General features: G+C 61.4%; 43 protein-coding genes, 1 tRNA gene, 1 rRNA gene and 1 pseudogene (1 of these 46 only partly in view). 20 read left to right on the top strand and 26 right to left on the bottom strand.

The window, feature by feature from the left end; translation table 11 throughout:
• Positions 1-129, top strand: a pseudogene (locus tag ASD63_RS29300) (aldehyde dehydrogenase family protein) (its annotated part extends 387 nt beyond the left edge of the window); the annotation flags it as partial.
• A gap of 123 nt (positions 130-252) precedes the next feature.
• On the opposite strand, the gene ASD63_RS36685 reads toward ASD63_RS29300, so the two are convergent.
• The 4 genes from ASD63_RS36685 to ASD63_RS29315 all read right to left on the bottom strand — a co-directional run bounded on the left by ASD63_RS36685 (position 253) and on the right by ASD63_RS29315 (position 2,979).
• Entirely contained in the window at positions 253-375 is a 123-nt protein-coding gene (locus ASD63_RS36685; RefSeq protein WP_256385294.1) for a hypothetical protein, read from the bottom strand.
• Between the two features lie 172 nt (positions 376-547).
• Positions 548-1,474: a dihydrodipicolinate synthase family protein gene (locus ASD63_RS29305; protein WP_060530188.1), complete on the bottom strand. Its 927-nt coding sequence runs from the start codon at positions 1,472-1,474 to the stop codon at positions 548-550.
• On the bottom strand, positions 1,471-2,178 hold the full coding sequence (locus ASD63_RS29310) for a ribonuclease activity regulator RraA (protein ID WP_060530189.1): 708 nt from the start codon (positions 2,176-2,178) through the stop codon (positions 1,471-1,473). The genes ASD63_RS29305 and ASD63_RS29310 overlap by 4 nt, the downstream gene beginning before the upstream one ends.
• Before the next feature lie 15 nt (positions 2,179-2,193).
• Positions 2,194-2,979, bottom strand: a complete 786-nt coding sequence (locus tag ASD63_RS29315; protein ID WP_060530190.1) for an SDR family oxidoreductase — start codon at positions 2,977-2,979, stop codon at positions 2,194-2,196.
• A 35-nt stretch (positions 2,980-3,014) separates the two neighbouring features.
• Between ASD63_RS29315 and ASD63_RS29320 the strand changes: the two genes are divergently transcribed.
• Together ASD63_RS29320 and ASD63_RS29325 are read left to right on the top strand one after the other, a co-directional pair.
• Complete coding sequence (locus tag ASD63_RS29320; protein WP_244497287.1) at positions 3,015-3,929, top strand: LysR family transcriptional regulator; 915 nt, start codon at positions 3,015-3,017, stop codon at positions 3,927-3,929.
• Positions 3,930-4,215: 286 nt separating this feature from the next.
• Positions 4,216-4,518, top strand: a complete 303-nt coding sequence (locus ASD63_RS29325; RefSeq protein ID WP_060530192.1) for a putative quinol monooxygenase — start codon at positions 4,216-4,218, stop codon at positions 4,516-4,518.
• A gap of 49 nt (positions 4,519-4,567) precedes the next feature.
• Here the strand turns inward: ASD63_RS29325 and ASD63_RS29330 are convergent, their stop codons facing one another.
• The 6 genes from ASD63_RS29330 to ASD63_RS29355 form a co-directional block, all read right to left on the bottom strand.
• A complete protein-coding gene (locus ASD63_RS29330; protein WP_051659470.1) occupies positions 4,568-5,269 on the bottom strand; it encodes a FadR/GntR family transcriptional regulator in 702 nt (233 codons plus the stop codon).
• Between the two features lie 50 nt (positions 5,270-5,319).
• Complete coding sequence (locus ASD63_RS29335; RefSeq protein ID WP_060530227.1) at positions 5,320-6,222, bottom strand: dihydrodipicolinate synthase family protein; 903 nt, start codon at positions 6,220-6,222, stop codon at positions 5,320-5,322.
• A 10-nt stretch (positions 6,223-6,232) separates the two neighbouring features.
• Complete coding sequence (araD, locus tag ASD63_RS29340; RefSeq protein WP_060530193.1) at positions 6,233-7,948, bottom strand: L-arabinonate dehydratase; 1,716 nt, start codon at positions 7,946-7,948, stop codon at positions 6,233-6,235.
• A 165-nt stretch (positions 7,949-8,113) separates the two neighbouring features.
• On the bottom strand, positions 8,114-8,890 hold the full coding sequence (locus ASD63_RS29345; protein WP_060530194.1) for an SDR family oxidoreductase: 777 nt from the start codon (positions 8,888-8,890) through the stop codon (positions 8,114-8,116).
• Between the two features lie 11 nt (positions 8,891-8,901).
• Entirely contained in the window at positions 8,902-10,050 is a 1,149-nt protein-coding gene (gene dgoD / locus ASD63_RS29350) for a galactonate dehydratase (RefSeq protein ID WP_060530195.1), read from the bottom strand.
• A gap of 57 nt (positions 10,051-10,107) precedes the next feature.
• Entirely contained in the window at positions 10,108-10,875 is a 768-nt protein-coding gene (locus ASD63_RS29355; protein ID WP_090301412.1) for a FadR/GntR family transcriptional regulator, read from the bottom strand.
• Between the two features lie 182 nt (positions 10,876-11,057).
• Between ASD63_RS29355 and ASD63_RS29360 the strand changes: the two genes are divergently transcribed.
• From ASD63_RS29360 to ASD63_RS29400, 9 genes are all read left to right on the top strand, one after another.
• Entirely contained in the window at positions 11,058-12,041 is a 984-nt protein-coding gene (locus tag ASD63_RS29360) for an arabinose ABC transporter substrate-binding protein (RefSeq protein WP_029742701.1), read from the top strand.
• Positions 12,042-12,215: 174 nt separating this feature from the next.
• Entirely contained in the window at positions 12,216-13,730 is a 1,515-nt protein-coding gene (gene araG / locus ASD63_RS29365) for an L-arabinose ABC transporter ATP-binding protein AraG (protein WP_060530196.1), read from the top strand.
• Entirely contained in the window at positions 13,727-14,677 is a 951-nt protein-coding gene (araH, locus tag ASD63_RS29370; protein ID WP_029742703.1) for an L-arabinose ABC transporter permease AraH, read from the top strand. Before araG ends, araH begins: the two co-directional genes overlap by 4 nt.
• A gap of 3 nt (positions 14,678-14,680) precedes the next feature.
• On the top strand, positions 14,681-15,568 hold the full coding sequence (locus tag ASD63_RS29375) for an aldose 1-epimerase (protein ID WP_060530197.1): 888 nt from the start codon (positions 14,681-14,683) through the stop codon (positions 15,566-15,568).
• Positions 15,569-15,870: 302 nt separating this feature from the next.
• Positions 15,871-16,314, top strand: coding sequence for a PRC-barrel domain-containing protein (locus tag ASD63_RS29380; RefSeq protein WP_210339140.1), 444 nt, complete (start codon positions 15,871-15,873; stop codon positions 16,312-16,314).
• Between the two features lie 321 nt (positions 16,315-16,635).
• Positions 16,636-17,868: a glycine betaine/L-proline ABC transporter ATP-binding protein ProV gene (gene proV, locus ASD63_RS29385; RefSeq protein WP_060530198.1), complete on the top strand. Its 1,233-nt coding sequence runs from the start codon at positions 16,636-16,638 to the stop codon at positions 17,866-17,868.
• 22 nt (positions 17,869-17,890) lie between these two features.
• Entirely contained in the window at positions 17,891-18,775 is an 885-nt protein-coding gene (locus ASD63_RS29390; RefSeq protein WP_029742707.1) for a proline/glycine betaine ABC transporter permease, read from the top strand.
• 71 nt (positions 18,776-18,846) lie between these two features.
• A complete protein-coding gene (locus ASD63_RS29395) occupies positions 18,847-19,722 on the top strand; it encodes a glycine betaine ABC transporter substrate-binding protein (protein ID WP_060530199.1) in 876 nt (291 codons plus the stop codon).
• Between the two features lie 78 nt (positions 19,723-19,800).
• Entirely contained in the window at positions 19,801-20,067 is a 267-nt protein-coding gene (locus ASD63_RS29400; protein ID WP_226020894.1) for a helix-turn-helix transcriptional regulator, read from the top strand.
• 153 nt (positions 20,068-20,220) lie between these two features.
• Here the strand turns inward: ASD63_RS29400 and ASD63_RS29405 are convergent, their stop codons facing one another.
• The 11 genes from ASD63_RS29405 to ASD63_RS29460 all read right to left on the bottom strand — a co-directional run bounded on the left by ASD63_RS29405 (position 20,221) and on the right by ASD63_RS29460 (position 32,930).
• Entirely contained in the window at positions 20,221-21,132 is a 912-nt protein-coding gene (locus ASD63_RS29405; RefSeq protein WP_082573014.1) for an FAD:protein FMN transferase, read from the bottom strand.
• Between the two features lie 4 nt (positions 21,133-21,136).
• A complete protein-coding gene (locus ASD63_RS29410) occupies positions 21,137-21,718 on the bottom strand; it encodes a nitrous oxide reductase accessory protein NosL (protein WP_029742711.1) in 582 nt (193 codons plus the stop codon).
• Positions 21,715-22,536 (bottom strand): ABC transporter permease subunit, encoded by an 822-nt coding sequence (locus ASD63_RS29415; protein ID WP_034799004.1) that lies wholly within the window; start codon positions 22,534-22,536, stop codon positions 21,715-21,717. Before ASD63_RS29415 ends, ASD63_RS29410 begins: the two co-directional genes overlap by 4 nt.
• Positions 22,533-23,432, bottom strand: a complete 900-nt coding sequence (locus ASD63_RS29420; RefSeq protein WP_060530200.1) for an ABC transporter ATP-binding protein — start codon at positions 23,430-23,432, stop codon at positions 22,533-22,535. The genes ASD63_RS29415 and ASD63_RS29420 overlap by 4 nt, the downstream gene beginning before the upstream one ends.
• The gene (locus ASD63_RS29425) at positions 23,398-24,726 is read right to left on the bottom strand and encodes a nitrous oxide reductase family maturation protein NosD (RefSeq protein ID WP_060530201.1); all 1,329 of its coding nucleotides are present in this window, start codon (positions 24,724-24,726) and stop codon (positions 23,398-23,400) included. The genes ASD63_RS29420 and ASD63_RS29425 overlap by 35 nt, the downstream gene beginning before the upstream one ends.
• Before the next feature lie 3 nt (positions 24,727-24,729).
• Positions 24,730-26,658 carry a TAT-dependent nitrous-oxide reductase gene (gene nosZ / locus ASD63_RS29430; protein ID WP_060530202.1) on the bottom strand — a complete coding sequence of 643 codons (1,929 nt, stop codon included), beginning with the start codon at positions 26,656-26,658 and terminating at the stop codon, positions 24,730-24,732.
• A gap of 35 nt (positions 26,659-26,693) precedes the next feature.
• Complete coding sequence (locus ASD63_RS29435) at positions 26,694-28,853, bottom strand: NosR/NirI family protein (RefSeq protein WP_060530203.1); 2,160 nt, start codon at positions 28,851-28,853, stop codon at positions 26,694-26,696.
• A 495-nt stretch (positions 28,854-29,348) separates the two neighbouring features.
• The gene (locus tag ASD63_RS34640) at positions 29,349-30,056 is read right to left on the bottom strand and encodes a DUF542 domain-containing protein (RefSeq protein ID WP_082573019.1); all 708 of its coding nucleotides are present in this window, start codon (positions 30,054-30,056) and stop codon (positions 29,349-29,351) included.
• Positions 30,057-30,223: 167 nt separating this feature from the next.
• The gene (locus ASD63_RS29445; protein ID WP_049810978.1) at positions 30,224-30,553 is read right to left on the bottom strand and encodes a DUF6522 family protein; all 330 of its coding nucleotides are present in this window, start codon (positions 30,551-30,553) and stop codon (positions 30,224-30,226) included.
• 491 nt (positions 30,554-31,044) lie between these two features.
• Positions 31,045-32,355: an epoxide hydrolase family protein gene (locus ASD63_RS29455; RefSeq protein WP_060530206.1), complete on the bottom strand. Its 1,311-nt coding sequence runs from the start codon at positions 32,353-32,355 to the stop codon at positions 31,045-31,047.
• A 134-nt stretch (positions 32,356-32,489) separates the two neighbouring features.
• On the bottom strand, positions 32,490-32,930 hold the full coding sequence (locus ASD63_RS29460) for a VOC family protein (RefSeq protein ID WP_029742721.1): 441 nt from the start codon (positions 32,928-32,930) through the stop codon (positions 32,490-32,492).
• 288 nt (positions 32,931-33,218) lie between these two features.
• On the opposite strand from ASD63_RS29460, the gene ASD63_RS29465 reads away from it, so the two are divergent.
• Positions 33,219-34,169, top strand: coding sequence for an alpha/beta hydrolase (locus tag ASD63_RS29465; protein WP_060530207.1), 951 nt, complete (start codon positions 33,219-33,221; stop codon positions 34,167-34,169).
• Here ASD63_RS29465 and ASD63_RS29470 read toward each other — a convergent pair.
• The gene (locus tag ASD63_RS29470) at positions 34,166-35,074 is read right to left on the bottom strand and encodes a LysR substrate-binding domain-containing protein (RefSeq protein ID WP_060530208.1); all 909 of its coding nucleotides are present in this window, start codon (positions 35,072-35,074) and stop codon (positions 34,166-34,168) included. The genes ASD63_RS29465 and ASD63_RS29470 overlap by 4 nt on opposite strands.
• A gap of 81 nt (positions 35,075-35,155) precedes the next feature.
• Complete coding sequence (locus ASD63_RS29475; protein WP_060530209.1) at positions 35,156-36,073, bottom strand: LysR family transcriptional regulator; 918 nt, start codon at positions 36,071-36,073, stop codon at positions 35,156-35,158.
• Positions 36,074-36,216: 143 nt separating this feature from the next.
• Here ASD63_RS29475 and ASD63_RS29480 point away from each other — a divergent pair, with 143 nt between their 5' ends.
• Positions 36,217-37,188, top strand: coding sequence for a DMT family transporter (locus ASD63_RS29480; RefSeq protein WP_060530229.1), 972 nt, complete (start codon positions 36,217-36,219; stop codon positions 37,186-37,188).
• Positions 37,189-37,270: 82 nt separating this feature from the next.
• Here the strand turns inward: ASD63_RS29480 and dtd are convergent, their stop codons facing one another.
• Positions 37,271-37,714: a D-aminoacyl-tRNA deacylase gene (gene dtd / locus ASD63_RS29485; RefSeq protein WP_034799023.1), complete on the bottom strand. Its 444-nt coding sequence runs from the start codon at positions 37,712-37,714 to the stop codon at positions 37,271-37,273.
• A gap of 426 nt (positions 37,715-38,140) precedes the next feature.
• On the opposite strand from dtd, the gene ASD63_RS29490 reads away from it, so the two are divergent.
• The 6 genes from ASD63_RS29490 to ASD63_RS29515 all read left to right on the top strand — a co-directional run bounded on the left by ASD63_RS29490 (position 38,141) and on the right by ASD63_RS29515 (position 43,553).
• Entirely contained in the window at positions 38,141-38,779 is a 639-nt protein-coding gene (locus ASD63_RS29490; protein WP_060530210.1) for a polysaccharide deacetylase family protein, read from the top strand.
• Positions 38,749-39,117, top strand: coding sequence for a hypothetical protein (locus tag ASD63_RS29495; protein WP_060530211.1), 369 nt, complete (start codon positions 38,749-38,751; stop codon positions 39,115-39,117). The genes ASD63_RS29490 and ASD63_RS29495 overlap by 31 nt, the downstream gene beginning before the upstream one ends.
• Positions 39,118-39,256: 139 nt before the next feature.
• Positions 39,257-39,667, top strand: a complete 411-nt coding sequence (locus tag ASD63_RS34645) for a BA14K family protein (protein ID WP_082573015.1) — start codon at positions 39,257-39,259, stop codon at positions 39,665-39,667.
• A 93-nt stretch (positions 39,668-39,760) separates the two neighbouring features.
• Complete coding sequence (locus ASD63_RS29505; protein ID WP_060530213.1) at positions 39,761-40,378, top strand: DUF1349 domain-containing protein; 618 nt, start codon at positions 39,761-39,763, stop codon at positions 40,376-40,378.
• 232 nt (positions 40,379-40,610) lie between these two features.
• Positions 40,611-42,968, top strand: coding sequence for an Orn/Lys/Arg decarboxylase N-terminal domain-containing protein (locus tag ASD63_RS29510; protein WP_060530214.1), 2,358 nt, complete (start codon positions 40,611-40,613; stop codon positions 42,966-42,968).
• Positions 42,969-42,992: 24 nt separating this feature from the next.
• Positions 42,993-43,553 carry a GNAT family N-acetyltransferase gene (locus ASD63_RS29515; RefSeq protein WP_060530215.1) on the top strand — a complete coding sequence of 187 codons (561 nt, stop codon included), beginning with the start codon at positions 42,993-42,995 and terminating at the stop codon, positions 43,551-43,553.
• 154 nt (positions 43,554-43,707) lie between these two features.
• Here the strand turns inward: ASD63_RS29515 and ASD63_RS29525 are convergent.
• Together ASD63_RS29525 and rrf are read right to left on the bottom strand one after the other, a co-directional pair.
• A tRNA-Met gene (locus tag ASD63_RS29525) sits at positions 43,708-43,784 on the bottom strand.
• Between the two features lie 224 nt (positions 43,785-44,008).
• Positions 44,009-44,093 (bottom strand): 5S ribosomal RNA (gene rrf, locus ASD63_RS29530); the annotation flags it as partial.

A 44,093-nucleotide genomic window follows, 5' to 3' on the forward strand; every position in this document is an offset into this window, starting at 1 on the left:
CCGACGGCGGGCGTCGACTTCCACGTGCCCTTCGGCGGCCGCAAGGGCTCGTCCCACGGCTCGCGCGAGCAGGGGCGCTACGCCGCCGAGTTCTACACCACCGTCAAGACGGCCTACACGCTCGCTTGAATGTGAGGCAAGCCCCGGCGTCCAGCATCCATGTCGATGTGGGCGGCGGGGCTTTTCGATAGATAGCTCAAGTCCGCAAGGATAATTGCCGAGGCCGCCAGCTCAGGAGGTCGCGATTTTCTCTCAGAGAACGGGATAGAGGCCTCGCGAAGACACCACGTACTGGATCGCCGCAAGCAGGATCGCGACCACAACGGTCACACCGATACGCAACGTTCTTTCAAGGAAGGTTTCCTGGCCCTGCATCGTCAAACCTCGTTCTGAAACAGGTGTATCGACAATCGGCAAGGTCAGAGTATCAGGCGCGCGAGCGCGAGCACAGACCGCAATGACAAGTCGCAGAACGGGAACGACCTTTAAAAACCCGTCCGCCGCTTCAGATCAGAGACGGACGGGAGCCCCGGGGAGAAGAAGCGGCCTAGAAAGCAGCTCGCCTGTCGTATCTCGCGAGACGGGCAAGCAGATAGTCCACTTCCGCCCGCGCTGTCGGGGTCAGCATCTGGGCTGGCTTGCGTTGCGCGTCGGTGGCGATAACGCCGCGACGCTTCAGAACGTGCTTGCGAATGGCAAGGCCTATCCCGAGCTGCTGCTCGTAACGGATCAACGGCAGGTGCGCGTCGAATAGATCGTGCGCTTCATCCCTTTTCCCGACCGCAGAAAGCTCCATCAGTTCGGTAAGCATGTCCGGAAAACCGTAGCCGGTCATGGCACCATCGGCACCGCGCTCCGGCTCAAAGTCGAGGAAGAGGCCGCCATTGCCGCACAGGATGGAAAATTCGCGAAGTTCGCCCGCCTTCTGCATGGCGCGCAACTTTGATATTTTCTCAAGACCGGGCCAGTCCTCGTGCTTCAGCATCAGGCAGGACGAATGGTTGGCGATTATCTTCGCGATGACGCCAGGCGCCATGACAACCGTGAGGGTCAGCGGATAGTCCTGCAAAACCCACGGCACATCTTGGCCGACCGCTTCCACCGCACCTGCGAAATAGTTGACGATCTGATCATCCGTGCGCAGCGCAGGTGGCGGAGCGATCATGACGCCGGCAGCACCCATCTCCATCGAGTCACGCGCCAGCGAGCGCATGCTGGCAAAGCCTGGAGCGGATACCCCGACGATGACAGGAATCTTCGACCGGGAGACCACCCGCTTGACGATGGTTCTGCTTTCCTCCGGTTCGAGCTTCGGGGCCTCGCCCATGATTCCAAGGATCGTGACGCCGGTGCAACCGCTCTCCTCATAAAAATCTGTCAACTTGTCGATCGAATTGAAATCGATCGAGCCGTCCTCGAAGAACGGTGTCGTCGCGATGGCGTAGACGCCCTTGGATTGCGTGCTGAACGTCATTTCTGGCTTTCCTTCCAGGCCTCGTACCGGGCCTTCGTTTCAGCGTTCATCGGGTAAAGACCGGGAAGCGGCACGCCCCGATCCACTTCACTCATGATCCAGGCTTCCATACGCTCCTGCTCGGGTGCCTCAGCGAGCACCTCTTCGAGAAGCGCGGCCGGAATCAGGACTGCGCCGTCGTCGTCGACGACGACAATATCATCAGGCAGAACGGCGACGCCGCCGCAATTGATCGGCTCCTGCCATCCAACGAAGGTCAAGCCTGCGACTGAAGGCGGTGCCGCAACACCATTGCACCACACCTTCATGCCGCTCGCCAGCACCCCCTCGGCGTCCCGCATCACGCCGTCGGTAACGAGGCCGGCAACTTTGCGTTTCGCCATGCGGGCACACAGGATGTCGCCGAAGATGCCGGCATCACTGACGCCCACTGCATCGGCAACGGCGACGCAGCCCTCTGGCATCACTTCGATCGCCGCCCGCGTGGAGATTGGCGACGCCCAGCTCGCAGGCGTGGCGAGGTCTTCCCGGGCAGGAATGAACCGCAGCGTAAAGGCCTTGCCGACAACCCGTCCCTGGCCGGGCTTCAGTGGTTTCGTGCCGCGCAGCCAGGTGTTGCGAAGCCCTTTTTTGAGGAGAACCGTGGTGAGCGTCGCGGTGGAGACGCTCGTCAGAGTTTCAACGACGTGAGGCTCAAGTGTCATTAGAAACCTCGCACATCAGATGCTGTTGATCAGCCCGCCATCGACACGGATGACTGAGCCGGTGATATAGGATGCGCGGGGGCTCGCAAGGAAGCTGACGGTGTCGCCATATTCCTTCGGATCGCCGTAGCGGCCGACCGGGATCGACGCGGTGCTTTCAGCCGTGACCTCGGCGACGGGGCGCTTCTCGCGCTTGGCCTTCTGTTCGTCCAGAAAGACGATCCGCCCGGTGGCAATACGCCCCGGCAGTACGATGTTTGCGGTGATACCGTCGCGACCAACCTCACGCGCCAGGGTCTTCGACCAGCCGACCAAGGCCAGGCGCAGGCTGTTCGATATCCCGAGATTTGCAATCGGCGCGACGACGCCGGAGGACGTCGAGGTAATGATGCGTCCCCATTTGCGCTCGCGCATACCCGGAAGCACCGCATCGGTGACCGCGATCACCGAGCGAACCATGAGGTCGAAATATTTCGACCAATCGTCGGGCGGCTGTCCGGCGGCGGGCGTTGGCGGCGGCCCCCCGGTGTTGTTGACAAGGATGTCGACCGGTCCGAACGCAGCCTTTATGGCATCGAGCTTCTGACCGATCAGGGAAAGGTCGCCGATATCCCAAACGAGCGGAATGGCCTTGCCGCCTGCGCCGCTGATTGCCTCTGCCGTCGCCGTGGCGCTTTCCTCGTGGATGTCGGCGACAACGACGGAAACGCCTTCTGCCGCGAGCGACCTGGCGATCGCGCCGCCAAGCCCACCACCGGCGCCGAATACGAGCGCCGTCTTGCTGTTCAACTGAAGATCCAACTCTTCCTCCTGTTGTTTGACGGCACTATGCCAAGGTGGAAACGGAAGAAAAACCTTCCTTTTTATCCCTTCAGACGATAGTAAAAATAACGATGGAAACGCGCTTTCTCGAAACCTTTCTGGCGGTGGTCCAGCATGGCTCGCTCGCCGAGGCATCACGCCGCATGGGCGTCACGCCAGCGGCGGTCGCGCAACGGATCCAGGCGTTGGAAGACGAGATCGGACTGCCTCTTCTTGCGCGATCAGGCCGGCGGGTGAAGCCAACCGAAGCGGGCGTCGCAATCCTGGAAAAGAGCCGGCGCGTTCTGGCCGAAGTCAGGCAGTTGAAAGGCGTGGCGCGCGACGACCAGGCATTCGGAGAACTCCGTCTGGGAGCCATCTCGACGGTTCTGACCGGCCTGCTTCCGAACGCCTTGCGGCGGGTTTTCGACAGGACGCCGGGCATCGACATCTTCCTGCTGCCGGGAACGTCGGCCGAACTCTATAACAGTGTCGCTGAAGAGAAGATCGACGCGGCAATCCTTGTCAAACCGCCCTTCCCCATTCCAAAGACGCTCAACTGGGACCTCATCCGGTCGGAACGGTTCGTACTCCTGGCCCCCCCGGACCTTTCAGAGACCCCTGTCGACCGCCTGCTTCGCGAGCAACCGTTCATTCGATACGACAGAAGCAACTGGGGTGGCCGACTGGCCGATACCTACCTTCAAACCCAGCGAATTCTCCCTCGAGAGTGGCTGGAGCTCGATTCACTGGAAGCCATATCGATGATGGTTGAGGCTGGGCTCGGCGTGTCGCTGATGCCCGACTGGCGCTCGCCGCTCTTCGACAAGCTGCGCGTCGCCCGGCTACCGCTACCGAATGCGCCGAGCCGTGAGATCGGTTTGCTCAGGACACGCAACGTGCCGTCTGGCCGACTGATACAGACCGTCCTCGACGCCATCCGATCATAGAAAACGCGGGTGACGTCGGCGGTCGAACGCTAGGGGATTTGCTCTCAGCAGCGGCCTGCCGCCGGAACAGGGGCCGACTATCCGGCAGCGCGCGCACGGATTATTCGGCAACTCCGAAATAACATTTCTGTCCGTGACGGATTATCGGACCGGGCTGAACGGTACTACCGTCACTCGTGGTCGATGCACCCCGATCGGCCCACGGCATTTCAAACCCGTTCACACCATCAATCCGCAGAAGCACCCCCGAGATCGTTCGCACCAGCGCCCGACGCAAGGAACCGTCATGACCACAGAAAAGGTAATCTCCATCGCGATTTTGAAGGCCAAGCCGTACCAACGCGAGGCGCTCCGGCAAGGCCTGCTTGGTCTCATCGCTCCAACGCGGGCAGAACCCGGCAACCTCGACTATGTCTTGTTCGAGCTGCGGGATGAGCCCGGTACCTTCTACATGCGCGAAGCTTTCGCCGACCAGCTTGCGCTCGACGCGCACTTCGCAACACCCCATTTTCAAGCCTTCGCGACCGAAATCGATGCTCTCCTTGAAGAACCGCTGCGCCTGATTTTCCTGGATCAGGTCTCCCCGTGAGCCGCGGTGACGATCTCGAACTTGCGGGCGGTATCGCCGGAGCAACTGGTTAGGAGGCGAAATTGCGCTTGTAGGTCGACGCGATCAACGCTGCAGCGCGTTCGAATGCCTTGTCCTCGTCGCGTTCTTCGATCGCGACGAGGATCGCCTCATGCTGGGCCAGGGATTGGCCGAAACCGCCTGTAGCCGCCATCGTCTTCGGGATGCTGATGGAGAGCGCTGCCCGAATGACGGAAGCAACCGGCAAGAGGAAGCGGTTGTGCGCGGATTGAAAGATGTTGAGGTGAAAGGCGATATCAGCCTCGATCGCGTCTTCGACACGAGCGCCGCCTTCCGCCATTCGCGCGAAAGCGGCCCGAATCTCTGCATGCTCGGCCGCAGATCCGCGTCTGGCGGCAAGGCGTGCAGCAAGCGGTTCGATCGACAGGCGGAGCTCGAACAGTTCTTCGGCAAGCGTTGCCTGATCCTCCGCGTCACTTTGCCACGAAAGCACGACGGGATCGAGGGTGTTCCAGTGTTCGGCCGCCCGCACGCGTGTCCCGAGGCGGGGCTTTGCCTCAATGAAGCCTTTGGTCGACAGGATCTTCAGCGCTTCGCGCAACGTCGTGCGGCTGACGCCGAGCGTCGCCAGCATGTCGGCTTCCTTCGGCAGGGTATCGCCAACCTTCAGCTCGCCGAGCGTGATGCGGCGGCCGATATCGCCTGCGATGCGAGCAGGCAGGCCGCGATCCTCCCGAGCGATTGCCTTCATGCCCACTCTCTCCATTGCATCTCCGCCCCGTTCATAGCCGGTCGCCCCGATCAGGAAAAGCCACCCATCGCGGCCGCGTAGCGGCGGGTCATCTCGATGCCAATCGCGGTCGGTCGCATGGCCGGCGCACGGTCGTGGATGGTTATGCCCGCCCGTTCGCCGAAAAGGCGCTTCCCGTAACAAAGCAGCGTCTCGATGCCCTGCATGGTGAAGACCACGCCGGGCAGCATCTGCCGATAAGCGTCTTGCGCGTGCTCGTCCCAACCGTCTGAAAAGAACTCGTAGGCGCGCACGGCATAGTCGATCGAATCTGGCGCAAGGATCAGGCCGTGGCAACCGATGCGCAGGTTCTCGAGCAGCTCGAGGCCCGCACGACCATTAAATACCGGCAGCCGGCCCTCGGTAACCTCGATGAGATGGGCGATGTCGACGACAGGCCCCTCGCCCTTCACCAGCCGGATGTTCGGGTGCTGGCGCACCAGCTCGCGAATATCGGCGGCCGTCAGCCCTCGTCCCATCAGGGCCGGGGCGTTCTGAATGGCAAGCGGCAACTCGGTCTGATCGGCGACGTGGCCGAAGAAGCGGATGTACTCGGCGGCCGAGAACTGGCCGACCATCGGCGGCTGGAGGATCAGCCAGTCGGCGCCGGCCCGTGCCGCATGGCGCGCCTGGCGCACCTGTTCCTCGACCGACGCGCCAAAGATCGTCAGGGCGACCGGCACCTGCCCGGCCGTATCCTCGACCAGCCACTCCATGATTGCCACGCGCTCGGCCTCGTCGAGCTTGGAGGTTTCGGTTGCAAGGCCAAGCCCTGCCATGCCGTGCACGCCGCTTGCCAGGCAGATCTCCGTCTGGCGGCGCATGGCGGCGCGATCGAGCTTTTCGTCCTTGTCGAAAAGCGCGTAGAGGATGGCGTGGATGCCATGAAGGCTTTCGATACGAAAGTCGTCCACCGTCGCCTCCTCAATGGCTTTCGCGCGGAACGGCGTGGCCGCGGCCGCCGACAAGAAAATCGAGATCCGCGCCGGTGTCGGCCTGCATCACGCGCTCGACATAGAGGCCCTGATAACCACCGACCATTTCCGGGGGTGGCGCAGTCCAGGCGGTTTTTCGGCGCGCCAGTTCCTCGTCGCTCACGTCGAGGTGGAGGCGGCGGCCGGCAACGTCGAGCTCAATCCAGTCGCCATCCCTTACCAGGGCCAGCGGGCCGCCAACCGCAGCTTCGGGTGCCGTGTGCAGGACGACGGTGCCAAAGGCCGTCCCCGACATGCGGGCATCCGAGATCCTCACCATGTCGCGCAGGCCCTTTTTCAGGAGCTTCTGCGGGAGAGCCATGTTGCCGACCTCGGCCATGCCCGGATAGCCCTTCGGGCCGCAGTTCTTCAGCACCATGATCGAGGTCTCGTCGATGTTAAGATCCGGGTCATCGATCCGCGCCTTGTAGTGGTCGATGGTTTCGAACACGACAGCGCGGCCGCGGTGTTGCATCAGCGCCGGGGTCGCCGCGGAAGGCTTGATGATCGCGCCGTCAGGCGCAAGGTTGCCGCGCAACACGGCGATGCCGCCACTCGACGTCAGGGCCCGATCGAGCGGCAGGATGACGTCGTCGTTGTAGTTCTCGACAGATTCGATGTTGGCGCCGACGCTTTGGCCGGTCACCGTCAGGGCACTGAGTTCCAGAAGCGCAGCAATCTCCTTCATGACGGCGGGCAGCCCGCCGGCATAGTGGAAATCCTCCATCAGATAGCGCCCCGAAGGCATGAGGTTGAGGATGGTCGGAATATCGCGGCCGAGCCGGTCCCAGTCGTCGAGAGAGAGCTTCGTGCCAATCCGCCCGGCGATTGCCAGGAGATGCACAACGGCGTTGGTGGAGCCGCCGATCGCACCGTTGACGCGGATGGCATTGGCGAAGGCGTCACGGGTCAGGATCTTCGACAGGCGCAGGTCCTCGGCAACCATTTCGACGATCCGCCGCCCGGTCAGCCGCGCCAGCCGGGCGCGGCCCGCATCAACCGCCGGACAGGCGGCATTGCCGGGCAGCGCAAGCCCGAGCGCTTCAACCATGGACGCCATGGTCGAGGCGGTGCCCATCGTCATGCAATGGCCTGGCGAGCGCGACATGGCGCTTTCGGCCGCCATGAAATCCTGTTGCGACATGACACCGGCGCGCACGTCTTCGGAAAACTTCCAGACATCGGTGCCTGAGCCGATCGTGCGACCCTTGAAGCGGCCGTTCAACATCGGCCCGCCGGAGATGACAATCGAAGGAAGATCGCAGGAGGCGGCCCCCATCACCAGCGACGGCGTGGTCTTGTCGCAGCCCGCCATCAGCACGACGCCGTCGATAGGGTTGCCGCGGATCGCCTCCTCTACATCCATCGAGGCGAGGTTGCGGAAAAGCATGGCGGTCGGCCGCAGATTGGACTCGCCGCAGGAAAACACCGGGAACTCCAGCGGCAGGCCACCGGCCTCGAGCACGCCTGCCTTGATGTGTTCGACCAGCGCACGGAAATGCGCATTGCAGGGCGTCAGCTCCGAGAAAGTGTTGCAGATGCCGATCACCGGCCGCCCGTCGAAGACGTCGTCGGGCAACCCGTTGTTCTTCATCCAGCTGCGATGAATGAAGGCGTCCTTGTCCAGTCCGCCAAACCAATGCTGCGATCTTAATTTCCTGGACATGTGTCCTCCCCGATTACCTCGAGCGCTCGCGCTCTTTTCATTTCTCATATAATCGGAGTTATTGCAGGTCAAGCGATGACCGGCGTGACGTGAAGGCAAAGAAAAACCTCCGGCTGGTGAGGCCGGAGGTCGAAAAAAGTGGAGGGAAGCTGTCGAAGTGGCCCTTCAGGGATGGTGCAGCACGCTCATACCGCCATCGACCGTCAGGCAGGTGGCGTTCATGAACGGGCATTCGTCCGAGATCATGAAGAGTGCAGCCTTGGCGATTTCCTCCGGTGTTGCGATGCGGCCGCCGGGATGGAGCTTCATGGTATCGGCCTCGGCGGCGACCGGATCGGGGAAACTGTTCCAGTATTCCACGGCCTTCTGCGTGCGGACATAACCCGGCGCCAGCGCATTCACGCGCACGCCCTGCCCGGCATATTCGAGCCCCAGCGCCTTGGTCATGCCGAGAAGCGCATGTTTGGCGACCGGATAGGGGAAGGTGTGCGGGATGATGGTGAAGGCGTGGGTCGAGGCAATATTGAGGATGACGCCGCCGCCCGCCTCGATCATGCCCGGCAGCACAGCCTTGCTGCAATTCCACGCACCCTTGAGATTGATGTCGAAGCAGCGCTGCCAATCGGCATCCGAGAGTTTCAACGGCTCGAAGAAGACGTTGACGCCGGCATTGTTGACGAGCGCATTCGGCTGACCGATCTCACGGGCGGCGGTAACGACGACCTGCTCGATGGCATCGGCATCGGTGATATCGGCCGTGGCGTAGCCGACCTTCCCGCCCGACGCACGCAGGCGCTCGGCTTCGCTCGCCAAGAGGTCGCCATCACGGTCGATGAGGAAGAGGCCCGCCCCCTCGCCAAGGAAGGTTTCAGCGATGGCAAGGCCTATCCCCTGCGCCGCCCCTGTGACAACGACGCGTTTTCCCTCAAGACGACCCGCCATATCCGCGCTCCCTACCACTCGGCTACGCTACCATCGGCGTGGCGCCAAATCGGGTTGCGCCAGCGATGGCCTTCCTTTGCGCGCTCGATGACATATTGCTCATCCACCTCGATGCCGAGGCCAGGGCCTTGCGGGATAGACACGAAGCCGTCCGCGTAGTGGAACACCTCCTTGTTGGAGATGTAGTCGAGAATGTCGTTGGCCTCGTTGTAGTGGATGCCGAGGCTCTGTTCCTGGATGAAGGCGTTGTAGCTGACGGCATCGACCTGAAGGCAGGCGGCAAGCGCAATCGGTCCCAGCGGGCAATGCGGTGCCAGCGCCACGTCGTAGGCCTCCGCCATCGCAGCAATCTTGCGGCATTCGGTGATGCCGCCGGCATGCGACAGGTCCGGCTGCAGGATATCGACATAGCCGTCGGCCAGCACCGACTTGAAGTCCCAACGCGAATAGAGCCGCTCACCGAGCGCGATCGGCGTCGAGCAATGGTTGGCAATTTCCTTCAGCGCCTCGCGGTTTTCCGAAAGCACCGGTTCTTCGATAAACATCAGGTTGAAGGGCTGAAGTTCCTTCGCCAGGACCTTCGCCATCGGCCGGTGCACGCGACCGTGGAAATCGACGCCGATGCCGATATGCGGGCCGATCGCCTCGCGGATCGTCGCAATGGTTTCGACCGCCTTTTCCACCTTCTCCCAGGTGTCGACGATCTGCATCTCCTCGCAGCCATTGAGCTTGATGGCCTTGAAGCCGCGGGCGACGACGTCGCGGGCATTTTTGGCGACATCGGACGGACGGTCACCGCCGATCCAGGAATAGACCTTGATGCGGTCGCGCACCTGGCCGCCAAGCAGCGCATGCACCGGTTGGCCATAGGCCTTGCCCTTGATGTCCCAGAGCGCCTGGTCGATTCCAGCAATCGCCGACATGTGGACCGCACCGCCGCGGTAGAAGCCGCCGCGATACATCACCTGCCAGTGGTCCTCAATCAGCAGCGGATCCTTGCCGATCAGATAGTCCGCAAGCTCGTTGACGGCGGCTTCCACGGTCAGGGCGCGGCCTTCGACAACCGGCTCACCCCAGCCGACGATGCCCTCGTCGGTCTCGATCTTCAGAAACAGCCAGCGCGGCGGAACGATGTAGGTGGTGAGCTTGGTGATCTTCATGGTGCGATTATCCGCTGGGTCAAACAAGGCGACGACGTCGGCCGCCGGGAAGGGGTTTCAGCGCGCCGACGGGGCGGGCCGGTGACGTTCTACGGCAAGCTTGAGGTCGCGGGCGGCAAGATCCAGCATGCGCGTGGAACAGTCGCGCGCCCTCGCCTTGTCGCGCAGACGCAGTGCCTCGACCAGTTCGCCATGGATATCGATTGCTTCGTCACGACGTTCGGCAACTTCATTGGAGGCATACAGCGAGAACTTCAGCGCCGCCTGGATGATGCCGACGAGTTGCAGGAAGACCTGGTTATGGCTGGCCTTGAGCAGGCAGGTATGAAAGGCGACGTCGGCATCGGTGAAGCCGACGACATCGCGCTCGCCGTCACGCATCGCCTGCCAGGCGCGCTCGAGGTCGGCAATTTCCTGGACGGTCGCGCGTTCGGCCGCAAACTCAGCGGCCGCCGGCTCGATCGCGCGGCGCGCCTCCAGAACGCAGTTCAAAAGATCGAATTCAAAGATGCGCTCGCCGATCCATTCGAGCACCTGGGAATCGAGGATGTTCCACTCGTCCTTGTTGCAGACGATCGTGCCCACCCGGGAACGGCCGCGGACCATGCCCTTCGATTCCAGCACCTTCAAGGTTTCGCGAATGACGGTCCGGCTGACGCCATAACGTTCGCAAAGGTCGTTTTCGCGCGGCAGGAAGGAGCCGACCGGAAAGACGTCGGCGCAGATGTCCGAGGCGATGGCGCGCGTCACATTCTTTTGAACGCGAGGGCGACGCTGGCCGCGCTCCTGCGCGCCGTTGCTGTAGTCCTGCTCTTCCACCGCCATTTTCCTCCCGCCCCCGTCTCCCTGTCGCTCCATAGCGCAGACGCTTGGAGGCGACAACGCAGCGAAGCACATTATCGTTATACATCACTATCTCATTCATCATACAAAGGCAATTGACGAATATGATGATTCATCATACACAAATGCTCGCTGCAGGAGGCAGTTCACCAGGGAGAGACATCATGCGCTTTATCAAGGCAGCCATTCTGGCTGGTACCGTCGCCGTGTTTGCGGCAACCTCGGCGTTCGCTGCCGACGTCAAAATCGGCTTCATCGTCAAGCAGCCGGAAGAGCCGTGGTTCCAGGACGAATGGAAGTTCGCCGACGTCGCCGCTAAGGAAAAGGGCTTCACGCTGGTCAAGATCGGTGCGGAAGACGGCGAGAAGGTTCAGTCGGCAATCGACAATCTCGGCGCCCAGGGCGCGCAGGGCTTCATCGTCTGCACCCCTGACGTCAAGCTCGGCCCCGGCATCGTCGCGAAAGCGGCCGCCAACGACCTCAAGTTGATGACGGTCGACGACCGTTTGGTCAACGCCGACGGCAGCCCGATCGAAGACGTGCCCCACATGGGCATTTCGGCGACGAAAATCGGCGAAGCTGTTGGTCAAGCCCTGGTCGACGAAATCAAGAAGCGTGGCTGGGACATGAAGGACGTCGGCGCGATCCGCGTTTCCTACGACCAGCTCCCGACGGCGGTCGACCGCGTTGAGGGCGCACTTTCAGTTCTCAAGGCCAACGGCTTCCCGGAAGCCAACATCTTCGACGCGCCGCAGGCCAAGACCGATACGGAGGCAGCACTTAACGCCTCGACGATCGTGCTCAATAAGAACGCCGGCATCAAGAAGTGGGTTGCGATCGGCCTCAATGACGAAGCGGTACTCGGCGCCGTGCGCGCAACCGAGACGGTCGGCATTGCTCCCGACAGCATGATCGGCGTCGGCATTGGCGGCGCGGACTCGGCGATCAACGAGTTCAAGAAGCCTGCGGCGACCGGCTTCTTCGGCACCGTCATCATCTCGCCGAAGCGCCACGGCTACGAGACCGCACTCAACATGTATGAGTGGATCGCCAACGGCAAGGAACCGGAAAAGCTGACCCTGACCGCCGGCCAGCTTGCGCTGCGCGACAACTACGAGGCCGTACGCAAGGATCTCGGCATCGAGTAATCGCTGCTTGCGACACGAGATCACGATTGTTTGGGTCGGACCGACCCAAACAATCAACGTGATCGATTCTGGTAGTTTAGAGCGGGATGCGGGCGGAAAACCGCGCACACTTTCCTCATCCCGCTCTATCGGCCCGGCGGCTCGGCTGCCTGGCGTTCCGTATCGGAGCCGCATATGCAAGACTTCCTCGAATTCCAATCGATCTCCAAGGGCTATCCCGGCGTCCAGGCGCTGTCGGATGTCTCGTTTTCTGTGCGCAAGGGCGCCGTCCATGGCCTCATGGGTGAGAACGGCGCGGGCAAGTCGACGCTTATCCGCCTGCTCTCGGGCGACCAGTCTGCCGATAACGGAGAGATCCGTATTGAAGGCGAAGCACAAGGCTATCGCTCCGTGCGCGATGCGTTTCGCGCCGGTGTTATCGTCATCCACCAGGAACTGCAGCTCGTTCCGGAACTGACGGTCGCCGAAAACCTCTGGCTCGGCCACTTCCCCGGCAAGGGCGGGGTCATCGATCGGCGCCAGTTGCTTCGCGTCGTCGGCGAGAAGCTTGCGGAAATCGGCATTGACGTCGATCCGTCCGCCAAGATCGCCTCGCTCTCGATCGGCGAGCGCCAGATGGTCGAGATCGCCAAGGCCGTCATGCTTGATGCGCGCGTCATCGCGCTCGACGAGCCGACCTCGTCGCTGTCGTCCCGCGAAAGCGAAATCCTCTTTGCCCTGATCGAACGCTTGCGCTCGAATGGCACCGTGATCCTCTATGTCTCCCACCGGCTCGACGAGATCTTCCGGCTTTGCGACAGCCTGACTGTGCTGCGCGACGGCAAGCTCGCCGCCCATCATCCTGACATTTCCAAGGTCACGCGCGACCAGATCATCGCCGAGATGGTCGGACGCGAGATCTCAAACATCTGGGGCTGGCGGGGCCGCGATCTCGGCGCGGAACGTCTGCGCGTCGACGCGATCTGCGGTCCGAAGCTGAAGACACCCTTGAGCTTCTCGGTCCGGCGCGGCGAGATCCTTGGCTTTTTCGGCCTGATCGGCGCTGGCCGCAGCGAGATGACCCGGCTGGTCTATGGCGCAGACAGACGCCACCAGGGAACCGTGACGATCGACGGCGCGATCGTGCCGGCCGACAACCCGCCACAATCGATCCGCGCCGGCATGGTCCTGTGCCCAGAGGACCGTCAGTTCGACGGCATCGTTCAGGGGCGCAGCATCGAAGAAAACATGGCGATTTCGTCGCGCCGGCACTTTTCGCCCTTCGGCATCCTCAACCGCAAGAAGGAAGCGGAACTGGCGGACCGCTTCATCGCCAAACTTCGGGTGCGCACGCCGTCCCGCAAGCAGGACATCATCAATCTCTCCGGCGGCAACCAGCAGAAGGTCATCCTTGGCCGCTGGCTCTCCGAACAGGGCGTGAAGGTGCTGATCATCGATGAGCCGACGCGCGGCATCGATGTCGGCGCCAAGTCGGAGATCTACGAAATCCTCTACGAACTCGCCGGTCAGGGCATGGCGATCGTCGTCATCTCCAGCGAATTGCCCGAGGTGATGGGCATTACCGACCGTATCCTCGTCATGTGCCAGGGCCGGATCGCCGCCGATTTCGCGCGCACCGATTTCGACGAACGACGCATCCTCGCCGCCGCCCTTCCCGATGTTCCAACCGAGCAGGTTCAGCCGTCATGACTTCCTTGAAAAAACTTCTTCTCGGCGAACAGGGTCTGGTCGTCATCTTCGCCGTCGCCTTCGCCATCGTGGCGCTGACGGTTCCGAACTTTCTGACTGAGCGCAACATGCTCGGCCTGCTGCAGTCGGTCGTCACCATCGGCATCGTCGCCTGCACGATGATGTTCTGCCTGGCCTCGCGTGACTTCGACCTCTCGGTCGGCTCGACCGTCGCCTTCTCGGGCATGGCCGCCGTGATGGCATCGAACGCCTCGGGTTCGATCCTCGTCGGCCTGATTGCGGCACTCCTGTGCGGCGGCTTCGTCGGCCTCGTCAACGGCGTGGTGATTGCGCATTTCCGCATCAACGCGCTGATCACGACGCTTGCCACCATGCAGATCGTGCGCGGTTTCGCGCTGATTGCGTCTGACGGTCGCGCCGTCGGCATCAACGACCCGAGCTTCTATCAGTTGGCACTGTCGAAGTTCCTGGGCATCCCGACGCCAATCTGGGTGATGGGTTGCTTCTTCCTCGTCTTCGGTTTCGTGCTGAACCGCACTGTCTTCGGCAAGAACACGCTCGCGATCGGCGGCAACCCGGAAGCCTCACGCCTCGCCGGCGTCAATGTCTCCAACATGCGCATATGGATCTTCGCACTGCAGGGCCTCGTCTGCGCTGTTGCCGGCGTGCTGCTCGCCTCGCGCATCACGTCAGGCCAGCCGAATGCGGCAACCGGTCTCGAACTCTCGGTCATTTCTGCCTGTGTGCTCGGCGGCGTCTCGCTTGCCGGCGGCCGGGCGGCGATGACCGGCGTGATCGTCGGTGTTCTCATCATGGGCATTGCCGAAAACGTCATGAACCTGCTCAACATCCAGGCCTTCTACCAGTATGTCGTGCGCGGCCTGATCCTTCTGCTCGCAGTGCTGCTCGACAATCTGCGCTCGGCCGCCGCCGGTCGTCGCAGTTAGGGCATGACGGAAGACATCGTCCTCCTCGAAAACGAAGAAGGGCTCACTGTCGAGGTGAGCCCGCTTGGCGGCGCGATCCTGTCGGCCCGCTGGCGCGGTATTCCTTTGCTGGCGCCGACGTCGGCACCGGGGCTTGCCTCGCAAGTGTTCGGCGCCGAGGCCTGCTTTCCGCTGGTGCCCTTTGGCAACCGCATTGAGGCCAACGGCTTCCAATTTGACGGTCGCGACTACAGGCTGGAAAGAAACACCACCGATCCGCTCGTTTTGCACGGAGACGGCTGGCTTGGACGCTGGTCGATCCTGCAGCGCGATCGGCAATCGCTCACCCTTCGCTTGGACCAGCAGGCAAGCGTTGCCACACCCTTTGCCTATGAAGCGATAGAGACGATCGCCATCGACGGACCGCGCCTGATCCTCTCGCTCTCCATCACCAACCGCGCCGACCAGGCCCTGCCATACGGACTGGGCTTCCATCCATTCTTTCCGCGCACGCCTGAAACGCGCCTCATCGCCCGTGCCGACCGATATTGGAGCGAACGGGAAGGTCATCTGCCAGACCGCCCCGGCCCCATCCCTCAGAACATGAACTTTGCATCCGGGTCCCCCTTGCCCCCGAACTGGCTGAACAATGCCTTCGACGGCTGGGATGGACGAGCCCGCATCGAATGGCCGGAAACGGGGCTTGCCGCTTCGCTCGAGGCCGATGGGCATTTTCGGTTCTTCGTTCTCTACTCGCCGTCGGCGACAAGCAGCTTCTTTTGCTTCGAGCCGATGAGCCATCGGCCGAACGCGCACCGCGATCAACGCGACGGCGGCCTCGTCCGCCTGCAGCCTCTCCAGACTGTGACCGGAACGATCGCGCTCAGCGTCGAGGAACTGGCGAGCGGGTAACAGTTCGCAAAGAGCGGTTTCGCATCCAGCAATCGTTTACAAGTAACCCTGGGTGAAATTGCTTCAAGTGAAAATTATTGGTTGCTACCGCGGGGTCCTCGCGCCTGTGCGAACAGCCGATGCCAGCGCGCCACAGGCGGGATAGCTGTGGATTGTGCAGGGCATTGGGGACGAAGGCGAAAGGATCAAAGGCTTCGCAAGATTGCTTATACCAATGATTCCGTGGAACTTTTTTGAGCAGGCTCCGTTTAGAAGCCGCCACGACCGCCCCGGTCGGTGGCGAGACTGAACAGGAGATATGCATGAATTATGTGACCGCCGCCGCGCTTTCCCTTGCCCTCGTTTCCAGCGCCGCCTTCGCGCAAGAACCCGCAGCAAACGGCGCAGATGCGATGCTGGTCGGCCCCGGCATCACGATGGGTACCGCCGCAACGATGCCGCTGAAATATGTGGAAATCAAAGACACCGATATCGTCAATTCACAGCTCATCGGCGTCGATATCTACAACAAGCAGAACGAGACGATCGGCGAGATTTCCGACGTCGTCATCGGCGACGGCAAGTCCGTCATCGGCATTGTCGCAAGCGTCGGCGGTTTCCTCGGCGTGGGCGAGAGCTATGTCGTCATCGACCCGGCGTCAATTGCACTTGCCAACGACAACGGCACTTGGAAGGCCTATGTCGACACCAACAAGGATGACCTCTCCAAGGCACCAAAATTTGATTACGGCAAGCTGAAGAAATAGTGACCGGCCCTGCCGCGCGCGTTCGCTTCTCCGGCGAACGCGTTTTCGTCTTCGGGCGCCTGCACATCCGCCACCGAATAACCGCATTCAGATTGCGCGAAAGCATTCCATTTTCTGCGACAAATACCGCCAGGACTTAGTTTTCTATTCTCACAATGTGGACATTTCTGCACGAGCGTGCCAAAAGACAATCGGATTGCGACATGATGTCGTATTTGCGCAGGCCTTTCTGGTCGTGCGCTTCTCCGTTTCGCTGATCGTTTCATCAGCCTTTCAAACACAAAGGAGAGTGCCCCGCTTCCGGAGCCGGGCCCAGAACATATGGCATTTCAAACTGAGAGCGACCGCTCGGCCCACGAGCAACCGGTCAAGATCAGTATCAAGAACGTTTTCAAGGTTTTTGGCGAGCGGCCGGACGAGGCGCTGAGCCTTCTTAAAGCCGGCAGCACGAAGGCGCAGATCCACGCCGAGACGGGTTGCACCATCGGCGTCAACAACGCGACCTTCGACATTCGGGCCGGCGAGATCTTCGTGATCATGGGGCTTTCGGGTTCCGGCAAGTCGACGATGCTGCGCCTCCTCAACCGCCTGATCGAACCGACCTCCGGTTCCATCGAGATCGATGGCAAAGACGTAGCACGCTTGCCGCGCAGCGAACTGATCGCCTTGCGCCGCCGCGACATAAGCATGGTCTTTCAGACCTTCGCGCTGCTGCCGAACCGCAGCGTTATCGACAACGCGGCCTTCGGCCTCGAGGTCGCTGGCGTCGGCGAGGCCGAGCGCAAGGCCCGCGCCCGGACGGCTCTGCACGCTGTCGGGCTGGAAGGATACGACGACAGCCGTCCCGACCAGCTCTCCGGCGGCATGAAGCAGCGCGTCGGCCTTGCGCGAGCGCTCGCCGCTGAGCCCTCCGTGCTCCTCATGGACGAAGCCTTCTCTGCCCTTGACCCGCTGATCCGCACCGAGATGCAGGACGAACTTGTCCGCCTTCAGGCCGAACACAGTCGGACCATCGTCTTCGTCAGCCATGATCTCGACGAAGCCATGCGGATCGGCGACCGCATCTGCATCATGCAAAATGGTGAGGTCGTGCAGGTGGGCACCCCGGACGAAATCGTATTGAAGCCCGCCAACGACTATGTGCGGTCGTTCTTCCGTAATGTCGATGTCTCTCAGGTCTTCCGCGCCGGCGACGTCGCCCGCAAGACGCAGGTAACGATCATCGAGCGACAGGGTGTTTCGGCCGCAGCTGCACTCGAGCGCATGGAACATTACGATCGCGAGGTCGCCATCATTCTCGGCCGCGACAAGACCTATCACGGCATGATCAGCCGGTCTTCGTTGATCGCAACCGCCCGCGACGGCGCCGCCGATCCCTATCGGCGCGCCTTCCTGCCGGATATCGAGCCGATCCCGGCGTCGGAAAGCTTGTCCAATGTGCTTGGGAAGGTGGCTGCAAGCGCGTTCCCAATGCCTGTCATCGACGAAGCCAACCGCTACCTCGGCTCGATCAGCAAATCCGCGCTACTCGAAACGCTCGATCGCACCGTCTGATCCAGCCCTTCGGAGACAATCCATGACTTTCGATATCGGTGACGGCGTCGACAGCGCCGTCAACTACATCCTCGACAATTTCGCACCGCTGCTCGATCTGATCGCTGCCGCCATCGGCACCGTGACCAACAGCATCCAGGCGGCACTTCTCGCCGCCCCCTTGGCCCTCGGGCTCGCGATCTTCGTGCTTTTGTCGCTATGGCGCGTCGGCTTCGGCTTTGCGGTCTTTACCGCCCTTTCACTGATGCTGGTCGAACACATGGGCCTTTGGTCCGCGATGATGGAAACCCTGTCGCTCGTCATCGCATCGACGCTCGTTGCCATGCTCATCGGCCTGCCGCTTGGCATCGCCATGGCGCGCAGCGATCGCGTCGCGGCATCCGTGCGACCCATGCTGGACCTCATGCAAACCATGCCGGCCTTCGTCTACCTCATCCCGGCGGCGATGTTCTTCGGCCTTGGCGCCGTGCCCGGGACGATCGCAACGGTGATCTTCTCGATGCCGCCGGTCGTGCGGCTCACCAATCTCGGCATCCGTCAGGTGCATGTCGAGTTCATCGAGGCCGGCAACGCCTTCGGCTGCACCGCCTGGCAGCTGCTCGTGAAGGTGCAACTGCCGAACGCCATGCCTTCGATCATGGCCGGCATCAACCAGACGATCATGCTTTCTCTCTCCATGGTGGTGATCGCCTCGATGATCGGTGCGGGCGGCATCGGCAACACGGTCCTAACCGGCATCCAGCGTCTCGACGTCGGAACCGGTTTCGAAGGCGGTCTCGCTGTCGTCATTCTCGCCGTCATTCTCGACCGGATCACCCAGAGCTTCGGCAAGGAGCGCGCCAGCCCGTGGCGCGTCCTGTTCCGCCGGCGACAGGAACAACCCCGGACCTCCCCCGTCACTGCCTGACGCTGCGGACTTTCCCATCCATCTGGCAGCGTTCGCACTGCCGCTTGCAATCGTTCAAGAAAGGAACATCCATGTTCAAGACCCTTGCGACCATCAGCCTTGCGGCCAGCATTGCCGCCGGTACGTTCGGCGCGGCTGCCGCAGAGGAAAAGCCACCCGTCAGGATCGGCTGGGCCGCCTGGTCGGACGCCGAGTTCGTCACCAAGCTCGCCGCAAAACTGATCAAGGACGAGCTCGGCCAGGAGGTCGAGCTTGTCCAAACAGACATCGCTCCGCTTTACCAGGGTGTCGGCCGCGGCGACCTCGATGCCATGATGATGGCTTGGCTGCCGGAAACCCACGCCGACTACTTCGCCAAGGTGAAGGGCAAGGTAACGACCCTCGGGACCGTTTACGACGGCGCCAGGCTCGGCTGGGTGGTTCCGAAATACATTCCCGAAGACGCAATCGCCTCGATCGACGACCTCAAGAAGGACGATGTGAAGGAGAAGCTCAAGGGCAGGATCGAGGGCATCGATCCCGGCGCGGGCCTTACGCGTCTGTCCGAGCAGGCAGTCAAGAACTACGGGCTCGACGGATACAAGCTGCAGATCTCCAGTGAGGCCGGCATGCTGACGACCATTGACCGGGCAATGCGCAAGAAGGATTGGTTTGTCGCCACGGCCTGGAGCCCGCATTGGATGTTCGGCAAGTACGAGCTTCGCTATATAGCGGATCCGAAGAACGCGCTCGGCAGGGCCGAACGTGTGGACGTGCTGGCACGCAAGGACATCGAAAAGGACAATCCGGAAGTCTCAGGCCTGCTGTCGCGCATGAAGCTGCCGATCGCCGATCTTGAAGCCGCGATGTTTAACGCCCAGCAGACCTCCTACGAAAAGGCTGTCGCCCAGTACATCGCGGATCATCCCGACCAGATCAAAGCCTGGCTCGCCAAGGACGGTGGCTAAGCTCTGCCACTCGCGTCCACAACCGACGCCCGCGATCTCGTTGCGGGCGTACCTCCCGACAGAAGGATCATCGACATCATGAACGACATGCTTGCACCCCGCGCCACGGCCGACGCCACCGACGACACGATCGGTGGCCGCATTTCGCTTGCCCGCGATGCCATCAAGCTTTCGATCGAAGAGATATCCGCAATCGCGGGTGTTACCGAAGAGACCTGGATCAGCTGGGAAAATGACCGCGCAGAACCGAGGGCCAACCGCCTCGACATGATGGCCGGCATCCTGCAGGTCAACATCGCCTGGCTTCTCGATGGGCGCGGAACAGGACCAGTGGAGGCGAGGTAGTCCGCAAGCACTGCCCCGTTCGGCGCGCTCAGGAAGAACACCAACACCGTCACAGGCGATCGTCGCTGCGGTCGCAGCCGCCTACCTTTCGCCGATCGGGGTCGAGACGGATCCGACCCTTCTCAAGCCCCCGATGACCCTTGGTCGCCCACCTTAAACGGAGGCGGCTTCCAGGCGGACGCCGTCAAAACGCGCGTTCATCGCAACGATCGATCCTGCATCCGGCATCAGGCATGCGGCCGTCGCCAGCGCGTCGGCGATGGCAGCGGATGGTGCCGACACCGAGACAGAGCGCCAGTTTGCGGGCGCGGGCATTCCGGTCAGGGGGTCGAGAATATGTCCGTCTCTGGCTGCTTGATCGAAGGTCGTGCCGAGAGGGGCGGAGGTGGCGACCGCTCGCTGGCGCAGCGGCAGGCGCTCGCCTGATTCCAGTCGGACTGGCCATCCACCGCCGCCCGGTTGTCCCCCGAGCGCACGGAACTCGCCGGTATCGATCAGAATGTCCGTCAGTCCCTCACCTTCAAGCATTGCTGCTACGCGGTCGGCGACATACCCCTGGCCGATGCCGTTCAACGTCAGCGCCATGCCCGGATGCAACGTGATCGCTGCTGCATCGAGCTTGACCTTGCCCCAGCCGACGTTGCCACGCACGCGATCAACGTCCGCCGGGCCGGGTCGCGTGCCGTTTGCAGCCGATTGAGCCCAGAGCGTCCAGAGCGGCTGTACCGTCGGATCGAAGCGCCCGCCGCTTGCCAGGTGGACTGCGTCGGCCAGTGACAGACATTCCAAAAGCTCGAATGGCGGGTCTTGAAGATGACCGTCGCGGTTCAACCGGCAAAGCGCGCTGTTGGCACGGTAGAGGCTAAGGATGTTTTCCAGACGGTCGATCTCCGCCATGACCCTGGAGACGATCGTCCCGGCCTCGGGGTGCGCAATCCGGATCGAGGCACGCGCGCCAAGAGCCTGACCTGTCCAGAAGCGGGTTGCCGCGTTGGCGTGGGCGATGGCGGGCGCCGTTGCGAGAACTGCAGAAATTGCAATCAAGCGGCGTCGGGTCAGCAGCATGGGGTCAACCTCCGGCTGGATGGGGCAATGCGCGCAGACGGCCGAGATAGTCTTCGTCGTCCGCTCGCGGTTCCGAGCCGGTCTCCACCGGCGTCAAAACCATGGCATCGGTAATATCGGCGAGCGCAAGCACCTGGCCGCCCTCGGCAAGAACGAAGGCCGCAGCCTCGTCGCGGCTTGAAAACGGCACGGCTTCGGGCGCACCCATGCCGCCTCGCCGGGCAGAGCCGACCACGTAGAACGCCTTGTCGGCGGCGATCCAGTTGCCGTCACCGGGCTGGTCCCACGTTGCCCCCGCAGCCCCCATGTCATTGACATAGATGACGAGGATCGGCGCAATCTGCTCCGGCCCACGCGCATAGGCGATCGCATCGCGCACCTGACTGAAGAAGAGCGGCGCGGGGCTTCCTTCCAGAAAGATCTGGGCCTTCGGGCCGGGGTGCTCCAGAAGGTTCATCTGGCAGTAATGACCGAGGGTCTCGGGCGTCATGTCCTGCGGCACGATGCTTTGGGCGACGTCCTCCTTGCAGGCGGAGAGCAGCGCCAGAGCGGCCGCGACGAGCACGAAGCGAAGTCGGGTCCTCATGGGGTCACCTTTCGGAAGGCTGCGGCGGCAAGGGCTATGGCGGCGAGTGGCCAGGCGAGAAGGGAGGCTGCCGATTGCCAGAGCGGGATCGTGCCGGCGGCGCCACCCAGTCCGCCTGCGGCAGAAACGGCTTGTGCGGCCGAGAGGTTAAAGACGCGAAAGGCGTCGGCAGGGTTGGCAAGCAGCGCAACGGGCAATGCGTGTGTGGTGAAGGCACCGCCTCCATCCGTCACGATTAACGCCAACAGGGCGAGGTCGTAGAGCACCACCGCCACCAGCCAGAGCGCGATGGCCAAGCCCGCCGCCCCCGACGGCCGTCGCGCCAAAGCCGAAAGCGCATAGCCGGTGCCAAGAAAGGTCGCACCCAGCAGCACAGAGGACCAGATCAGCCGCCATAGGGCGCCAAGCCCCGCGGTTGCTCCAGGATCGAACCAGACGGCTGCGAGCGCCGCCGCGCCGTAGCCAAGCGTCACGGCAAGACCGAGGATTGCGAGATGCGCCAGCAGTTTGCCGAGCAGAATCTGCAGGCGTGAGACGGGATAGGTGAGAAGCAGTGGCAGCGTGCCGCGTTCCACTTCGCCAGCCACCGCATCGAAACTCATCAGCAATGCCAAAAGCGGAACCAGATAGACCGCAAGCGAAGTGAGCGAGGCGACCGTTACGGAGAGCCGGTCGACGCCAACATCGCCCGTCGGGGCAGAGCCGGCGGCGGCCAGCACCAGGGCGAACAGCACCATCATGCCGGTGGCGATAGAGACCCAACGATTGCGCAATGCGATACGGAATTCGCTGACGGCGGTGGCAAGGATGCGGTTCATTGCCCGTCCCTCCGGCTGAAGTGGCTGTAGATGTCCTCGAGGCTGGGCGGGATGACATCGAGATCGGCAATGGCGCTCCCAAGCGCCGCAATGCGGGCAAGGAGCGGCAGTTTTTCCGACTGCGAACCGCGAAGGCGCAAGAGACCGTCCTCCCCTTCCACCCCCTCGGGAAAGGTCGCTGCCAGCGCCGGCGCATGGCCCGGTGCGGGGCGAACGGAAAAGGCGACCGGAAGTGCCGCACGGGTCCGAAGATCGGCAAGCGTACCTTCTGCCACCAGTTCCCCACCGGAAAGGATGAGGATGCTGTCGGTGCGGGCCTCCACCTCGGTCAACACGTGGGAGGAGAGCAGGATGGCGGTTCCTTCTGCGGCCAACCCGTCGAGCAGGTCATAGAAGTCCCGTCGCGACACCGGGTCCAGGCCAGAGGTCGGTTCGTCCAGCACCAGGAGACGGGGGCGGCCGATCAGCGTCTGGGCCAGACCCACCCGCTGGCGCATGCCCTTGGAATAGGTACCGATCCGACGCCGCGCCGCGTGGCCCAGTCCGACCCTCGCAAGAAGCTCCGTGGCCTGCTTCGGGTTTTCGCCACGCAGTGCGAGATAGTGGCGAAGCTGTTCTTCTCCCGTCAAAGCCGGGTGAAAGGCGACATTTTCCGGCAGATACGCCACCTGGGTCCGCGCGGCGGGCGAACCGGGCGCCGAGCCGCAAACCGAAACCTCGCCGCTGTCGAAGGGGATGAGGCCAAGCACGATCTTCATCATCGTCGACTTGCCGGCACCGTTATGGCCGAGCAGTGCCGCGCGCCGTCCCGGCTCCAGCGCAAGGGAAACGGACTTGAGCGCTTCCACCGATTGGAAGCGCTTAGTGAGCCTGGAGATTGTCAACGTCGGTGTCATCGTAATTTCCTTCAGTCCAGCGCCCTGCGGCCTCGGCCTCATAGGCAAGGATTTCGAGCGGGACAGGGATGGTCAGGGGGCGCATCAGCGGCGCGCTGTCGCGCACGCCTCCAGGCAGCGTGGCGGGAAAATCCCGCTGGCTCCAGCGAACGATCTGCACGGCCGGCGAGCCGGTGAGCAGGCTTGCCGCGGGCTGCGACCAGAGGATCTGGTCCATCAGGTCGTTGGGGCGGTAGAAACTGTCGGCAATGCCGTCGCCGTTGAGGTCGAAGGCCGGATGATCGGACCAGAAATTGCCCCGGCCTTCATGGCTCCATTCCATATTGCGGGTGCCGACATATTTGACCTGCTCGCGGTTGGCGATGAAGGCGTTGCCTGTCAGCACATTCTTTTCCGAACCGGCGGTGAAATGTATGCCAATGCCGCAGCTCTCGAAGCGATTTCCCCAGACCAGGTTCTTGTGGGCGTTGTAGATGAACAGGCATTTCTTCGTGCCCCCGCGCACCAGATTGCCTGACACGTCGGCATTGTTGGCATAGTTCAGCATCAGCCCATGCTCGCGGTCGCCAAGGCTGAGATTGTTCAGGATCTTCGCGCGGTTGGAGAACATGATCGCAAAGCCCAGATGGTTTCCGATCGAGATGTTGTCGGAAACCTCGGTGTTGCGGGTGTACATGAAGTGCACGGCAAAGCGCAGGTCGCGCATGATGTTGCGGCGATAGATGCTGTCGGCGCTGGCGTTCGAAAAGATGCCGTCGCGACCGTAGCGGATAATATTGTCTTGAAGCAGCGTACCCGGGCTGTTCCAGACATAGATGCCGTTACCGCGCTCGTTCATGCGGGCGCTGCGCGTGCCGGTGATCTCGTTTCCGGAGACAATCGTGTCGCGGCCGCCATGGACGTCGATGCCGTGCATGTTGTCGGTGACGAGCAGCTTTTCGACACGGGCGCGATCGGCGCCTTGAACGATTTTGACCCCGGCGTCGAGATCCTGGTTGATGCGACCCGAACCGGTGACGGTGAACCCCGTCAAGGTGACGTCCGACGCGGCAATCGTCACCACGCTACCCTGCTTAAGCCCATTCACCACCGCTCCGCGCGGACCGGTGATGGTCAGTGGTCGGTCGATGGTGACGGGGCCGTCATAGGCCCCGTCGGTCAACACCAGCACATCGCCGGGTTGAGCCCCGGCGATGGCTGCGGCAAGACTGCCCGCACCCGGCACGACTGCGCGCTCCGCCGCTAAGAGCGGAGAGGCGAGAAGAAAGCCGATCAGGAGAACGGACAGCCGCATCGATCAGGCGCCCTTCGGTTCCACGAACATGCGGCCGCGCATTTCCATGTGCAGGGCATGGCAGAACCATTGGCAATAGTACCAGTAGACGCCAGGATTGGCCGCAACGAAGGTAACGGAGCTCGTCTGTTGTGGGCCGACCTCCATCGCCACGCCGTGATTTCCCATGGTGAAGCCATGGGTAAGGTCATCGATCTCGTCGAGATTGGTGACGATGACCGTGACTTCGTCGCCCTCCTTCACCGTAAAGCTCGGCTGGCTGAAGCTGGGTGCGACCGAGGTCATGTAGACGCGAACCTTGTTGCCGTCGCGGATCACGGCCTCGGTCCATTCGTCGATGTCGACCTCATCGGCCTCGGCCTGCTTGCGGGTTTCGGCCCACAGCGGATCCTTGCGATCCCAGACCGAGCGGATGTTCGGCAGGATCGAGGGGGAGACGGCGATGGCGTCATGCGGCTCGGCGAAGGTCGGGCCGTCATGGACCAGCACCATCTTGTCACCGGAAATGTCGATCAACTGATCGTTTTCCGGCTTCAGCGGGCCGACATTCAGGAACCGGTCCTTGGAGAATTTGCACAGGCAAACGAGCCAGTCGTTGGCGGCATCGAGCGTTTCGCCCATCACCGTCTTCAAGTGGCCGGGTTGATACTGAACGTCGAGCTTGTCCTTGATCGGATTGATCTTCTCACCGGCGTAGGCGCGGATGGCCTCATCGATGTTCCACTTTACCACCTGGCTGTCGAGGAACAGCGAGGTATAGGCGTTGCCGCGCCCGTCGAAGGCGGTGTGCAATGGGCCAAGGCCCAGTTCCGGTTCCGCAACCACCGCGCTGCGCGGCTCGGCATTGTCGTAGAACAGGGCATCGAACTTCGTCACGTCCAGCACGGTGACGGTTGGCGAAAGCTTGCCGGCAACGCACAGATGCTTCCTGTCCGGCGCCATGTTGCAGCCGTGCGGGTTGTTGGCGATCGGGATGTAGCGCGTGAAGAGCGACTTGGCCTCCTTGCGCCCGTCCACCACCTTGACGCCGTTGATCTCCTCATATTGGCCGGCCTTAATGGCCTTCTCGATTTCGGCGATGTTGAAGACGACGACATGATCCATCTCGGACTTGGTCATCTCTTCCAGCGTCATGCCCATTTCCGAGTTGTAGCTGGTGGAGAACGCCCACTTGCCCTCGTAGTCGGCATCGCAATTGTCGAGGTTGCCCGAGACCTTCACCTGCCAGGCCACTTCCCACTTGTCGGCATCGACGGCGGTGAAGATGTTCACGTAGGTCGCCACGTCCGTCATCGTCGAGCCGTCGTTGACGAGCGGGGCCTCGTCCTCGCCGTTGCAGAACACATAGTTTGAACGCGGCCATTTCTGCGGACGCATGCCGTGGATGCCCTTGGCGTTGGGGATCTCCAGGATGGCGTCGGTCTTCATCACGTCGCAGCGCACGCGCGCCACGCGCGTATTGGCCTTGTCGTTCATGAACAGGTAGCGACCGTCATATTTACCGTCGGTGAAGGACATATGGACGTGATGCAGGTCGCCGTTGTCGTGGATTTTCTTGCCGTTGGCGGCAAGCTGCTTCTTCGTCTTTTCCGTCATCGTGCGCTGATGGATCCGGATCGATTCATTGGTCTGCCCCCAACCGGTGGCCGAGCAACGGTTGAACACCGGCACGCGCATCAGTTCGCGCATCGAGGGAATGCCGAGAATGCGCATCTCGCCGGTCTGACCGGAGGACCAGAAGCCGTAGTAATCGTCGAGCTTGCCCGGGGCGACCGAGCCGTCGGCGCCCGTGGCCGCACGGGCCGGTGTCGCCAATCCTGCAGCGCCGAGGCTGAGTGCGGCCGGCCCTACAGTGCCCGCCAGAATGGCGCTGCCTGCAGTCGCGCTGAAAAGTGCTCGCCGGCTTAGTCCCTTGTGTTCCTTTGATTCCATGATCTGGTTCCTTTTTGCTTGAACCTTGGCTTCGATTAAACTTTGGCTGCGGGTTGATGGGTCGGCACGCCGCCCGGGCTTGCCGCAAGCTTCGCCCGCGACTTCATCTTCTTGATCACGACGGGGCAGACGGTTTCGGACTGGTAGAGCACCTGGCAGTGCAGGCAGTTGATGCACTCGTTCGGATTGATCTCGCCGGTCCGGTGGATCGCCTGCACCGGACATTGGTGGGCGCAGGTCTGGCAGGGGTTGCCGCATTCATGGTAGCGCTTGAGCCAGTCGAACATGCGTATGCGCGCAGGGATCGCGAGCGCCGCACCGAGCGGGCAGAGGTAGCGGCAATAGAACCGCTCGACGAAGAGCCCGGCGACGAGAAGTGCTGTGGCATAGGCCACGAACGGCCAGGCGCGGATGAACTTCAGGATGATCGCTGTCTTGAATGGCTCGATCTCGGCCAGATGCTCTGCCTGCTCGACGCTCATCAGAGAGACCCCGAAAAGGCCGAGGAAGATCATGTATTTGATCGGCCAGAGCCGCTCGTGCAGGCCCCATGGCAATGTCCATTGCGGGATACGCAGCTTGCGTGCGATCTGGTTGGTCAGCTCCTGCAGTGCGCCGAAGGGGCAGAGCCAGCCGCAATAGGCTCCTCGTCCCCAGAACAGGAGTGCCGCGGCAACGGCAAACCACAGGATGAAGGTGAGCGGATCGAGCAGGAAAGCCTGCCAGCTGAACCCGTTGACGAGACTGCCGAAGAGCGCCATCAGATTGACGACAGAAAGCTGCGCGTTGGCATACCAGCCAAGAAAGACCAGCGTTACCGTCAGGAAGATGATGCGAAAGATGTAGAACGCTCGCGCGTTCCTGACCGCATATGTCTGGAAGAAGAACACGCCCGTCAGCACGACCAACATGGCGCCGAGCACGACGATCTTCAGCTTCGAGTCGTCCCAGATGCGTTTCCACAGGTCGGACTGTGCAGTCCCCTCGTCACGATCAGCAACGGCTGCAACGTCCTTCACCGGTGGTGGCGCGACAGCACGCAGATACTTCTGCGGAAGCTGGTAACCCAGATCGAAGGTATGAAAGACTTTTTCGACCGGTCCAACCTCACGTTGGGCCAGGAGCTGTATGCGGAAAGGTTTTGTCGGGTCGAAGCCGAGGCCTGCCTTAATGCGGAACAGGTCCATCTCGTTGTATTCCGGCGCACCGGCAAGCGAGATTGCGCCCAGGCGACGGTGGTCGCGATCACGAAAGCGAACGGAAACATCGTCCTGGATCAGCACGATGCGATCAAAGATGCCGCCGCGCACATAGCCTGATCCCTTGAAGGAATAGAGCCCGCGTCCGACCACGGCGATCGCTTGTTCGCCTTCGCCAAGCCAAGCCTGAAGGTTTTTCTCTTCGGCTGCCCCGAGAAAGGCCTTGCCGATGGAAGGGACCGAGACCAGTGCCGCCTGCATCTCGATGAATGTCGTTTCCGGCGCTTGCGCAATCGCGCGCTCGCGGGCGCGCTCATCGGGATGGCCGGCGAAAGCAGCATTGACCTGCGCAACGTCGAGCGACAGGCGGCGCAGCGTGCCGTCACCTTCTGCCTCGACCCAGTCGGCCGGCGCGGTAGCCGCGGGATCGATTTCGAAGCGCGGGCCGGCATTGTCCGCTTCCGGTGTCAATCCGCCAAGCCCGAGCGCGCGCGCAACCTTTAGCCCGGACCGGACGATCGAATCGTCGATGACCATGACGGTTACCGTCGCGCCCGAGATGATATCTACCTCGTGGGTCGTGCCGCCGGATTTCGCCTCGGCGACGAGATCAAGGCCTGCGTAGCCGGCAACAAGCGCCTTCACCTTGGCGTCGGGAATGCCGATGAGGACGATGGGTTCCGAATGTTTCACCAGCCGGACGCCGACGATCTTCGCATCCTTGTCCACCGCCACGAGCGTATGGATGGGTTTGCCGGAATAGCCGGTCGTTCCGACGAAATCCGAGGTCACGAAAACCCACGCCACCGTCTGGCCGCCCTTCAGCACCGGGGCCGCCGCCACATCATCACGCACAGCGCCAAAACCGTCCGCTCCTGGCACAAGATCGGAGGCTGTGGTGGTCGGCAAAAACTCCTGAAGCACCGATGCTGCGCTGGCGGATACAGCGCCCCACAGGCTGAGGCAGAGAAGAAGGACAAGACGGAAGAGTTTCATTCCAGGGTGTTTTCCCGCAAATCGTTGCCGGAGCATTGAAACTTTGGCGCGGGACATTCTTTGATCTAGCTCAAACAAAGACAGCTTCGTTGATTGCAATCCTTGATTGTCGCATGTCGTGCACGGATTGATGCTCAGGTGGAGCTGGGGAAAGGACTTCGCGTCAAGCCGGCGGCCGACCGGCGCAAGAACAATACCTTTGAAGTCGGATCGCCCGGCCCGTGGCCTGCCCTCCCCGCGATATCTGCCAGGGGACGGCAGGCAGCCCGCCACCCACAACTACTGCGCGTCGTGCGAACAAGTTCCGCCCTGTGAGCTCGGCTCGCGAAGAGCAAATTGATCGCCGCGGTGCCTCGTGGGGGCACGACGGCGCCAGCTCAAAACAGTGAAAGTGTGCCCGGCGCTAAGCGCCGGGTAGGGTTGCGTGCAAAGAGATGTGTGAAGCTCCGCCTCCTCCCGTTGGGCAAAGCGATGCCGGAAAGACCTGTCAGGGCCTCACCCCGCGGAACGCGCTGCTGGCGAGAGAGCGGAACCCTCAAATGCATCAATGCCAGCGAACCTCGGAAACAGAACGCTGTTTTCCAGATGCATATGTGTAACGAGATCGTCGCAGAATTTTTGAACTCCGACATAGAGCGCCGTCCAGGACCTGCAGGCCCCGTCCGGAAGCGAAAAACCATGCGTCAAATGCTCGATCACGGCGAGGCTCCGGCTCTCGCATGCATGATCGTCCCGCATGCCGGCAATCAGATGTCGGATGTCCGGATCGGGCTCATGGCGCATCATCGGAAAGAGCGCAAGCTCTTCCCGCGCCATGTGGGGAAGAAGGTGGTCCTTGAGCTCGGCCAGCGCGTCGGCAAGACCAAGTGGCGCGGAGCGATGAGCACCGTGGACGTGCTCCACCTTTTGGGCAAGCGGGATCAACCATTCCAGATCGGTGCGGTGGGTCTGGTGATAACGCTCCAGAATATGAGCGATAAGCTCGCCTGTAGCATCCGGAGCCTCGCGTCTTGCGGCAAGCTCCAACGCCTGAAGCCGATCGAGCAGATCAGCGGCCTCTATGCCGGCATCCGCGGCCGCTTGCGCAAGCGGTACATCGCCACCACAGCAAAATCCGATACCGTGCTGTCTGAAGAGTTCCGCGGCACCGGGAAGCTCGCACGCAATCACTCCGACGGCTGTGTCCAATGTGTATTCGGTCAATGTGCTCTCCTTGGCGCCTAAAAGGTCATGATCCGCAATCGATTTCAAAGCGGGGCGATCCATGATCGTTGTTCAAGGGAGAAGCTGGGGCAGTTCTTCCGATCGTTCTTTGTCGAAACGCAACTTTATTCCGGAAGGATCGCAATCGTTGAAGATCTGAATGACCGCTAAGGGCCCTTGCCGCTGGTGCCGTGGCGACGGCGCCAGTTCGCCAAGCGCTCGCGATCGAACGTGAAGACTTCATCGATCACCGTACCATCGGAAGATACGGTTGCATTCCAGAGACGCCCGCCGCACCGAAGCGTCAACCGGAATGTGCCCAGGTGCTCCCCTTGACCGATCTCAACCTGGCTCTTGACTTCTCCCCGGCCGAGGCGATTTCTAAGCTCAGTCGGGGGCAGACGCAGCGCCGACGACATGGTCGCCGCCGGCACGGAGAAATCGCCACTGGCGTCGCGCTCGACGCGCAAAACTCGTCGGTTTGTCAGTGTCAGCATAGAGCTTTTCTTTCGGATGACGTGTCGTCCCTCGCGCGCGGATGAGGCCGCGTCAGACGGTCCCGTGATGCCTCAAGGCGAACGCTAAGAAGATCGAGCAAAAAGCCGTCGTCAATGCCAGCAGCCGGGATGCTGGCAAACAGTTCAGCAACCTCAATCGTGCAATCGCATAACGTTGGATCCCTCTGTTCCATCTCGACCATGATTTGAGCCCTCCAATGTGCTCGATCCGCGAAACCCGGCTGCTCCTTGCTAGATGTTTGGCGTCAGGCCTCGTTGCGCTAACGCAAGCTTTCGATGCGGTCGTCAAATTCCTCGCCATCATCGACATCCCCGGTATCGCATCGGATCAAGCACGTCGGCTACTGACTACTCGACTTAAGTATTCTGCCGCAAAGCCGATACCGATGCCGGCTGAGACCGGCTCCCTTGCTGACCGCGCGGCAATCCGCGCGGAGCTTGCTTGGCCTCTTGGGATGGCGATCCATCGTCTAAGAGCGCATAGACTTGAAGCCTGCTCTGATCTCCTCGACGAAGATTTCGGGTTCCTCCCAGGCGGCGAAGTGCCCACCCTTTAAGGCGCGGTTGTAGTAGACGAGCTTTGGATAAGCCTTTGACAGCCATGGCTTCGGTGGCCGATAGACCTCGCCCGGAAAGACGGTGACGGCCACAGGAACCCTGGCTGGCGTGAGCTTCGCGCCTGCCTTGACGTTCTCCCAATAGATACGTCCGCTCGAGGGGCCCGTGTTGGTCAGCCAATACAAGGTGATATTGTCGAGGATGGCGTCCTTGCCGAGCGCCTGTTCCGCATCGCCACGCGTGAACACCCAGTCGGCGATCTTGTCCAAGAGCCAGGCTGCAAGCCCCACCGGTGAATCGGCAAGGCCGTAGCCGATCGTTTCCGGGCGCGTACTGAGGATCGAGGCGTAGCCAAAACCGTTGTTCAGGAAGTCGCGAGCCTCGTCGAAAACCTTCTTTTCATCGGCAGACATGGTCTCGGGAGCCGGCCCGCCGTTCTTCAACGCCTTGGCAGCGTCCGCTGGAAGCGTCGTCGAACGCTCCACCCTGTTGACGTGGATGCCAAGCAGTCCGGCTGGCGCCTGACGCGCCAGGGCATCGCTGATGATCGCGCCCCAATCACCGCCTTGCGAGACATAGCTGTTATAGCCGAGCCGCTTCATGAGGGCGTCCCAGGCACGTGCGATCCGTTGCGCCTCCCAACCGGTCGTGTCTGGTTTTTGCGAAAAGCCGAAGCCTGGGATTGAAGGGATGACGAGATGGTAGGCGTCTTCGGCCTTACCGCCGTGTGCAGTCGGATCCGTCAACGGATCAATGACGTCAAGCAGTTCAAAGATCGAACCCGGCCACCCGTGGGTCATAATCAGCGGAAGAGCGTTCTCATGGCGGGAGCGTACGTGGATGAAATGGATGTCGAGCCCGTCGATCTTCGTCAGGAATTGGGGAAACGCGTTCAGCTTGCGCTCTGCCCGGCGCCAATCATAGGAGGACTGCCAATACTGCGCGAGTTCACGAAGCTTGCGCTGCTGGACGCCCTGGGACCGATCCGAGACGGTCGCGCTGTCCGGCCAACGGGTTGCGACCAGGCGCCTTCTGAGGTCAATGAGGGCATTTTCAGGAATGTCGACGTTGAATGGTTGGATGGCATCGCCCTTCGCCGTCGTGTTCACGGCTGCGATGCCGGTTCTGGGCGGCACCGCGGCGGCTACACCGATCGCAGCGCCCCGAAACAGAAACGAGCGTCGCGTGAGCGGCCCGTCACCAGCCTTGTTTTCCAGGTTCATTTCAAAAAACTCCTGTCCGCTAATCCAGAAGGCGCATTGGAGAGATCCGCGCAGAGCTCTTGTTCAAAAGATGCGCGGAAACAGGTCGAGCGGGGGGCTCGCTCCGCGCGACGGCCCCCGCACTCCATTGATCATCAAACCTCGTCGGGGCCTTTGCGGTAGACGAGAAACTTGTTGCCTTCGGGATCTCGGAAATAGGCACAATAGGGGTCACCGCCGTCCGGGCCTCTCGGACCGGGAGCACCCTCGTCGGAACCTCCTGCTTCCAGTGCCGTGGCATGAGCCTGATCGACCTGGGCTCGAGAGCGCGCTTCAAAGGCGACCATGGTGCCATTGCCGGCAACCGCTGTCTCTCCGTTGAAGGGCTTCGTCACACCGAATTCGAGGGTACGGTGGCCGTAATAGACAGCGCGTCCGGGCTGGACGAGCACGCGGCCGATGCCAAAGACGGCAAGGAGCTTGTCATAATAAGCCGCTGCGGCATCGAGGTCGTTCGTGCCGACGGTAGAGTGGCCGGCGAGCGCTCTTGTCTTTTCCGCGATCTCCTTGTGCGGGGAGGCCGTGATGTCGTTCATTTTCCTCAGTCCTTTCGTCGCGAGTGACGGTCTCGTCTCGCTGCTTCGTTCGGGATCGTCGCTAAACCCGGCGATCCATGAATGACGGGAATCTACGGATCGCACCTGCTGCCCGGTACTGAGCAAATCTGAGAGCCATCCTCTCGCTTGAATGCACTGGCGTCCACTCGAGAGCGAATTTGCCCGAGTTCAAGAGGGTGCCTCTCAAATACTGCATCTGCCGACGGACTGCTCGATGCCCGATGCTCTGGTCACACTCACCATTCAGAGACCGGAAGGACTAAAGACATGGCATCGCTCAAGACCGTCGTCGCAACAGCTTCTGCGATCATGGCATCGACCGCACCAGGACACGCGGGCCCAATCGGCTCCGCAACGGCCCTGAAAATCGACTTCATCACGATCGACGAGAACATAACGCTCCGACGAATGGTTTCCCGTCAGGGCAATCCGAACGGCACGGTTCTCTTCCTGCACGGCTTTCCCGAGACGCTGGGCGTCTGGGCGAAGATCACGGAAACTATGGGCGCACAGTACGAAGTGCATGCGTTCGATTGGCCTGGCTATGGCCAGTCGTCGCGCCCTTCCCCGGAGCGGTTCTCCTATTCACCAAGAGACTACGCCAAGGTTCTCAAAGCCTATATCGACAGATCGGGCATCGACCGATCGAATTTGGTGATCTACGCCTCGGACATCGGCAGTCTTCCCGCTCTGCTTCTTGCACTGGAAGAACCGACGGTCGCGAAGAAGATCATCGTCGGCGACTTTGCGCCGTTCAACAGGCCGCATTGGATGTACGAGAGCCTTCAAAATCTGAAGGCCGAACCGACGGCAACACCAACGCGCGCCTATATGAACAAGACAAGCGACGAGATCTTGGAGAACGTACATCGGCGTGGCCTTGCACCGGAAAACCAGTTCGACCTGCCGTCCGAGGTGCAATCGGACATGAAGGAATCCTGGATGCGCGACGGCGTGACGACAGCCGACGCCTTCGCATTCTATTACGCCCACTTCACGCGGGATGAAGATTATCTTGAGGCCAATCTGTCTAGGCTCAAGACCCCGATCAAGGTGATCTGGGGCGAAAAGGACATCTACATCAAACCGGAGATGGGCAAGGAGTTCGCCGATCGAACCGGTTCGAAATTCGCCATTCTAAAAGGTGTTGGCCACTTCCCCCACCTTCAGGATCCGGCACGAACAGTCGACGAAGTTCGCCGGGCCTTCGCCGACTAGGCCTTTAAGGCCTCACTCCGCCCGAAGACAGTGCGAAGGCGAGGCAGGGCCCAGTCAATGAAGGAACGCACCTTCAACGTGAGCATGCCCTGACCGGAATAGACGATGTGGATCGGTCTCGACGCGCCGTCGAAACCCTCCAGAACCGGCACGAGGGCGCCTGACGCCAACTCGTCCGGGATCTGGTAATCGAACAAGCGGGCGATGCCGGCTCCGCCGACCGCCGCGGTCACGCAATTGGCCGCGGTATTCACCTCAAGACGATTGCGGGGAACGGCCTCCATCGGGCGGCCGTCGACATCGAACGTCCAGAAGAACGTCCGCTTGTTGAAGAGTATTCCGTCATGGCCGTCAAGATCGCCCGGATGCGTCGGCACACCCCGGCGCTCAAGATATGCCGGGCTGGCGCAGGTCAGCAAGCGAAACTCTCCGGCCTTGACCGCATAGAGCGAACTGTCCGCGAGGTCGCCGAGACGAATGGCGATATCGACCTGCTCTTCGACAAGATGGACCGTTCTGTCGAGCGAAATGAGGTTCAGCGATACCTCCGGGTGCCTCTCCAAATAACCAAGGGCGATCGGCATGATATAGCGGGCGCCGAACTCGACCGGTACGGTGATCGTCAGCGTGCCGCGCGGTGTCTGGTATTCGCCCGACGCTCGCCGCTCCGCCTCCTCCAGATCGCCCATGATCTTTCGGGCCGCCTCGACATATTCCCGGCCCGCATCGGTGAGTTGAAGGTTGCGGCTGGTGCGCACGATGAGGCTCGCCCCCAGGTACCGTTCGAGTTCGGCAACCTTGCGACTGACACTTGGCAGCGGAGCATTCAATTTCCTGCTTCCTGCGGAGATGCTGCCGGCATCAACGACTGCGAGCAGCATTTTCATTGCTTCGAGGCGATCCATAATACCCCCGCCAACGTGACCGCTGTTTGTTTCGCGCCGTGACGCCCCTTTCGCCCTGCCAAAAGACAAGACACTCATGCGTCACTTCACTTGCAATTGTTCCGAAATCCGACCGGAAAGTGCGCGCTGCCCTTGCTTCACGATCGTCTCGAGGAAATCGCCAACAACACGAATGCGTTTGGTGTCGCGAACCCCTTCATGAACGACAAGCCAAATGGCTTCCTCCTGCCTGCAAAGGTCGGGTTTGACCCGGACAAGCTCGTCCTCCGTGTCGGCAAGGATACACGGCAATACGCCGAGGCCGTTGCCCGCCTTCATCGCCAGCACCTGCGCCTGCATCGTATCGACCGTCAGGTTGGCGATGCCGCTTTCGACCCACGAGCGCAGGGTCTTGGGCACGACAAGGAACGACAGGGGATCGCCCCAGGTAATCAGCCTATGGCCGGTGATCGGCAGTTTATTTTCTCGGACGGGGTGGCTCTCAAGATAGGCTTTCGACGCGTAGAGACCGAACGCAATCGTTCCGATCCGACGCACCACATAGTTGCCCTGTTCAGGGCGGCAGAGCCGAAGGCCGATATCCGTCTCTCGCTGTGGAATCTGGGCGAAGGACGTGGCGTTGACCGAAACGCCCAACGAAAGATCGGGATAGGCTTCCTGCAAAGCAGGCAGGTTTGGCATCAGCAGGTGATGTGCGAGCGTCTCGACGGTGATAATCCTAACCGCCCCCGAGACGCGCCCGTCGTGGCCGCAGAAGCTGCCTTCCAGTTCGCGCATGGCAGTTTCAATCGCCGTTGCTTTCTCGACCATCGCCCGGCCTGCGTCAGTGAGCTCGTAGCCGTCCGGCCGGCGCTCGAACAGGCGCGTCTTCAGAGCGTGTTCCAGGGTCTCTATCCGTCGCGCCACCGTCGAAGCGCTCGCTTTCACTTCACGCGCAGCGCCGGTGAGGCCGCCCTGGCGTGTCACTGCAAGGAAGTAGCGGACATCGTTCCAGTTCATGTTTCTATTTTTCGAAAACCCTCTTGCGAACTTATGCGTCGAAGCGCGCGAAGGGAAGGATTATCCCTTTAAGGATCGTGGAAACGGAGCTTGGCAACGAGAAATCGGCAAAGCTCGATCAAAACTCTGAGGCTATGCTCATGATGAACAGGCAGTTTTCGGTCGGCGTGTTTGCCGCGCTCTTTGCAGCCTTTGCCTTCTCCCTCAATTTCGTCGTGCCGTTCATAATCGGCGACTTCTCCACGTTCGACTTTGCTCTTATCCGGCATGTGGTCTCGGCGACGGTTGGGGTCTTTATTCTGTTTTCAGAACGCGGGACGGCATTGCGCCACCTGACGTTCCAAAACGCCATGGCTGCCACGGGATTGGCCTTCATCGGCTATGTCGGCTACTTCCTGACGGTAACGGGAGCGGCAATCTACGCCGGCCCGGTCATTGCGCCTGCCTTCCTTGGCCTGGTTCCGATTGTGCTTGCCGTCATTGGAAACCGGGGTCAGGCGTCACTTCCATGGCGCTTCTTGATGACACCGCTTGCACTGGTGGCGATCGGTCTCGTGCTGGTCAACGGCACGGCGTTCACCGCAGATAGTCTCGGTTCCGTTCGCTCGCTCTGGATTGGTATTCCGCTTGCTCTGGCCGCGGTCGGTCTATGGGTATGGTTCGCGATCGCCAATCAGGCAGCGCTCGCAATCCGCCCGGCGATGCCTTCGGGCATATGGTCCGCATTGATCCTGATCGGCGGTGGTCTCCAGATGCTGGTTTTCTACCCGGTCGGTGCGGCGATGGACCTTTTCCAGCTTCCGAAGCTCGGTTTCGGTTGGGAAGCCGCCGGCTCCCTCTATCTATGGGGAACGTCGCTGGCACTGATGGCGACCGTGTGCGGGGTATGGGCTTGGAATGTCGCGTCGAGGACGCTTCCTGTTGCGCTCGCGGCACAGCTGATCGTGTCGGAAACGGCCTTCGGCGTAGTTGGCGGACTTGTTGTCCATGCACGTTGGCCGACGATGATGGAGGCAGCCGGCGTCGCTGTGCTCATCGCTGGTGTCGTTCTTGCCATTCGCGTGTTCTACGGTCAGCAGGCCCAAATGAACGAGGCCATCGCGCAGCCATCCTGACGCTCGCGCGATGGGCTACCCCCTGGTCATGGAGACCTCGGTCGGCCGCTTTTCTTTGATGCGCGTCCTCGCGCAAAACCGATCAACCGGCCGCCGTATCTAACCAGATCGTTACAGGACCATCATTGGCCAGTTCCACCCGCATGTCCGCGCCGAAGACGCCATTCGCAACAGCAACGCCAAGGGTCGAGACTTGCGCAGAGAAATGCTCATAGAGGCGTTTACCCTCCTGCGGCGGCGCGGCCGTAGAAAAGCCCGGCCGGTTGCCTTTCGTCTCTGCGGCGAGGGTAAACTGGCTGACGACGAGCGCTGAGCCGCCCACGTCGACCAGGGAACGGTTCATGCGATCCTGATCGTCCCTGAAGATGCGCAGGTTGACGATCTTGCGCGCCAGCCATTCGCTTTCCTTCTCGGTATCGCCCTTCATCGCACACACGAGCACCAACAGGCCGCTGGCGATTTCTCCCGTGACCGCGCCGTCTACCGTGACACGCGCAGATGAAACGCGCTGGACAAGTGCTCTCATGGCAAGGAATCTCCCTATGGCTTGCCGGCGTTTATCCACTCCGAGGCGATCGCAATCAAGCTCTATGCGACCCGACAGCAACCGTCTGGACGACATCGTCAGACCTGGTCGAACGATGGGCAGACCTGGCCGGCGCTCGCTACCGTGCCTGAAGGGGTAGCATTTTCACGCGGTGGAATGGCCGTGGACGACGGCGAGCTACCACGTTTGATCGCGACCGTCGTTGGGCTTGTCGGATCATACGCAATGTTGAGGCAATCCGGGCGCTGTGATCTCGCCAATCAACGGAAGATTGGCGAAGGCCGGTGCTCGGCATGAAGCCGCGCACTTCAAACAGGGAGCGAAACGGCCTTGAGCGTTTGTGACAGCGACACGACGCAAAACGGCACTCCGCGCGCAGAAAGAGAAACCAAGCGAGGAAATGGAATGCGCACGAGACTGGTGATGGCGGGTCTCGTGCTACTGTTGACACCGGCAGATCCGGCCCGGTCGCAGGCGATCGAACCCGTTTGCCCTTCTCCGCACGACAGAACGGTTGCCATCACGTTCGACGATCTCCCTTATACCCGCGCAGGCGATGCGGGAGGGCAGGAACTCGCTGCGGTCGCGAGGGCCACGAACGAAGCCATTCTGGCCGGTCTCGCCGTTCGTAACGTTCCCGCTATCGGGTTTGTCGTCGAACGGCGTGTGCAGGCGCTGGGTGAGATCGGTCAGACACTGTTGGAACCGTGGAACACTGGCCAATTCGAGCTTGGCAATCACAGTGCGAACCACCCCGATAGCAATACCTTGGACGTCGATGCGTTTCGTCGCGAAGTGATTGACGGAGAGGCGACCATTCGGCCGATGGTGGAAAAGGCCGGCCGAACCCTTCGGTTCTTCCGGTTTCCCTACAATCACCTCGGAGACACGGATCAACGTCGCGAGGCGTTCGAACGGGTACTTGGCGAACGCGGTTATCATCTCGCGGCATCCACCATCGATACGTCGGATTTGATGCATATGAACGGGCATTGGCGCGATCCGATACGGCGATGGTCCGAAGGATCGAAGACGCTTACATAGACTATAGCCGCGTCGAGATTGCGTATTATGCGGATCTGAACCGCAAGGTCCTCGGGTGCGAACCGCCCGGCATTCTCCTGCTTCATGCCAATCGCATCAATGCGGCCACCATCGATCGAATACTCGGGCTTTTCAGAAGTACGAGCTACCGCTTCGTCTCCCTTGAGGAGGCGCAAGCCCACCCGGCGTACAGGCAGCCGCCTCGATTTGCCACCAAGTTCGGACCAATGTGGGGGTATCGCTGGGCAAGGGAGCGGGACCTCAAGGTGGATGGAAGCAAGGAGGAAGAGCCTCCGGCATGGGTGACCCAATACACCGATCCCGACGCGCCGCTCTGATCCGCATCCGTGGCCAAGATCGAGCTCCAGCAATCGCTTGGCCGCGACGGCTTAACCCTGTGCTTCGCCGCAATGTTCTCGCAACGCGTGGCCCCAAGACTCCTGAACAGTCGATTCGATATTTGAAGGAGTATGTCCCATGCGTGCGTCGGTCTTCGGTAAGGTTCTCGCGCTGACCGCAGCTTTGGGCGCGACTGTGCCTGCAGCTCCAACCGTCCTTGCTGACGATTACGATGGAGGTTGGCGCCATTGTCGGGACCTTCACGGAAGAGACCGGTGGCGTTGTGAGGAGGCGCGGCGCGATCGGTGGCGCGAGCGCCAGGAAAAACACGACAAGAAGGATATGAAGGCTGGTTTGGCCGCCGGCGCGATCGGTTTGGCCCTCGGTGCCATCATTATCGGTGCGGCACAGGAAGCCGAGCGGAAGCGCGAGGCGGAAGCTTATTGGCGCAACGATCGCGATGCGCGGTGCCTTGCGCGCTACCGCTCCTACGACCCGCGCAGCGGAACATTCATTGGGCGTGACGGCCGGCGCTACGAATGCAGGTGAAGGCTGCGCCTCCGACAAGTCGCCCACAAAGGCGTGGCGACCTTTCGCGCAGAAACCTTTACGGACGCCTGCTTCGGCCATAGATGTGCTGCAATGGTGGGTGCGTCCTGCGTGCCGATCGTAAGGCTGGAGGGAGTTTTGACGGATTTTACCTGGTTGAATGAGCCTCGAAACTGGAACGTCGAAAATGGCGTGCTAACCCTCAAAACGGAGGCGAATACCGACTTCTGGCAGACAACCTTCTATGGCTTCAGGCGCCATTCCGGTCATGCCAGACTGCAGGCGGTGAGCGGAGATTTTACCGCATCGGTGGTCGTGCGCGGTGATTATCGCGAGCTCTACGATCAAGCCGGGCTGATGCTGATTATCGACGAAACTCACTGGCTCAAGACCGGCATAGAGTTCACCGACGGCTTGATGCATTTCTCAGTTGTCGTCACGAACGGAACGTCGGACTGGTCCGTAATCCCGCTTGCGCAAGCGCAGCCGAACGCCGAAGTGCATATCCGGCTGACGCGGCACGAGGCAGCGCTCAGGGTCCAGTTTCACCTTGGCGATGGTCCGTGGCAGATGGCGCGGTTATGTCCATTCTCCGGTGAAGACGCACGGATCGGTGTCATGGCCTGCTCTCCTGAGCGCGAAGGTTTTACCGCGCAGTTCGAAGGATTTTGCCTGGGCGCTCCGATATCGCGCGACTTGCATGCCTCATAGGAGCCCTTGCTGCTAGCAGCGGCGATCCGCTCGCCTTGGTCGGGCATTGAAGGGACGTCCGACCCGTCGTCGGTATTCCTTCGCGCGCGCCTTACCGCAGTGGAACTTCAAGAGCGCATCGGGCGTTCCGCAACCTTCTGCGGCTCACAGATCGCGTCCAACCAGAGCCGCCGTCACAACATCGTCACGAAACGCACGAACAACTCGCTTCGTGTAAATGGCGGAGGCACAGATGGATTACTTCAGACGCTTCACCTTTTTGTTCGCGACACCCGCCTTCGACAACGAGGATCTCGAGGGGGCCAGGTACAAGCAGATTGTCGAGGAGATCGAGCGGTCGGGTTTCGAGGTGGTCCGCGCACGGAGCCTTGAGGACGCGGAAATCGCCGTCCAGACTGACGCGGCCATCGGCTGCATGATGGTCGACTGGGGCAAGAAAGGCATGGAAGGCAAGACCGCCTCCCTCATCAATCTGATGCGGCGACGCGGTCTCGAATTCCCGATCATCCTTCTCATCCGGCGCAAGCGCTTTGAGGACGTACCGGTCGAAGTGCTCGACTTCATCGACGGCTATGTCTTTCTATCCGAAGAGACGCCTGCCTTCATCGCGAAAAACCTCATCAGCCGCCTCAAGCAATATGCCGAGACGATGAAGACGCCTTTCTTTGGCGCGCTGGTGGATTACGCCGAGGAAGGCAACCAGCTTTGGACCTGCCCCGGACACAACGGCGGCGTGTTCTACAGCCGTAGCCCCGTCGGCCGCGTGTTCATGGAGCATCTGGGCGAAGCGGTCTTTCGCGATGATCTTGACAATTCCGTGCTCGATCTCGGCGATCTCCTGACCCATGAAGGGCCGGCGCTCGCCGCCCAGAAGGAAGCCGCCAAGATTTTTGGCGCGGAGAAGACCTACTTCGTCCTTAACGGCACCTCGACTTCCAACAAAGTTGCGCTTTCCGCCCTGGTCACCGATGGCGACCTGGTGCTGTTTGACCGTAACAATCACAAGGCGGCCCATCACGGCGCGCTGATGATCTCCGGCGGCATCCCGGTCTATGTGCCGACCGCCAGAAATGCCCATGGGCTCATTGGCCCCATGGATTTAGGCGCGCTCAATGAGGAGGCGCTGCGCGAGCGCATCCGCACCCACCCGCTGGTCAAGGACCCGGATGCCTGGCAGAAACCGCGCCCGTTTCGGGTGGCGGTGGTGGAACAGTGCACCTATGACGGCACGATCCACAATGCCGAGATGATCCTGAAAGCCATCGGCCATCTGTGCGATTACATCCTGTTCGACGAGGCCTGGGCGGGCTTCATGAAATTTCACCCGCTCTATGCCGGTCGTTTTGCCATGGGCCTTGCCGAACTCGGACCCGAGGCACCGGGTATCATCGCCACGCAATCCACGCACAAGCAGCTTGCGAGCTTTTCGCAGGCATCGCAGATCCACATGAAGGATCGGCACATTACCGGCCAGAAGCGCCGGGTCGAGCACCGACGCTTCAATGAGAGTTTCATGCAGCACGCTTCGACGTCGCCTTTTTATCCGCTCTTCGCATCCCTCGATGTCGGCGCGCAGATGATGAAGGGTCGTTCCGGCGAAGTGCTGTGGGACGATACGATCCGGCTCGGCATCGAGCTTCGCAAGAAAATCCGGGCGGTGCGTAGGGAGTTCGAGGAAAAGGAGCGTCGGCCCGAGCGCCGCTGGTTCTTCGAGCCCTTCGTGCCGGACCGCGTGGCCATGCCGGATGTGGCAAGCCCCGGAGCGGTACACGACGTGCCATGGGAGAGCGTCGCCACCGATCAGCTCGCCACCAATCCGGCCTTCTGGCACCTCACCCCGGGGGCTGCATGGCACGGCTTTTCCGATATGGCGCCGGGCTTCGCGATGACCGATCCCAACAAGCTCACGCTGCTCACGCCAGGTTTTGACAGGGCAACGGGCGCATATTCAGAGCACGGCATTCCCGCCCCGATCGTTGCGCAGTACTTGCGCGAGAACCGGATCGTCGCAGAGAAAAACGATCTCAACTCCCTGCTGTTTCTGCTCACGCCCGGCGTCGAGGCAAGCAAAGCGGGCACACTGATCAGCGGCCTCGTCGCATTCAAACGGCTTCATGACGACAACGCGCCTCTGGAAGAGGTCATTCCGGAGTTCTATCGCCGCCGCCCCGGCCGCTACGCGGGGGTGCGATTGCGTGATCTGTGCGGCGAGATGCATCGGTTCTTCCGCGACGCCAATGTCAGCGCGCTGCAGGCCAAGCAGTTTTCCGAAGAGCATCTGCCGGATATCGCCCTTTCACCCCACGACGCGGCGCGCTGCCTTGTGCGCAACGACGTGGACTTTCTGCCGATCGACGCCATTGCCGGGCGGATCGCAACGACACCTTTTGTCGTCTATCCGCCGGGGATCGCCACAATCGTGCCGGGCGAGCGACTGACCGAGCGCGCACAGCCAATGATCGACTATCTCAAGATGTTCGAAACCTGCTTCAACACTTTCCCCGGCTTCGACGTCGAGATCCAGGGCCTTTACCGCCAAACCGACGCGTCGGGCCGCATACGACTTCATACCTACGTCGTCGCTGAATAGAATTTTGGAGTTTCGTGACCCCTCATGCCGCAGGATGAAACAATCATCATTCGCCCGTCGCGGGAGAGCGACGTTGATGCCATGCTGGCCATCTATCGCCGGCACATCCGACGCGGCATAGAAGAGGGTGTCGAAGAGGGCGACGCACCACAGCCGGACGACCTTCGCGAGCGGCGGAAAAACCTGAAAAGCCGCCGCTTGCCCCATCTCGTCGCGGTCAAGGAGGGGGTGGTGGTCGGATACGCCTATGTCGTGCTGTTTCGCAAGCGCCCCGCCTACCGTTACACGGTCAAGCACTCGATCTATGTTCACCACGAGCATCTCGGTCAAGGCGTCGGACGTCTGCTCATGCGGGGCCTGATCGACGCCTGCGCCGCAGCCGGCTTTCGCCAGATGATCGGCTACATCGACGCCGACAATGTCGCCTCCCTCACTTTGCACGATCGCTTCAACTTCGTACGCGTCGGCCTGCTTCCGGGTGTCGCTTATCGTTACGGGCGCTGGGCCGATAGCGTCATGGTCCAGCGCTCTCTGGGTCCGGGCTCGACGACGCCGCCACCGCCGCCGCCCCTCTCCACCCGATGAGGGTCGCCCCTGTTGGCGTCCGTTTAAACGTCAAAAAGCCCGCTGGATTTCTCCATGCGGGCTTTTTTTGATTTGGTTGCGGGGGCAGGATTTGAACCTGCGGCCTTCAGGTTATGAGCCTGACGAGCTACCTCCATGCGGGCTTTTTTTGATTTGGTTGCGGGGGCAGGATTTGAACCTGCGGCCTTCAGGTTATGAGCCTGACGAGCTACCGGGCTGCTCCACCCCGCGCCAAGCGTAAATCCCGATGGGATTTATCGCGGTAACGTAAATCCCGAAGGGATTTATGGTCTGTGCCGAGCAAATTGCGAAGCGATTTGTCTCGTGTAAGGGACGCACTGATGACTTCGGTCTAGCAAAACAAAAGGGCCGCTTGAGGGCGGCCCGTGTTTCGGCTGGGCCGAGGCATGAAGAGAAGGTGATCTTTGTTTTCCGGATTTTCTTGCGCTTTGCAGACCTGGCAGCGACCTACTCTCCCGCGTCTTAAGACGAAGTACCATCGGCGCTGGGGCGTTTCACGGCCGTGTTCGGAATGGGAAC

Origin of the sequence: Ensifer sp. Root558 (genome assembly GCF_001427045.1) — a bacterium.
Taxonomy (GTDB): Bacteria; Pseudomonadota; Alphaproteobacteria; order Rhizobiales; family Rhizobiaceae; genus Ensifer; species Ensifer adhaerens.

What these genes read in the sequence shown, in the direction of transcription:
- ASD63_RS36685 (WP_256385294.1), bottom strand. Translation starts at nt 375, where the DNA reads ATGCAGGGCCAGGAAACCTTCCTTGAAAGAACGTTGCGTATCGGTGTG.
- ASD63_RS29305 (WP_060530188.1), bottom strand. Translation starts at nt 1,474, where the DNA reads ATGACGTTCAGCACGCAATCCAAGGGCGTCTACGCCATCGCGACGACA.
- ASD63_RS29310 (WP_060530189.1), bottom strand. Translation starts at nt 2,178, where the DNA reads ATGACACTTGAGCCTCACGTCGTTGAAACTCTGACGAGCGTCTCCACC.
- ASD63_RS29325 (WP_060530192.1), top strand. Translation starts at nt 4,216, where the DNA reads ATGACCACAGAAAAGGTAATCTCCATCGCGATTTTGAAGGCCAAGCCG.
- ASD63_RS29330 (WP_051659470.1), bottom strand. Translation starts at nt 5,269, where the DNA reads ATGAAGGCAATCGCTCGGGAGGATCGCGGCCTGCCTGCTCGCATCGCA.
- araD (WP_060530193.1), bottom strand. Translation starts at nt 7,948, where the DNA reads ATGTCCAGGAAATTAAGATCGCAGCATTGGTTTGGCGGACTGGACAAG.
- ASD63_RS29345 (WP_060530194.1), bottom strand. Translation starts at nt 8,890, where the DNA reads ATGGCGGGTCGTCTTGAGGGAAAACGCGTCGTTGTCACAGGGGCGGCG.
- dgoD (WP_060530195.1), bottom strand. Translation starts at nt 10,050, where the DNA reads ATGAAGATCACCAAGCTCACCACCTACATCGTTCCGCCGCGCTGGCTG.
- ASD63_RS29355 (WP_090301412.1), bottom strand. Translation starts at nt 10,875, where the DNA reads ATGGCGGTGGAAGAGCAGGACTACAGCAACGGCGCGCAGGAGCGCGGC.
- ASD63_RS29360 (WP_029742701.1), top strand. Translation starts at nt 11,058, where the DNA reads ATGCGCTTTATCAAGGCAGCCATTCTGGCTGGTACCGTCGCCGTGTTT.
- araG (WP_060530196.1), top strand. Translation starts at nt 12,216, where the DNA reads ATGCAAGACTTCCTCGAATTCCAATCGATCTCCAAGGGCTATCCCGGC.
- araH (WP_029742703.1), top strand. Translation starts at nt 13,727, where the DNA reads ATGACTTCCTTGAAAAAACTTCTTCTCGGCGAACAGGGTCTGGTCGTC.
- ASD63_RS29375 (WP_060530197.1), top strand. Translation starts at nt 14,681, where the DNA reads ATGACGGAAGACATCGTCCTCCTCGAAAACGAAGAAGGGCTCACTGTC.
- ASD63_RS29380 (WP_210339140.1), top strand. Translation starts at nt 15,871, where the DNA reads ATGAATTATGTGACCGCCGCCGCGCTTTCCCTTGCCCTCGTTTCCAGC.
- proV (WP_060530198.1), top strand. Translation starts at nt 16,636, where the DNA reads ATGGCATTTCAAACTGAGAGCGACCGCTCGGCCCACGAGCAACCGGTC.
- ASD63_RS29390 (WP_029742707.1), top strand. Translation starts at nt 17,891, where the DNA reads ATGACTTTCGATATCGGTGACGGCGTCGACAGCGCCGTCAACTACATC.
- ASD63_RS29395 (WP_060530199.1), top strand. Translation starts at nt 18,847, where the DNA reads ATGTTCAAGACCCTTGCGACCATCAGCCTTGCGGCCAGCATTGCCGCC.
- ASD63_RS29400 (WP_226020894.1), top strand. Translation starts at nt 19,801, where the DNA reads ATGAACGACATGCTTGCACCCCGCGCCACGGCCGACGCCACCGACGAC.
- ASD63_RS29405 (WP_082573014.1), bottom strand. Translation starts at nt 21,132, where the DNA reads ATGCTGCTGACCCGACGCCGCTTGATTGCAATTTCTGCAGTTCTCGCA.
- ASD63_RS29410 (WP_029742711.1), bottom strand. Translation starts at nt 21,718, where the DNA reads ATGAGGACCCGACTTCGCTTCGTGCTCGTCGCGGCCGCTCTGGCGCTG.
- ASD63_RS29415 (WP_034799004.1), bottom strand. Translation starts at nt 22,536, where the DNA reads ATGAACCGCATCCTTGCCACCGCCGTCAGCGAATTCCGTATCGCATTG.
- ASD63_RS29420 (WP_060530200.1), bottom strand. Translation starts at nt 23,432, where the DNA reads ATGACACCGACGTTGACAATCTCCAGGCTCACTAAGCGCTTCCAATCG.
- ASD63_RS29425 (WP_060530201.1), bottom strand. Translation starts at nt 24,726, where the DNA reads ATGCGGCTGTCCGTTCTCCTGATCGGCTTTCTTCTCGCCTCTCCGCTC.
- nosZ (WP_060530202.1), bottom strand. Translation starts at nt 26,658, where the DNA reads ATGGAATCAAAGGAACACAAGGGACTAAGCCGGCGAGCACTTTTCAGC.
- ASD63_RS29435 (WP_060530203.1), bottom strand. Translation starts at nt 28,853, where the DNA reads ATGAAACTCTTCCGTCTTGTCCTTCTTCTCTGCCTCAGCCTGTGGGGC.
- ASD63_RS29445 (WP_049810978.1), bottom strand. Translation starts at nt 30,553, where the DNA reads ATGCTGACACTGACAAACCGACGAGTTTTGCGCGTCGAGCGCGACGCC.
- ASD63_RS29455 (WP_060530206.1), bottom strand. Translation starts at nt 32,355, where the DNA reads ATGAACCTGGAAAACAAGGCTGGTGACGGGCCGCTCACGCGACGCTCG.
- ASD63_RS29460 (WP_029742721.1), bottom strand. Translation starts at nt 32,930, where the DNA reads ATGAACGACATCACGGCCTCCCCGCACAAGGAGATCGCGGAAAAGACA.
- ASD63_RS29465 (WP_060530207.1), top strand. Translation starts at nt 33,219, where the DNA reads ATGGCATCGCTCAAGACCGTCGTCGCAACAGCTTCTGCGATCATGGCA.
- ASD63_RS29470 (WP_060530208.1), bottom strand. Translation starts at nt 35,074, where the DNA reads ATGGATCGCCTCGAAGCAATGAAAATGCTGCTCGCAGTCGTTGATGCC.
- ASD63_RS29475 (WP_060530209.1), bottom strand. Translation starts at nt 36,073, where the DNA reads ATGAACTGGAACGATGTCCGCTACTTCCTTGCAGTGACACGCCAGGGC.
- ASD63_RS29480 (WP_060530229.1), top strand. Translation starts at nt 36,217, where the DNA reads ATGAACAGGCAGTTTTCGGTCGGCGTGTTTGCCGCGCTCTTTGCAGCC.
- dtd (WP_034799023.1), bottom strand. Translation starts at nt 37,714, where the DNA reads ATGAGAGCACTTGTCCAGCGCGTTTCATCTGCGCGTGTCACGGTAGAC.
- ASD63_RS29490 (WP_060530210.1), top strand. Translation starts at nt 38,141, where the DNA reads ATGCGCACGAGACTGGTGATGGCGGGTCTCGTGCTACTGTTGACACCG.
- ASD63_RS29495 (WP_060530211.1), top strand. Translation starts at nt 38,749, where the DNA reads ATGGTCCGAAGGATCGAAGACGCTTACATAGACTATAGCCGCGTCGAG.
- ASD63_RS34645 (WP_082573015.1), top strand. Translation starts at nt 39,257, where the DNA reads ATGCGTGCGTCGGTCTTCGGTAAGGTTCTCGCGCTGACCGCAGCTTTG.
- ASD63_RS29505 (WP_060530213.1), top strand. Translation starts at nt 39,761, where the DNA reads ATGGTGGGTGCGTCCTGCGTGCCGATCGTAAGGCTGGAGGGAGTTTTG.
- ASD63_RS29510 (WP_060530214.1), top strand. Translation starts at nt 40,611, where the DNA reads ATGGATTACTTCAGACGCTTCACCTTTTTGTTCGCGACACCCGCCTTC.
- ASD63_RS29515 (WP_060530215.1), top strand. Translation starts at nt 42,993, where the DNA reads ATGCCGCAGGATGAAACAATCATCATTCGCCCGTCGCGGGAGAGCGAC.